A 55,774-nucleotide genomic window follows, 5' to 3' on the forward strand; every position below is an offset into this window, starting at 1 on the left:
CCCTTCCAACCTCGGGACCAACCCCCCCCCGCCTCCGGCGCCCCCCCCCCTTGGTCCTCCCCGGCCGTCAAAACCCCAAACAACGGGGGGCGCCCCCCCCCCCGGGGCCCCCCCCCCCCCACCTCTTTCCGGCCCGTGTCAGGCGCTCCGCGTCAGCGCGCGTATCCGGCCCAGCAGCGCCTGTACGGAGCTGTCGGCGACCGCCGCGACCTCGTCGTAGCCGAACCAGCGCAGATCCAGCGACTCGTCGCTGATCGCCTCGACGGCGCCCTCGGGGGCGACGACCGCGTACTGCACGTCCAGATGCCACGCGCAGGGCGTACGGTGCCGGTCCAGAGCCACCGGCTCGGGCCGCAGCAGGCCGAGACCGGCGATCCCGGACTCCTCCGCGCTCTCCCGCAGCGCCGCCCCGGCCAGGGTGGTGTCCTGCGGCTCGCAGTGGCCGCCGGTCTGGAGCCACAGGCGCAGCTTGGCGTGCAGCGTCAGCAGGGCGCGCTCGCGCGGCGGGTCGACCACCAGCGCGCTCGCCGTGATGTGCCCGTCGGCGCACGCCTTCCACATGCCGTCGGGATACGCCGCCAGGTGCGCCAGATACTCCTCGCGCAGCCGCTCCTGCCCCTCGTCGGGCGCACTCCACCGCTCCAGGACGCCGACCGCGTCCGCGTGCAGAAGGCTCACTTGCCGGAGTCGCCGTCCTCGTCGGGGTTCTCGCCCTTGTCGGCCGCGTCGCCGGGCGCCTCGGGCTTGCGGTCGCCGCCGCTCGCGGCCTCGCCGAGCATCTTGTCCAGCTCGGAGAAGTCGACGCCCTCGCTGTGCACGAAGCCGTCCGGGTCGTCCAGGTCGGCGGCGGTCGGCAGCATGTCGGGGTGCGCCCACAGGCCGTCGCGGCCGTCGACACCGCGGGCGTCGGTCAGCGAGGCCCACAGCCGGGAGGCGTCCCGCAGCCTGCGGGGCCGCAGCTCAAGACCGATCAGGGTGGCGAAGGTCTGCTCGGCGGGACCGCCGGTGGCGCGGCGGCGGCGCAGCGTCTCGCGCAGCGCGCCCGCGGACGGCAGGTGCGGGGCGGCGGCCTCGTGCACGACCGCGTCCACCCAGCCCTCGACGAGCGCGAGGGCCGTCTCCAGGCGGGCCAACGCCGCCTTCTGCGCCGGGGTGTCCTCGGGCTGGAACATGCCCTGCTGAAGCGCTTCCTGAAGCTGCTCGGGCTGCGAGGGGTCGAGCTGCCCCACCGCCTCCTCCAGCCGCGCGGTGTCGACCTTGATCCCGCGCGCGTAACCCTCCACGGCGCCGAACAGATGCGCGCGCAGCCACGGCACATGCGCGAAGAGCCGCTGGTGGGCGCTCTCGCGCAGCGCCAGGTAGAGCCGCACCTCCTCCTGCGGGACGCCCAGGCCCTCGCCGAAGGCGGTCACATTCGCGGGGAGCAGTGCCGCCTTGCCCGCCGGGCCCAGGGGCAGGCCGACATCGGTGGAGCCGACGACCTCACCGGCCAGGGTGCCGAGCGCCTGCCCGATCTGGGAGCCGAACATCGCGCCTCCCATCGAGCGCATCATCCCGATCAGCGGGCCGGACATGGCCTGCATCTCCTCGGGCAGCACATCGCCCATCGCCCCGGCGACGCGCTCGGCGACCGGGTCGACCAGCTCCTTCCACACCGGAAGCGTCGCCTCGACCCACTCCGCGCGGCTCCAGGCCACCGCGGAGCCGGACCCGGACGGCAGCGAGGTGGCGCTGTCCAGCCACAGATCCGCCAGCCGTACGGCCTCCTCGACCCACGAGCGGTCGGCGCGGCCGACGGTCGCGTCCTTGACGCCGTCCTGGGTGCCCTGGGCGACCGTCTGGCGGGCGATGTCCTTGGCCATGTCCCAGTTCACCGGGCCGCCGTCGTAGGACAGCATCTGGCCGAGCTGCTGGAAGGCGGCCCCCAGGTCGTTGGGGTTGAGCGAGCCGAACATCGCCGCGAACGGGTTGTCGCCGGCGGCGCCGCCGCCGACGCCACCGAAGCCGAACGGGTTCGGCGCTCCGCCCTGGCCCCCTTCGCCCTTGTTCTTCCGGCCGTCGTCCCCGTCCTCGGGCTCCTCGGGAGGGACGCCGAATCCGAATGGGTTGTCACTCACGGGATTCCTCGGCTCTGTGTTGTGATGGGCTGGGGTTGTGTCGGGCTCGGTGTACGGGCAGTACCTCCAGCCTAGACACGTGTCAGGCAGGATGGCTGCGTACCGACGTCACGCCGATGGCGTGCGCCAGCCGCACCCGTACTTGAAACAACCGTGGGAGACACCCGGTGAGTTCCCCAGAAGGACACGTTCGCCCAGAGCGGAGCGCGGGCAGGGCCGCGTCGGGACCGGTGGTCGCGATCACCGGCGCCGCGTCCGGCGTGGGCCGCCAGCTGGCGCTCAGGCTCGTGGAATCCGACCAGGTCAAGAAGGTCGTGGCGATCGACGAACGGCGCGGTGACGTGCGCGGTGCGACCTGGCGGGTGCTCGACGTGCGGGACCCGGTCATCGCCGACAAATTGCGCGGCGCGGACGTCGTCGTCCACCTCGCGCTCGACCTGGACCTGGAATCCGACGCCAAGGCGCGGTCCGCGTTCAATGTGCGCGGTACGCAGACCGTACTGACCGCCGCCGCTGCCGCGGGCGTGCACCGTGTGGTGCTGTGCACCTCGGCGATGGTCTACGGCGCCCAGGCCGACAACGACGTGCCGCTCGCCGAGGACGCCCCGCTGCGGGCCACCTCGGAGGCCAGCTTCGTGGACGACCTGCTGGAGATCGAACGGCTCGGCCGCCGTGCCCCGCGCGCCCACCCCGGCCTCAATGTGACGGTTCTGCGCCCGGCCGTCCTGGTCGGCGGCACGGACACCGCGCTGACCCGCTACTTCGAGTCGCCGCGGCTGCTGGTGGTGGCGGGCAGCAGGCCGTGCTGGCAGTTCTGCCACGTCGAGGACCTGGTGTCGGCGCTGGAGTACGCCGTCCTGGAGAAGGTCGACGGCGAGATGGCGGTGGGCTGCGACGGCTGGCTGGAGCAGGAGGAGATCGAGGAGCTGACCGGGATCCGGCGCATGGAACTGCCCGCGGCCATCGCCTTCGGCGCCGCCGCCCGGCTGCACCGCCTCGGCCTGACCCCGTCGCCCGCGGGGGACCTCGCGTACACGATGCACCCGTGGGTGGTCAGCGGCAGCCGCCTGCACGAGGCGGGCTGGCGCCCGCAGTGGTCCAACGAGGAGGTGCTGGCCGAGCTGCTCGCCGAGGTCGAGGGCCGCAATTCGCTCGCGGGCCGCAGGCTCGGCCGCAAGGACGCCACGACGCTGGGCGCGGCGGGTGCCACGGTCGCGCTGGTCGGTACGGCGGCGCTGGTGCGCAGGGCCCGCAAGCGGCGCGGCCTCTAGATCCGATAGATCCGAAGGCGTGTCCGTCGCCCCGCGGCGGTGGAAGCCACTTTCCGTATCGCGGGCATATGAGGCAGCATGTGCCGCATGGCATCCACGCACGACGAACACGCCGCCCCCGCCGACCGCGCCCGGGCCGCCGACGGTCCGATCCGGCTGCTCGCGATCCGCGACACCCCGCTGTCGCTGGACGAGGTCTTCGCCTCGGTCGGCGACGACGCGGCCGGCGGCACGGCGCTGTTCGTCGGGACGGTACGCGACCACGACGGCGGTTCGGCCGCCGAGGTCACCGGTCTGGCGTACTCGGCGCACCCCAGCGCGGAGGCCGAACTGCGCGGGATCGCCGAGAAGATCGCCGCCGACTACCCGGTACGCGCGCTGGCCGCCGTCCACCGGGTGGGTGAACTGCGGGTCGGCGACATCGCGGTGATCGTCGCCGTCTCCTGCCCGCACCGCGGCGAGGCGTTCGAGGCCAGCCGCCGCTTCATCGACGACCTCAAGAGCGAGGTCCCGATCTGGAAGCACCAGACGTTCACCGACGGCACCGAGGAATGGGTCGGCGTCTAGGGCCTGTCCGGCGGATCGTGAGCGACGCGCGGGGGCGTAACCCCGTACCCCACCGGGCCGTTGGTGCACAGAGCGGTTAATCTGCTCATACGTCCGTTTTGGTGTACGTGGGGTCGGGAGTTCGACGTGGCAGCACTCGCTTGGTTGCTCATTCCGCTGGTCGCCGCGGTGTTCGCCGCGGTCTGGGCACGCTGGGCGTCGCACACCCGCACCACCGGGGACGGCGCGTCGCTCGCCGGGTACGAGCGGTTCCGGCAGGCCATGCAGGCCGAGTCGGCGGAGAAGCCGGACACCGAGACGGTCTGAGGACCGGGCACCGGGACGGCACAACAGGCGCCGCACGGCCGCGTACCCGTCCGGACTCACCCCGCGGGCCGGTTGTCCGGCGGTTCCCGTAGGGTCGTGCCATGCCACGCCGCACCGCGACGCTGCTCGCCTCGACACTGACGCTGATAGCGCTGCTGTGCATCGCGCTGCTGGCTCCCGCACCGTACTCGGAGATGTCGCCGGGACCGACGGTGAACACGCTCGGGAGCTACGACGGCGAAATGGTCATCCAGATCGGCGGCCACAAGACGTACGCGACGTCGGGTCACCTCAACATGACCACCGTGCGGGTCACCGGCGCCGACTACTCCATGAACCTGGTGGAGTCCCTGCTCGGCTGGGCGCGGCGGGACGACAAGGTCGTGGAGCACGACACGCTGTACCCGAAGGGGCAGACGGCCCAGGAGGCCGACCAGCAGAACGCCGAGGAGTTCAGCCAGTCACAGGACAGCGCCAAGTACGCGGCGCTGACCTCGCTGAAGATCCCCGTGCCCTCACGGGTGATCGTGGCGGCCGTCGTCAGCGGCGGGGCGTCCGAAGGCGAACTGCACGCGGGCGATGTGATCAAGGCCGTCGACGGCACCGCGATCACCAAGGCCGACCAGGTCGCGGGCCTGGTCACCAAGCACAAGCCGGGCGAGAAGGTGGTCTTCACGATCATCCCGGCCGCCGACGCGAAGAAGAAGCTGGACACCACGCGGAAGGTGACCATCACCACCCGCGCCTCGGACGACGGCGGCCCGTCGCGTGCCGTGGTCGGCATCCAGGCGGGCGTCGAGCACCTGTACCCGTTCACCATCGACATCAAGCTCGCCGACGTCGGCGGACCCAGCGCGGGCATGATGTTCGCGCTCGGCATCATCGACAAGCTGACGCCCGACGACCTGACCGGCGGCAAATTCGTCGCGGGCACCGGCACCATCGACGACAACGGCAAGGTCGGACCGATCGGCGGCATCAGCCTGAAGACGATCGGCGCGCGCGACAAGGGCGCGCAGTTCTTCCTCACCCCGGCCGACAACTGCGAAGAGGCCGCCAAGAGCATCCCCTCGGGCCTCACCCTGGTGAAGGTGAAGACCCTCGACGACGCCTTGGCGGCGCTGAAGGACATCAAGTCGGGCAACGACGCGGCGCTGCCGAGCTGCAAGAGCTGAGACCGGCGCAGTCCCGGTCCGCTCAGACCTCGAAGGTCGCCGACAGCGCCTCCGCCAGACCCGGCACCAGATCGGAACCGGTCAGCACCTCGGTCGGCGTGTCCTTGGCCCGCAGCCGTACGGCCGACTCCCGCGCGCCGTCCCGCAGCACCGCGACCGTCATCCGCACCTCCTGGCGCTGCGGATGCGCCGCCACCCACGTGGCCAGCGAGGCGTCGTCCAGGCCCTCGGGAATGGCCGCCTCGGCGGCGGGCGGCAGCATCAGCCGCTCCACGGTCAGCGCGCAGCCCGCGATCACCTCGGGCCACGCGATCGTCGCCAGGAACTCGTCGAGCGCCGTGCCGGACGGCAGCTCGTCCTGCTCGATCGGGGTCAGCGACCCCGTCTCGTTCGTCTCGGTCAGGCCGAGTTGATCGGCGAGGCCGGGTTCCTGCGTACGGAGCTGCGCGGTGTCGACAAGGGCGAACAGCCGTGCGGGCCGGTCCCAGCCGAGGCCGGACGCGTACTCGTCGATTTCCAGTACGGCACGGGTCAGCGGGCTCGCCGCGAGCGGTGCACCATCGGTCGCATTGTTGGACATGGTCAGTATCCTGCCTCTTCCCTTGCCGGAATCGGGAACCGGCCAAAGCGTAGGTAAGTTGCACCAGTGGGAGTCCGACCCGGGACACCCCAGAAATACGGACAATTCGAGGTGCGCACCTTGGTATTCGAGATGCCGGACCGCGGCGGAGGATCGTCGGGGCCACGGATCAGAGTCGGCCGCCCATCCCGGCGGACCCGGACGTTGCTCATCACGATCGGCGTGCTCGCCGGTCTGATGATCGCGTTCGTGATCTTCGCGGGATTCTGGACCGACTGGCTCTGGTACCGATCGGTTCACTACTCGTCGGTCTTCACCACCACGCTCTGGACCAAGGTCGGTCTGTTCTTCGTCTTCGGCCTGCTGATGGCCGGAGCGGTCGGCGTGAACATCTATCTGGCACACCGGCTCCGCCCGCCGCTCAGCGCGATGTCGCTGGAGCAGCAGAGCCTCGACCGCTACCGGATGGGTCTCGCGCCGTACAAGAAGTGGGTGCTCCTCGGGGTCTGCGCGGTGGTCGGGCTCATCGCCGGCGGATCGGCCTCGGGGCAGTGGCGGCTGTGGCTGCTGTGGACGAACGCCACGAAGTTCAACGTCAAGGACCCGCAGTTCCACAAGGACGTGTCCTTCTACGCCTTCGACCTGCCCTGGTACCGCTTCCTGCTGAGCTTCGGCTTCGCGGCCGTGGTGCTCTCGCTGGTCGCCGCCGCCCTGGTGCACTACCTGTACGGCGGGCTGCGGATCACCTCGCCCGGCGGCCGGGCCACGGCCGCCGCCACCGGGCATCTGTCGGTCCTGCTGGGCATCTTCATCTCGCTCAAGGCGGTCGCCTACTGGCTGGACCGCTACGGCCTCGCGGTGAAGTCCAGCGGCTTCAAGGCCACCGACAACTGGACCGGTCTGCGGTACGTGGACGCGAACGCGTATCTGCCCGCCAAAACGATCCTGTTCTGCATCGCGGTGATCTGCGCGCTGCTGTTCTTCGCGACCCTCTGGCGCCGCACCTGGTCGCTGCCGATGATCGGCTTCGGCCTGATGGTGCTCTCGGCGATCCTGATCGGCGGCCTCTACCCGGCCATCGTGCAGAAGTTCCAGGTGCAGCCGAACGAGGCGGCCAAGGAAGCGCCGTACATCCAGAAGAACATCGATGCCACGCGGGCCGCGTACGGCATCAAGGACAGCCAGGTGAAGCCGTACAGCGGCACCAGCGAGTCCAGTACGGAAAAGCTGCGGGCCGACGCGGACACCACGGCGAGCGTGCGCGTGCTGGACCCGAACGTGGTCTCGCCCACGTACCAGCAGTTGCAGCAGACGCGCGGCTACTACGCCTTCCCCTCCACGCTCGACGTCGACCGCTACAGCGACGCCAAGGGCAAGGAGCAGGACACGGTCGTCGGCCTGCGCGAGCTGAACATCAACGGCATCCCCGAGAACAACTGGATCAACGACCACTTCAAGTACACCCACGGCTACGGCATCGTCGCCGCCAAGGGCACCGACGTGTCCGGTGACGGCTCACCGGCCTTCACCGAGAAGGACCTGCCGACCACCGGCCAGCTCGGCACGTACGAGCAGCGGGTCTACTACGGCGAGCGGACGACGCAGTACTCGATCGTCGGCGGCCCGACCCAGGAGATCGACTACACCGACGCGGGCGGCGAGAAACCGTTCACGTACACCGGCAAGAGCGGCGTGGACCTGTCCAACCCGCTGACGCGGGCGGCGTACGCGGTGCAGTTCGGCGAGCCGCAGATCCTGTACTCGGGGGCGATCGGCAAGGGCTCGAAGATCCTCTACAACCGCACTCCCAAGGAGCGGGTGGAGTCGGTCGCGCCCTGGCTGACCATCGACGGCGACCCGTACCCGGCCGTGGTCAACGGCCAGGTGGAGTGGATCGTCGACGCGTACACCACCACCAACGGCTATCCGTACGCGTCGCGCACCACGCTCGGCGACACCACGACCGACTCGCTCACCGACGACCAGCGGTCCGTCATCGCGCAGCAGAATCAGGTCAACTACATCCGCAACTCGGTCAAGGCGACCGTGAACGCGTACACCGGTGAGGTCACGCTCTACCAGTGGGACACCCAGGACCCGGTGCTCAAGACGTGGATGAAGGCGTTCCCGCACACGGTGCAGCCGAAGGACAAGATCAGCGCCGAGCTGATGGACCACCTGCGCTACCCGCAGGACCTGTTCAAGGTGCAGCGGCAACTGCTCACCAAGTACCACGTCACCAAGGCGTCCACCTTCTACACCGGCAGTGAGGTGTGGGAGGTCCCGGACGACCCGGCCGCCCAGACGGGCAAGGCGGTGCCGCCGTACTACCTGAGTCTGAAGATGCCCGACCAGTCGGAGCAGGCGTTCTCGCTGACGTCCACCTTCACGCCGAACGACCGCTCCAACCTGAGCGCGTTCATGGCGGTGAACGCCGACGCGTCCAGCAAGGACTACGGCACGATCAGAGTGCTGCAACTGCCGCCGAACACCACGGTCGACGGGCCCAAACAGGTGCAGGCCAAGCTCAACTCCGACAACAAGGTCGCGCCGCAGATCAACCAGCTCAAACGGGCGGGCGCGGACACCACCGTGGAGTACGGCAATCTGCTCACCGTGCCGATGGACGGCGGGCTGATGTACGTGGAGCCGGTGTACGTACGCGGCGCGGGCAACAACTACCCGCTGATGAAGAGCGTGGTGGTGCTCTTCGGCGACCGGATCGGCTTCCAGCCCACGCTGAAGGCCGCGCTGGACGAGGTGTTCGGCCCCGACGGCGAGTCGACGACGAAGCCGCCGCCGGACGACACCACGCAGCCGCCGACGACGACCAGCCCGCCGACCACCAGCCCACCGGGCGACGCGACGCTGGAGCAGGCCCTGACGGACGCTCAGAAGGCGTACGACGACGGTCAGGCGGCGCTGAAGAAGGGCGACTGGCAGGCGTACGGCGAGGCGCAGAAGAAGCTCTCCGAGGCGCTGAAGCAGGCGCGGGAGGCGGAGAAGGCGGCCAAGGGGACATAAGACGGGGCCGATCGACCTGATGGGTCGACAAGCGGGCTGATCGGGTGACACTCCGCGTCGTGGTACGGTGAGGACACAACGACGCGGGGTGGAGCAGCTCGGTAGCTCGCTGGGCTCATAACCCAGAGGTCGCAGGTTCAAATCCTGTCCCCGCTACTGTACGAAGAGGGCCAAAGTCAACTGACTTTGGCCCTCTTCACTTATATGGGGGATGTTCGGTGAACGGGGTTTCGCAAGCCGCCTTGTCGGGAAGTCGACAAACCGCTGAAGTGACCAATCGGGTTGCGGTATACCAGGTGTACGGCGGTAGTGGACGGTGCGACGATGGACCTCATGGGGGATGGTGCAAGACTGCTGAACACTCGTCAGATCCACGAACGGCGTGGTTCTACGGGCGATGTCGACATGTCGACCGAAAGGTTGGCCCAGGAGTCGGCTTCGACGCCCGTGACCGCGTCCGCGACCGTGCCCGTCACCGCGACCGCGCTGCTGCCCGCACCGCGCCCGTCGGCTGAGCAGCCCGCGTCCGCCGAACTCACCGCGTCCACCGGGACGGTGGCCACCCGGTCCCTGGGGCCCGCCGTGGCCCCGGCCCCGGCCGCCGGGCTCAACGACCTGCCCGGGCTTCCCGAACCGACCGACGAGGACGGCCTCGCGCTCCGCGAGGAGGCCGAGATCGAGGCGCGCCACCGGCACGCCGCCGACCTCGGCGACCCGTACGCCATGAGCGCGCTCGGCACGCTGCTGCTGCGCCGCGGCGACCTCGACGGCGCGGAGCCGTACCTGCGCGCCGCCGTCACGCACGGGGACCGCGCCGCCGCCAACAACCTGGCCCTGCTGCTGCACCAGCGCGGTTACGCCGACGAGGCGGCCGACTGGTGGCGGACCGCCGCCGTGGCGGGCTCCGCGCCCGCCGCGCACGCGCTGGGCCGGCACTACCGCGAGCGCGGCGACGAGCCCGCGGCCGAGTACTGGCTGCGGCAGGCCGCCGAGTCCGGCCACACGCTGGGCGCGTACGCGCTGGCCGACCTGCTCGACCACCGGCGCGAGAGCGGCGCCGAGCGCTGGTTCCGCGCCGCGGCCGAGCACGGCCACCGCGAGGCCGCGTACCGCCTCGCCCGGATATGCGCCGCGCGCGGCCAGAACCACGAGGCCGAGCAGTGGTACCGGCAGGCCGCCGCGCGCCGCCACCGGCGGGCCGCGCTGCGCCTGGGCACGCTCCTGGAGGAGCGCGGCGAGCAGGCGGAGGCGGGTCGCTGGTATCTGACGGCCGCCAGGGACGGCGAGGCGCGGGCCGCCTGCGCGCTGGCGTTCCTGCTGCGCGACGCGGGCGACATCGACCAGGCCGCCACCTGGTGGCGGCGCGCCGCCCAGGCGGGCGACGGCCAGGCCGCCAACGCGCTCGGCGCGCTGCACGCCCAGGAGGGCGAGACGCAGACCGCCGAGCGCTGGTACCGCACGGCCCTGGACGCGGGCGACATCAACGGCGCCTACAACCTCGGCCTGCTCTGCGCGGGCCAGAGCCGCAACGCGCAGGCCGAGCAGTGGTACCGCAAGGCCGCGTACGCCGGGCACCGCGAGGCCGCCAACGCGCTGGCCGTGCTGCTGCTCCAGCGCGGCGACGCGATGGGCGCCGAGCCGTGGTTCTCCAAGGCCGCGGAGGCGGGCAGCATCGACGCCGCCTTCAACCTCGGCATCCTGCACGCCGGGCGCGAGGAGGCCGACACCGCGCGCGCCTGGTACGAGCGGGCCGCCGCCGCCGGGCACGCCGAGGCCGCCCTCCAGGTGGCCATCGCGCTCCAGCGCGACGGCGACCACCACGCCGCCGAGCGGCACCTGCGGTGCGCCGCGGGCGGCGGCAGCCCGGAGGCCGCCTTCCGGCTCGGCGCGCTCCTGGAGCGCAGGCAGCGCGAGCGGGACGAGGGCGACGCGGGCGCGGAGGCCACGGGCAGCGTCGAGGCCGAGGAGTGGTACGAGCGGGCCGCCCGGCAGGGGCACCGCCGCGCCCAGGTACGGCTCGGCATGTGCGCCGCCAAGCGCGGGGACGTGGTGGACGCGGCGCACTGGTACCGGCAGGCCGCCGAGGCCGGTTCGCGCAACGGGGCCTTCAACCTCGGGCTGCTGCTGGCCCGCGAGGGCGCCGAGCCCGAGGCCGCCCTGTGGTGGACGCGGGCCGCGGACGCCGGGCACGGCCGCGCCGCCCTGCGGATGGCGCTGCTCTCCGCCCGGCGCGGCGAGCTGGCCGAGGCGCAGCACTGGTGCTCCCGCGCGGTCACCTACGGGCCCGCCGAGGTCGCCGAGCGCGCGGCCCGGCTGACCGCCGCGGTCAAGCACGAGCTGACCGCGTGAGCCGACGGTCGTCAGCGGCGGTTGACCAGGTCATCCGTACGGTTCCTGACCGTTTCCGGCTGAGGGGCGCCCCGCCCGGGGCACCCCTCAGCCGGAATGGCCACCCGCTGCGACGGCCGCCCGCCTATGGATTTGCGCTGGTCAGGAACGCTGGTCTACAGTGAGGGCACAACGACGCGGGGTGGAGCAGCTCGGTAGCTCGCTGGGCTCATAACCCAGAGGTCGCAGGTTCAAATCCTGTCCCCGCTACGGAAAGAGAAGGCCCGGAAGCCAATGGCTTCCGGGCCTTCTTCCTGTGCGACACCGGTCGTCGGCCGGGCTGCGGGGCCGGGTCGCTGGGCGCTGCGCGCGCGGCGGCACCGCGCGCTTTCTCTTAGTCTCCTTGTGCGGGCTTCTTATTCGGGCAAAGACCCGCCGAACCGTCTTGGGCGCGGCACCTTCGCGCGCGATCCTGGTCGGGTACGACGGGCGAGGAGGCGGGATTGCTGCGCAGGCGGCGAGGGCGATCCGAGGCGGGTGTCACCGTGGTGGACACGGGACGCTGGCAGCGCTGGTGCGAGACCGCGCTCGGCGGGCGTCGCGAGGACGCGGTGACCTTGCTCGCGGGCCTGCGCGCCGTCGTCGAGGACGGACCGCCGTACGACAGGGCCGCCGCGCTCGCCGCGCTCGGCGACGCTCCCGCGGACCTCCTGCTGCTGCTCGACCGGCACGCCAGGCCCTGGCACGGCGGCGGCGCCCACCGCTGGGCCGCCGGCGGCCACGCCGGTGTCGATCCGCTGCGTCTGCTGCTGGCCTCGCTCGACGAGGACGGCCGGGTGCGGGCCGGGGCCGTCGAGAGCCTGGCCGGGTGCGGCGGGCCGCTGGCCGTGGCCGCGCTCGCCCTGCGGACGGTCGACTGGGTGCCGGAGGTGAGCGAGCGCGCCACCGCCGCCCTGGTGGCCCGCAACGCGCCGGACGAGGTGGCCGCTGCCGTCCGCGTGCTGCTCAGGCTCGGCGGCAGGCGCCGGGCGGGCGGGCTGCTCGCCTCGTACCGCGCGGTGCTGAGCGAGCCTCCGCACCGCCGCGCCGTGCGGGCGCTGGCCGCCGACTCCGACCCGCTGGCCCGCCGCTTCGGCGTCGAACTCGCCCTGGACCTCGGCAGTTACGTCCGCGGCGACCTGCTGCGGACCGCGCTGCACGACCGCGACCAGGTCTGCCGCAGGCTCTGCGCGCAGCGGCTGCTGGAGCTCGACCCCGACCAGGCGGGCCGGTTGATGTGGGCGCGCGGCGCGGGCGTACGGGAGCTGGCGGTGGCCGCGCTGCCCGGCGACGTGCCTGCCACGCGGCTGGTCGCGCCGCTGGCCGACCGGGCCAGGATGGTACGGGCGCAGGCCCGTTGGCAGTTGTACCGGCGCGGGGAGCCGCCCGCCGACGTCTACCGCAGGCAGCTCCGCAAGGTCGGCAGGACGACCGCGCCCCGGCTCGTCGCGGGACTGGCGGCCGGTCTCGGGGAGTGCGGGGACGCCTCCGACGCGGCGCTGCTGACCCGGCTGCTCGGACCCCGCGAGCGCGATCATGCCGAGAACTGGCCGCCGATGGTGCGCAGGGCCGCCGCCCGCGCGATCGGACGGCTGGCCAAGCCCGCCGAACTGGTCGGCCTGCTCGGCCCGTTGGCGACCGACCCCGATCCGGGCGTGGCGCGCGAGGTGTTCGAGGCGCTGGCCCGGGTGCCGGCCGATGTCCCGGTGGAGACCCTGTGGGTCGGCAGGACCCGTACGGAACCGGCCGTACGCAGGGCCGCCGAGCGGATCGGCGGCAGGGCCTGCGAGCGGACCGTGCCTACGAGCAGTCCGGGCACAGTCCCCGGTAGGTGACCTCGGCCGCCTGGACCGCGAAGCCGAAGCGTTCGGTCGGGGGGAGGGCCGCGAGCGGGTCGCCGTGCGGGTGGACGTCGCGGATGGTGCCGCAGCGGGAGCAGACCAGGTGCTGGTGCGGCCGGTGCGCGTTGGGGTCGTAGCGCTTGGCGCGGCCGTCGGTGGCGACCTCGATGATCTCGCCGATGCTCACCATCTCGCCCAGCGTGTTGTACACGGTGGCGCGGGAGATCTCCGGCAGCCGTGCGATGGCACGCGCGTGCACCTCGTCGGCGGTGAGATGGACATGGTCGCCGTCGAGGACCTCCGCCACCACGCGCCGCTGGGCGGTCAGCCGCCAGCCGCGTTCGCGCAGTCGTTCCAGCAGGTCGCTCATGCGAGCCAGGGTAACAGCGGGGCAACCTGGATCGAAAGGGTCTGTTCCTGACCCCCATCCTCTATTGGCTCTCTTCTTGACTTAGACATTGTCCAGAGTAGGATCGGCTCCGGCGCGAGCCGATGGGCATGCCGGGGGGCCGGACGATCTGGAGGAGAAGCACGTGACGGTTCAGGAGACGGGTCCGCTGACCACGAGTGCGCTGACCACGGAGGCCGGAGCGCCGGTCGCGGACAACCAGAACAGCGAGACGGCGGGCCTCGGCGGCCCGGTGCTCGTCCAGAGCCAGCACCTGCTGGAGAAGCTCGCGCACTTCAACCGCGAGCGCATCCCGGAGCGGGTCGTGCACGCGCGCGGCGCCGGTGCGTACGGCACCTTCACGCTGACCCGGGACGTCTCGCGCTGGACGCGGGCGAAGTTCCTGTCCGAGGTCGGCAAGCGGACCGAGACGTTCCTGCGCTTCTCCACCGTCGCGGGCAACCTCGGCTCGGCCGACGCCGTCCGCGACCCGCGCGGCTTCGCGCTGAAGTTCTACACCGAGGAGGGCAACTACGACCTCGTCGGCAACAACACCCCGGTGTTCTTCATCAAGGACGCCCTGAAGTTCCCCGACTTCATCCACACCCAGAAGCGCGACCCGTACACCGGCTCCCAGGAGGCGGACAACGTCTGGGACTTCTGGGGGCTCAGCCCGGAGTCGACACACCAGGTGACCTGGCTCTTCGGCGACCGCGGCATCCCGGCCAGCTACCGGCACATGAACGGCTACGGCTCGCACACCTACCAGTGGAACAACGAGGCCGGAGAGGTCTTCTGGGTCAAGTACCACTTCAAGACCGACCAGGGGATCAGGAACCTCGCCACCGGGGAGGCCGTGCGCGTCTCGGGCATGGACCCCGACTCCCACCAGCGCGACCTGCGCGAGGCGATCGAGCGCGGCGCGTTCCCGTCCTGGACCGTACAGGTGCAGATCATGCCCGCGGCGGACGCGGCCACGTACCGCTTCAACCCGTTCGACCTCACCAAGGTGTGGCCGCACGCGGACTACCCGCCGGTCGAGATCGGCAGGCTGGAGCTGAACCGCAACCCGGAGAACGTCTTCGCCGAGGTCGAGCAGTCGGTCTTCAGCCCCGCGCACTTCGTGCCCGGCATCGGCCCGTCCCCGGACAAGATGCTCCAGGGCCGCCTGTTCGCGTACGGCGACGCGCACCGCTACCGCGTCGGCGTCAACGCCGACCACCTGCCGGTCAACCGTCCGCACGCCACCGAGGCGCGGACGCACAGCAGGGACGGCGCCCTCTACGACGGCCGCCACCAGGGTGCCAAGAACTACGAGCCGAACAGCTTCGGCGGCCCGGCCGAGACCGGCCGCCCGCTGTGGGAGCCCGTCGAGGTGTCCGGCGCGACCCGGTACTCCGCCGCGCCCGCGCACGCCGAGGACGACGACTTCGGGCAGGCGGGCACCCTGTACCGGCTCATGTCCGAGGACGAGAAGACCCGGCTGATCGACAACCTGGCGGGCTTCATCGCCAAGGTCTCCCGCGAGGACGTCGTCGAGCGCGCCGTCGACAACTTCCGCCGCGCGGACCCCGACTACGGCAAGCGACTGGAGGCAGCGGTCCAGGCCCTCCGCACCTGACCCGTCGCTCGCCGTTGGCCGAAGAGGCCGGACGCCAAAGGGCTCCGGCCTCTTCTGCGCGTCCGCGTGCGGAACCGAAGGCGCGTGCGTGCCGTTCCGAAGCCGAGCGTGCCGGCCGTTCCGAAAAGCGGTTACGCGCTGGTCAGGGCGGTCGCGGCCGGTGTCGTGGACGGCGTCGCGGCCGGCGTCGCGGGCCGCTGCGCGGACCAGCAGCGGATGATGTCGCGGACGGAGACCACGCCGATCGGATCGCGGCCCTCAAGGACGACCAGGTGACGGAAACCGCCGTGCAGCATGGCGGCGGCGGCCTCGTCGAGGGTCCACTGCGGGGCGGCGAAGACGACATCGGTCGTGGTGTGGGCGTGGGCGAGTTCGCGGTCGGGGCTGAGACCGTCCCCGATCGCGTCGAGGACGTCGCGCTCGGTGAGGATGCCGAGACCGCAGGTGTCGGTGTCGAGGACTATGGCCGCGCCGACTCGGCGGGCGGACATCAACTGGGCGGCCTGGCGGAGGGTGTGGGCGGGGCCGATGGTGAGTACCACCGTGCTCATCGCGTCGCGGACCAGCATGGGACGGGCACCTCCTTGTGTGAAGCCCTCACACGGGACCGCCGTCCGGCGAGCCGGGAGACGCTCGCGTGAACGGTTTCACAAGTTCACAAGCGGGGGCACCTTCATAGTCACACGCCCCCGGAGGACCGGCAAGGGGGCGCGCGAAGCTCCCGCCGCGAGGTGACCCGCCGCCGCGCGCGGCTCGCGCCGCGCCGCTCCGACCTGCTAGGCGACGCCGTCCGAACCGCCCACGTACCCCAGCAGCTCCTCGTGCAGCAGGCCGTTGGAGGCCGCCGCGTTCCCGCCGAAGGGGCCCGGCTCGCCGTCGAGCGAGGTGAAGCGGCCACCGGCCTCGCGCACGATCACGTCGTTGGCCGCCATGTCCCACATGCTCAGCTCGGGCTCCGCACAGATGTCCACCGAACCCTCGGCGACCATCATGTACGGCCAGAAGTCGCCGTAGCCGCGGGTGCGCCAGACGTCGCGCGACAGGCGCAGGAAGCCGTCGAGCCGCCCCCGCTCCTCCCAGCCGCTCAGCGAGGAGTACGCGAACGACGCGTCCTCCAGCCGGCTCACGCCCGAGACGTGCAGCCGGGTCGCCGACGACAGGCTGCGGCCGGTGTACGCGCCGTCGCCCTTCGCCGCCCACCAGCGGCGGCCGAGCGCGGGCGCGGAGACCACGCCGACCACGCTCTCGTCGCCCTGCTCGCCGCGGACCATCAGCGCGATCAGGGTCGCCCACACCGGAACGCCGCGCACATAGTTCTTGGTGCCGTCGATCGGGTCGATCACCCAGCGGCGCGGCCCCGCGCCCTGGCTGCCGTACTCCTCGCCGAGCACCGCGTCCCGCGGGCGCGCCCGCGCCAACTGGCCCCGGATCAGCTCCTCGGCCGCCTTGTCCGCCTCGCTCACCGGCGTCAGGTCGGGCTTGGTCTCGACCTTGAGGTCGAGCGCCTTGAAGCGGGCCATGGTCGCGGCGTCGGCGGCATCGGCCAGCACGTGGGCCAGGCGCAGATCGTCGTTGAATTCGGGCATAAGCCGAACAGTAGCGATCTCGCCTGGTCCCGGTCATCTCCGCCCTGCGCGCAACCTTGACAGACCAGGACAGCGCGTCAATTCTTTCCGCACGGCCGCTGTCCGCGCCATCGCGCGGACACCTCGTGGCGCCTTGGAGGCAATGATGCCTACAGCGCGGGAATCGCTCCTGGACGCGGCGTTCGCCGCGCTCGGCGACCGGCCCTGGGAAGCCGTACGGATGGTCGAGGTCGCGGCGGCGGCCGGGGTGTCGCGGCAGACCCTCTACAACGAGTTCAGCAGCAAGGAAGGGCTCGCGCGCGCCCTCGCCCGGCGCGAGACCGAGGGCTATCTGGACGGTGTCGACCGCGAGTTGGCCGCCGCGGGCCGGGTCGGCGCCGACGCGGGGGAGTGCTTCGCGGGCGCCGCGGGCTGGACCCTGCGGTCCGCCCGGCGCAGCCCGGTGGTCGCCGCCGCCCTCACCGGCGCCGACGGCGGCCTGGTCGAATCCCTCAAGGCCCGTACGGTCGACGCGCTCGTCCGCGGCTACCCGCGGCTGCGGCCCCAGGACATCGGATGGGCCTGCGAGGCGGCGATCCGGCTCACCCTGTCGTACGTGATCGCGCCCGCCGCCAGTGACGAGGAGGCGTGTCTGCGGGTGGCGCAGCTCGTCCGCAGCCTGCTGTCGTGGCCCGCGACGGGGGAGGAGCCGTAGCGGCGCACGGTCCGCGCGGGCGCCGCCCGTGAACCGTCAGTGCGCCGAGCCGGAGATCTGGAGGCCGATGACGCCCGCGATCACCAACGAGATGGACACGATCTTCAGCGTGGAGACGACGTCGCCGAGGAAGATCATGCCGTAGATCGCGGTGCCCGCCGCGCCGATGCCGGTCCAGACGGCGTACGCCGGGCCGACGTCCAGCTTCTTCAGCGACAGCGTCAGCAGACCGAAGGAGCCCAGCGCGAACAGGGCGAAGGCGATGGTCGGCCAGATACGGGTGAAGCCGTGCGACAGCTTGAGGCAGACCGCGAACCCCGTCTCAAGGATGCCTGCGACCACCACGAGCAGCCAGGCCATCGGGTGCCTCCCGTTCCCACTCCGTCTCCGAAACCTGTGTGCGCTGTCGATCATCACACAGCCTGCCCGGAAACCGCCCCTCCGGTCGCCGAAAGCGCGTCAGTCTCCCTCGCGCCGCTCGCGGGTGGCCAGCAGCCGCCGCAGCGAGTCCAGCCGGGCGGGCTCGGCGTGCCCCGCCGCGACCCACGCGTCCAGCGCGCACTCCGGCTCGTCGTGCGAGCAGCCGCGCGGGCACTCCTCGGTGCCCGGCTCCAGGTCGGGGAAGGCGTGGATGACCCGCGACGGATCGATGTGGTGCAGGCCGAACGACCGTACGCCCGGAGTGTCGATCACCCATCCCGTGTCGCCCGGCAGCGGCAGCGCGAGCGCCGAGGTGGTGGTGTGCCGGCCGCGCCCGGTCACCGCGTTCACCGAGCCGGTGGTGCGCTGACGCTCCACCAGCGCGTTGACCAGCGTGGTCTTTCCGACGCCGCTGTGGCCGACGAAGGCCGTCACATGCCCGGCCAGCCGCTCGCGGATCTGGTCGACCCCGCCGGTCAGGAAGTCGTCCCTGTTGGTCACCACATACGCCAGGTCCAGCGCGCCGTACGTCTCCAACAGCGGCGCGGCCGGGGCCAGATCGGACTTGGTGAGCACCAGCAGTGGCTTCAGGCCCGCGTCGAAGGCCGCGACCAGGCAGCGGTCGATCATCCGGGGGCGCGGCTCGGGGTCGGCCAGCGCCGTGACGATCGCGAGCTGGTCGGCGTTGGCGACCACCACCCGCTCGAACGGGTCGTCGTCGTCGGCCGTCCGCCGCAGCACCGACTTGCGCGGCTCGATCCGTACGATCCGGGCCAGGGTGTCCTTCGCGCCCGACAGGTCGCCGACGACCGCGACCCGGTCGCCGACCACCATCGACTTGCGGCCCAGTTCGCGGGCCTTCATCGCGACCACCTCGCGGTCGTCGACCAGCACGGTCAGCCGCCCGCGGTCCACGGTCAGCACCATGCCCTCGGCGGCGTCCTCGTGCTTGGGCCTGATCGTGCTGCGCGGCCGGTTGCCCTTGGCGTTGGGGCGGACTCTGACGTCGTCCTCGTCGGGGTTCTTTCCGTAGCGGCGCACGGCGGTCCTCAGCCCCGGCCCGGTGCGGTGGTGTCCGCTGTGTCCGCCGTGTCCGTCGCGTCCGCCGTATCCGTCGGGTCCGCCGTGCCGGTTGTCTCCGCTGTCTCCGTCGTCTCCGGTGCGGCGGCGCCAGGGCTGACGGCGCCCGGCGTGGAGATCCCCGGCGCGGGCGCGCGGCCCGCGAGCATCGCCGTCCACAGCTCGGGGAATTCGGGCAGGGTCTTCGCGGTCGTCGCCACGTTCTCCACCTGGACGCCGTCCACGGTCAGGCCCAGGACGGCCGCGGCGGTCGCCAGCCGGTGGTCCTCGTAGGTGTGGAAGACCCCGCCGTGCAGGGTGGTCGGCCGGATGCGCAGGCCGTCCTCGGTCTCGGTGACGTCACCGCCCAGCTCGTTGATCTCCTTGGCCAGCGCGGCCAGCCGGTCGGTCTCGTGCAGCCGCAGATGCGCGATGCCGGTCAGCACGCTCTCGCCCTCGGCCAGCGCCGCGACCGCCGCGATCACCGGGGTCAGCTCGCCGACCTCGTGCAGATCGGCGGTGATGCCGAGCACCCGGCCGGTGCCGCTGAGCGTCAGCCCCTGCTCGGTCAGCTCGTACGAGCCGCCCATCGCGGTGAACAGCGTGCGCAGCGCGTCACCCGGCTGGGTGGTGCGGCGCGGCCAGTCCGGGATGGTCACCCGGCCGCCGGTGATCAGCGCGGCGGCCAGGAACGGCGCCGCGTTGGACAGGTCGGGCTCCACCGTCAGGTCCCGGCCGAGCAGCGCGCTCGGCGCCACCCGCCACACATTGCGCGCGCCGCCGTCCTGCGGGGCGTCCACCTTGGCGCCGGCCTTCCGCAGCATGTCCACGGTCATCCGGATGTGCGGCTGGGACGGCAGGGTGCGGCCGGTGTGCCGCAGTTCGAGGCCCCGGTTGAAGCGCGGCGCGGACAGCAGCAGCGCGCTGACGAACTGCGAGGACGACGACGCGTCCACGGACACGCTCCCGCCGGACAGCGAGCCCGCGCCGTTCACGGTCAGCGGCAGGGAGCCGCGGCCCTCGTCGTCGATCCTGGCCCCCAGCGCGCGCAGCGCGTCGATCACGCCGTGCAGCGGACGCTCGTACGCCCGCGCGTCGCCCTCGAAGCGGACCGGGCCGTCGGCGAGCGCGGCGACCGGCGGCAGGAAGCGCATCACGGTGCCCGCGTTGCCGACGTCGATCCGGGCGGGGCCGTGCAGCCCGGCGGGGATGATCCGCCACGCCTCGCCGCCGGACGGGTTGACCGTCTCGTCGATCTGCACGCCCATGGCGCGCAGCGCGTCGGCCATCAGGACCGTGTCGCGGCTGCGCAGCGGACGGCGCACCCATCCGGGTTCCGTGGAGTGCGCGGCGAGCACCAGAGCGCGGTTGGTCACCGACTTCGAGCCGGGCACCGTGACGGTCGCGTCCACGGCGCGGGGCGCGGTCGGGGCCGGCCAGAGGGCGGTCTGCGCGGTGCTGTCGCTCATGGGGCCCAAGCGTAGTGGCTCAGGCACAGGGAGATAGGACGGCGAATGCGGCGAAATCTGCCGGAAACAGGTGCTGTCACTCTCGGCCACATGCGCCGGGGTCGTGCGCCGGGCTCATGCGCGGGGCCAGTGCCGTGGGTCTGTGCGCCGGTCTGCCCCCGTTGCTCCGGCCGTTCTCTCCGCCGGGGCGGCCACGGCCGTCACGGTGGGTGTTCCCCGTCACTCCCGTCACCGCGGTCACCGCGTTATTGGAGGAGCAGCCACCGGGCGCCGCCCACCAGCGAGCAGATCGCGACCGCGTAGAACAGGAGCAGCCACAGGGCCGCCGGAGTGTGCGTGAGCCGGGCGAGCTGGTCCGCGTCCGAGGTGCCGGAGCGCTCACGGCGCCGCGTACGTTGCAGCTCGGCGACCGGCCGCGCGCCGCCGACCAGCAGGAACCACACCACCAGATACGCGAACGCCGCCTGTACCTGCGCCTTGGTCAGCCAGGACACCAACAGGAAGATCGCGCCGGTGACCACCACGGTCAGCGCCCCGTACGCGTTGCGGATCATCACGAGCATGACCAGCAGCAGCGCCGTCGCGCCCCACAGCAGCGCGGTGATGTGGCCGGATGCCAGCAGCCCCGCGCCCGCAAGGCCCAGCAGCGGCGGCGCGGTGTACCCGGCGGCGGCCGTCAGCACCATGCCCACGCCGTGCGGCTTGCCGCGCGAGACGGTCAGGCCCGAGGTGTCCGAGTGCAGGCGTATGCCCTCCAGGCGCCGCCCGGTCAGCAGCGCGAGCAGCCCGTGACCGCCCTCGTGCGCGATCGTCACCGCGTTGCGCGTGACGTGCCACACCCGCCGCAGCAGTACGGCCGCCAGCGCGAGCAGCGCCGTCGCGCCGATCAGCCAGCGCGAGGGATCGGGCTGTGTCCCCGTCAGCCGGTCCCACATCTCGGTGACGCTCGCGACGTTCATGACGTGGCCAGTCCTTGCTACTAGGGGGCTGTGGAGGGGAGCGCCGGGGGCTTGCGAAAGGGCGGACCGTGGGCCGTTCGGGTCCACGGTCGTGGCAGTCTGGCACCTATGTGCGGTCGATATGCGGCGAGCCGGAAACCAGAGGATCTCGCAGGACTCTTCGAAGTCCGTAAGTGGGACCCCACCGAGACCATCGCCCCCGATTGGAACGTCGCGCCGACGAAGGACGTCTACGCGGTGCTTGACCGTCCCGTGCGCGACTCCGGTTCCCCGGAACCGGTCAGACAGTTGCGCGTGCTGCGCTGGGGCCTGGTCCCGTCGTGGGCCAAGTCGCCGGAAGGAGCGGCCAAGCTGATCAACGCGCGGGCCGAGACGGTGCACGAGAAGCCGTCCTTCCGCCGCGCGCTCACCGCCCGGCGCTGCCTGATACCCGCCGACGGCTATTACGAGTGGGTGACGGCGCCCGAGGAGCGCGCGCTGGAGGAGCAGGGCAGGAAGAAGCGGTCCCGCAAACAGCCGTATTTCGTGACGCCCGCCGACGGCTCGGTGATGGCGATGGCCGGGCTGTACGAGTTCTGGCGCGACCGGACGCTGCCCGACGACCACCCGATGGCCTGGTGGGCCACCTGCACGGTGATCACCACGGCGGCCGAGACCGACACCCTGGCCGGATACGCGGGCGAGGGTCCGCGCTCGCTCACCGACATCCACCCCCGGATGCCGCTGATGATGACCCCCGACCGCTGGAACGCCTGGCTCGACCCGGCCACCACCGACCCCGACGCGCTCGGCGCCCTGCTCGCCCCGCCGCCCGGCGGCCTGATGCGCGCCTATCCGGTCGGCACCGGTGTGAGCAGTGTGAAGAACAACGGACCGGAGCTGCTGACGGAGCTGGAGGCACCCGAGGAGGAGACGCTGTTCTGATGACAGCACGCGCAGCACACACAGCGTCCCCGTCCCCCGAGCGGTCGGTGGAAACGGTCGGCACCCCCGCGGGCGAGGCCCGCGTCACCTGGCACCGCGCCCGCGCCGCCCGCGCGGTCCTCGCGCTCGGCCACGGCGCGGGCGGCGGCATCGAGGCCCGCGACCTGGCCGCGCTCGCGGCGGCGCTGCCCGCGCACGGCGTGACCGTGGCACTGGTCGAGCAGCCCTGGCGGGTGGCGGGCAAGAAGCTGGCGCCCGCGCCCAAGACGCTGGACACCGGGTGGACGGCGGTGTGGCCCGCGCTGGCGGAGCCGGGGCTGCCGGTGGTCGCGGGCGGACGCAGCGCCGGCGCCCGGGTGGCCTGCCGTACGGCGAAGGAGCTGGGCGCCGCGGCCGTCCTCGCGCTGTCCTTCCCGCTGCACCCGCCGGGGAAGCCGGAGAAGTCCCGCGCGGCCGAGCTGGACCTGGGCGTCGCGGCCGGGCCGCTGCTGATCGTGCAGGGCGGCAACGACACCTTCGGGCGGCCCGCGGAGTTCCCCGCCGGGTACGAACCGGTCGAGGTGCCGTACGGCGATCACTCGTTCGCCGTACCCAAGCGCGCGGAGTTGACGCAGGACGCGGCGCTGGCCGTGCTGACCGGGGCCGTCAGCGACTGGCTGGCCGGGCTCGGACATGCATCCGCTCGCCCTGGCGGCCGAAAAGGCTGAGCACCTCGACGGTCTCGTCCCCCGCGGGCCCGAACCAGTGCGGCAGCCGGGTGTCGAACTCGGCTGCCTCGCCCGCCCGCAGCTCCAGATCCTTGTCGGCGAGCAGCAGCCGCAGCCGCCCGGAGAGCACGTAGATCCACTCGTAGCCCTCGTGGGTGCGCTGCTCACAGGGCTTGTTCGGCTCGATGATCATCTTGTACGCCTGAAGCGCGCCCGGGTGCCGGGTCAGCGGCAGCACCGTCATGTGGTCCATCTTGCGCGGGACCGTGCGCACCCGCGGGTCGCCGACCTCGGGCGCGCCCACCAGCTCGTCCAGCGGCATCTGGTGCGCGCGGGCCAGCGGCAGCAGCAGTTCGAGCGTGGCGCGCCGCTGCCCCGACTCCAGCCGCGACAAGGTGCTCACCGAGATCCCGGTCGCCTCCGCCAGCGCGGCCAGCGTCACCCCGCGCTCCAGCCGCGCCGCCCGCAACCGCGGCCCGACCTCGGCCAGAGTGCGCTCGACGCCGTCGTCCGTGCCCCTGGGTGCTTTCTCCGCCATGCGCCGATTTTGCCATACCGGCAAGCACGTTTGCCGTACGACCCCGGCGCGCACTCCGGACGACCGCCGTGCGACTTCCGCGCGATCCGCCCGCGCGCCCCCTGTGCCACCGGGAATGAGCCGCGCGATACCGGTGTTGTGCGAATCGGCAGAACGATTCGATCCCGCATTGACGAAGCAATCCGTGAGATCTGTGAGAGAGGCAGCCGCATGGTTTCAGCCGCTTGCCGGTCCCGCGCAGAGGCCGCACAGGCCACCGCGCGACCGGACGCAGCCGCGCCCTACCTGAACTGGGCCGAATGGCCGGTCAAGGACGACGGCAAGGGCGCATCCGGCACGTCGATCTCCAGCGGGATATCCTCCGGAACAGGCGTGGCCGCTTTTGGGCGCGCTGACGTTTCTGAGGAGGTGGGTGCGGTCACCGGCACCGACGACAGCACGGCGGAAAACGCGAGTGCGTCCGGTGAGGCAGCACAGGAGAGCAGCGCGGAGCGCACCGAGCGCTTCGAGCGGGACGCCCTTGGCTTCCTCGACCAGATGTACTCGGCCGCGCTGCGGATGACCCGCAATCCGGCCGACGCGGAAGACCTCGTCCAGGAGACGTACGCGAAGGCGTACGCCTCCTTCCACCAGTTCCGTGAGGGCACCAACCTCAAGGCGTGGCTCTACCGCATTCTCACCAACAGCTTCATCAACTCCTACCGCAAGAAGCAGCGCGAACCGCTGCGCAGCGGCTCGGAGGAGATCGAGGACTGGCAGCTCGCACGAGCCGAATCCCATATGTCGACCGGCCTGCGCTCCGCGGAGTCCCAGGCGCTCGACCACCTGCCCGACTCCGACGTGAAGGCGGCGTTGCAGACGATCCCCGAGGAGTTCCGCATCGCGGTCTACCTCGCGGACGTCGAGGGCTTTGCCTACAAGGAGATCGCGGACATCATGGGAACACCCATCGGCACAGTGATGTCCCGGCTGCACCGCGGGCGTCGCCAGTTGCGTGAGCTGCTGGAGGACTATGCGCGGGACCGCGGTCTTGTACCCGCGGGCGCGGCGGATGAGAAGGGCGCGGATTCATGAGTTGCGGCGACGCACATGAGACGGACTGCTCGGAGGTGCTCGGTCACCTCTACGAGTACCTCGACAACGAGATGCCCGATGAGAGCTGCGCCAAGTTCAAGGAGCACTTCGACGAGTGCCACCCGTGCCTGGAGAAGTACGGCCTCGAACAGGCCGTCAAGAAGCTCGTCAAGCGGTGCTGCGGCTCCGACGACGTGCCGACCGACCTCCGTTCGAAGGTCATGATGCGGATCGAGCTGATCCGCTCCGGTGAGGTCGCCCCGGTCCCGGACCAGGCGCCCGACATCCTCGCCACCCCGACCGAGGCCGAGGCCCGCTAGCTCCTGTCTCCACCGCCGGGCGCGCCAGGGCTTCCCCGCCGCCGTCGGCCACCGCCGGGACACCTCCCGGCACCCCTTCGTCCCGGCTCGTACCCCGTTGCGCTTGTGGACGGGGTTCGGGCGTTCGGACGAGGGCGCATACGCCTCACGTCACCCGTGCGGGTGAGCGTCGGGTCCCACGGACGGCCCAACCCCGGCAAACGCCTCTTCCACGACGGGCGCGGCCCTATCCTCCTGACTCTCAACGGGCCGGGAGCCGATCGGGCCGCGCCCGCCGCGCGTTCGCGCACGTTCGCGTACGGAGGAGGCCGCCTCTCGTGTCCGCCATGCCGACACCCGCACGGGTCACCGTGGCCGCCGTGTGCGCCGCCGGGACGCTGTGCGCCGCGCCCGCCCTGCGGCCCGCCACCGCGTGGGGGACCGTCGCCGTACTCGCCGCCCTGTACGCGCTGTGCGAGCCCGGCGTGCTCCCCGACCGCGCCGCGGGCCGCCACCCGCCCGCCGCCGTCGGCCCGTTCCTGCCCGTCCTGCTGGCCGCCGCCCTGCTGCTGCCCCCGGCCGCCGCCGCGCTGGTGGCCGTCCCCGGCTCGCTCGCGGGCCGCGTGGAGCAGGAGCCGCGCCGCGTACGGCGGCTGTGGCGCGCCGCCCACCTGGCCGTCGCCGTCTGGGCCGCCGCGCTCGCCGCCCGGCTGCTCGACGGCCCCCGCGCGCTGGCCGCCGCCGACCTGCCGTACGCGCTGCTGCCCGCGACCGCCGCCGCGCTCGTCCTCTGCGTCACCGCCACCGCGCTCACCGGCGCCGTCCTGGTCACCGCCGAGGGCCGCACACCGCGCGCGGCCTGGGGCGCCCCGCTGCTCGGCGCCCTCGCCCCGCACCTGACCTACGGCCTCGTCGCCCTCATGACCGCCGTCCTGTGGCAGGCCCGCTACGGCGCCTTCGCCGCGGTGCTCGTACCGCTGCCGATGTACGCGGCCTGCTGGGGATTCGCCCGCGCCCGCCGGGAACGCGACGCCCACCGGGCGACCGTGCGCGCGCTCGTCCAGGCCGTCGAGATCAAGGACCACTACACGCGCGGGCACAGTGAACGCGTGGGCCGCGCCTCGGTGTTCATCGCCCGCGAGCTGGGCATGCCCGAACCCCGCGTCGACGCCCTGCGGTTCGCCGGAATCCTGCACGACATCGGCAAACTCGGCGTCCCCACCCGCCTGTTGCGCAAGAACGGGCCGCTGACCCCGGCCGAGCGGCGGGTGGTCGAGCTGCACCCGGAGTACGGGCACGAGATGGTCCGCGGCATCGCCTTCCTCGGCGAGGCGCGGGACGCGATCCTGCACCACCACGAACGCCTCGACGGCAGCGGCTACCCGCACGGGCTCGCGGGCGACCAGATCCCGGAATTCGCCCGCGTGGTCGCCGTCGCGGACGCCTTCGACGCCATGACGTCCACCCGCTCCTACCGGCGCGCCCGGCCGGTTCGCGCCGCGCTCGACGAACTCCACGCCTGCGCCGGTACGCACTTCGACCCGGCGATGGTCGCCGCCCTGACGCGTGCGCTGGCGCACCACTCCTGGCCGGTGGCCGCCTCGGGGCCGGTCGGCGCCACCACCGCCGGGCGGGGCCCGCTGCTTCTTCCGGCCGCCGTCTCCGCGCCGGTGCCGCGATGAGGGCCCGGCTCGTCCGGGGCGTGTACGGCGCCGCCCTCACCCTGACGGCCGCCGCCGTCGCCCGTACCGCCCTCACCGGCCTCTCCGCGCCCGGCACCGCCCTCGCCTTCGCCGCCGTCATCGCCGTGGGCGTCACCTTCCGCCTTCCCGCCCCCCTCGCCCCTCTCGCCTTCGGCGTCGACCGCGACACCGCGCCTCTCGCCACGGCGACGGCTCTCGCCTACGCCCTTCTGGCGCCGGGCCGCCACGGCCTCGCCCAAACCGTGGCCGTCTCCGCCCTCGCGGCCGCCGTCCCGCTGACCCTGAGCCGCCCCCGCCACGCAGCCGCCCCCGCCCCGCCCCCCTCACCCAGGTGGGTGCCCCGTAGGGGCGCGGGGAACTGCGCGCTCAGCCACGATGCTCCCGCAGGTCACCACCCGCCCCGGCGGGGCAGTTCGGTGGTCTCCGGACCACCGGCCGGTGGGGGCGGGCCGCGCAGTTCCCCGCGCCCCTTCGGGGCGGACCCTCCTGGGCAGGCGAACCCTCCTGCGGGGGCGGGACCTTTTGGGGAGGGGCGCCCGGGTTCGGGGCGGCATGGGGGGCCGGGGGCCAAGGGGGACGGTGAGGTGCGGCGGGTCGCGGCAGCGACCTTCGCCGGGGTGTGCGCCCAACCCTTCGCGGGAGGCGAAGGCCCCGCGTACGCCGCCGCACTCCTGGCGGTCCTCGGCCTGACGGCGCTGTGCGACGCGGCGCTGGCGGCGGCCCTGGGCGCGGCCAGGACCGGCCACCCGTACGCCCCGGCGCTGCGCGACGAGGTGCGGGCACTGGCGGGAATGGCCAGCGCGGTGTGCGCGGGCGGTGTGGTGATGGCGCTGGCGGTCGCGACGGCCGGGCTGTGGGCGCTGCCGATGGCCGCGGCGCCACTGCTGCTGGCGCAGATGTCGCTGCGGGGCCAGGCGGCGGTGCGGGCCACGTACCGGCAGACGATCGGGTCGCTGGCGCGGGCCACCGAGGTGGCCGGCTACACACCGGAGGGGCACGCGCGGCGGGTGAGCGAGCTGGCGACGGCGGTCGGCAGGGAGCTGGGCCTGCCCGCCCGCCACCTGATGCTGCTGGAGTACGCGGCGCTGATGCACGACATCGGCCAGCTCTCGCTGGTCGACCCGGTGCCGCGCGGGGCGACGGAGCCGCTGGACGGCGAGCGGCAGCGCGCCATCGCCGCGCTCGGCGGCGAGGTGGTGCGGCAGACCGGCGCCCCGGCCGAGGTGGCGCTGATCGTGGAGCGGCAGGCGCACCCGTACCGGGAACAGCCGTTGGCGGGCCGGATCGTCCGGGCCGTCAACGCCTACGAGGACCTGACGGGGGAGCCGGGCGCGGCCCTCGACCACCGGCTCGCGGCGGTCGAGCGGCTGCGGTTGGCGACCGCACGTGAGTACGATCCGCAGGTGGTGGCGGCACTCACCAGGGTGCTCGCACGGCGCCCCACCTGGGCATGGTTGGATGCCCACGGGAGTGGCAAGGGTGTCGAGTGAGGAAGCGCGCTCACCGGGGAGCCGCGGACCGCACGGACCGGGTCGCCGGCCCCGGGGGACGGGGGCGACGGCCGGGCTGAGACAACGGCCAAAATGTGCAAGGTTGGAGTCGTACGGGGGGACGCGATCGTAGTGGTGCGGGAAGGCGACGTCCTGGCAGTGATCGGCTGAGCGGGCAGGCGGGTAACGACGTTGAACATCTTCGGAAGAGTGCGGCACCGGCCGTCGCCCACGTGGCGCCAGGCCACTGACCGGGCGTTCTCGCTGATCGGCGACGGCCGTTACGAGGACGCCGGAGCGCTGCTGACCCGAGCCGCCGATCTGGAGCCGTGGCTGTCGGAGTCCTGGTACAACCTCGCGCTGCTGCACAAGTTCCGGCACGACTGGGCGCAGGCCCGGATCGCCGGGCTGCGCGCGGTGGCGCTGCTCGACCGCCCGGTCGGCTCCCCCGACTGGTGGAACCTGGGCATCGCCGCCACCGCCGTGCAGGACTGGCCGCTGGCCCGCCGCGCCTGGCAGGCGTACGGCCTGCGGATGCCCGCGGGCACCGCGAGTCACAACGGCGAGGAGTCGGTACGGCTGCCGCTGGGCAGCGCCGCCGTACGGCTGTCGCCCGAGGGCGAGGCCGAGGTCGTGTGGGGCCGCAGGCTCGATCCGGCGCGGGTCGAGGTGCTCTCCATCCCGCTGCCGTCGTCCGGGCGCCGCTGGGGCGAGGTCGTGCTGCACGACGGCGTCCCGCACGGCGAGCGCGCCACCGCCGACACCGCGGGCGGCGCGGTCTACCCCGTCTTCGACGAGATCGAGCTGTGGGCGCCGTCCCCGGTGCCGACCTGGCTGGTGCTCCTCGAGGCGGACACGGCCGCCGACCGCGACGCGCTGGAGCGGCTGGCGGCGGAGGCCGGATACGCGGCCGAGGACTGGTCGTCGTCCGTCCGGCTGCTGTGCCGCACCTGTTCGGAGAGCCGGATGCCCACCGACGACGGCTCGATGGCCACGCGCGACCCGCACGACCACGGTGAGCCCGGTCACCCCGGCCACCTCAGCCACCACAGCGCGGGTGTGCGCTGGTCGCCGGAGCGCGAGTGCGGGATCGCCGCCCCCGCGTCCCTGGTCCGCGGCCTGCTCGACGGCTGGGTCGCCGACAGCCCGGACACCCGGGACTGGCGGGACCTCGAAGAGGTCTGCTGAACCGCATGCCCTGAACCCCGTGCCCCGAACGGCGAGGTGCGACGAACCACGAGGTGTGGGGAACACCGTCGTGCGCGGGCCCGTACCCTAGGGGGGTTCGTTTACGGGTTCGCGGAAGGCGTACGGCGCAGATGTCCCAGCAGCACACCGAGCACGGCCACGGTCACCAGCACCACCACGGGCATGACCACGACCACGCGCACAGCCACGACGCGGCCACCGAAGGCTTCCTCGACGACGTGACCGACGCGCAGGCGCGCGAACTGGCGTACCGCGAGCGCGGCACCGTCCGCCCGATCACCGTGGTCGGCAACCCGGTGCTGCACCGGGAGTGCAAGGACGTCACGTCCTTCGACGACGACCTGGACGCGCTGATCGCCGACATGTTCGCCAGCCAGCGCGCCGCCGAGGGCGTGGGCCTGGCCGCCAACCAGATCGGCGTCGACCTCAAGGTCTTCGTCTACGACTGCCCGGACGACGACGACAACCGGCACGTCGGCGTCGTCTGCAACCCCGTACTGGACGAACTGCCCGCCGACCGGCGCCGCCTGGACGACTCCAACGAGGGCTGCCTGTCCGTCCCCGGCGCCTACATGGAACTGGCCCGCCCCGACTACGCGGTGGTGCGCGGCCAGAACGCCAAGGGCGAGCCGATCGTCGTCCACGGCAGCGGCTACTTCGCCCGCTGCCTCCAGCACGAGACCGACCACCTCTACGGCCGCCTCTACATCGACCGTCTCTCCAAGCGCGACCGCAAAGACGTCATGAAGCAAATGGCCGAGGCCACCCCGAAGTTCGAGACGGTCCCCAACGACTGACCCGCCCCGCCCGCCCGCCCGCCCGACGGGAAAGGGGCGGCGGAAGGCTCATCGCCTTCCGCCGCCCCTTTCGCCGTTGACCGTTCCGGCCCCGGGTCTAGAAGTCCTCGTCCAGGGCGAAGCTGCCCTCCACCGCGACCTGGTAGGCGGACGGGCGGCGCTCGAAGAAGTTCGTCAGCTCCTGGACGCCCTGCAACTCCATGAAGGAGAAGGGGTTCTCCGAGCCGTAGACCGGGGGGAAGCCGAGGCGGGCGAGGCGCTGGTCGGCGACGCACTCCAGGTAGGAGCGCATGGACTCGGTGTTCATGCCGGGCAGGCCGTCGCCGCACAGGTCGCGGCCGAACTGGAGCTCGGCCTCGACGGCTTCGCGCAGCATGTCGGTGACCTGCTGCCGCAACTGCTCGTCGAAGAGGTCCGGCTCCTCCTTGCGGACGGTGTCGACCACGTCGAAGGCGAAGCTCATGTGCATGGTCTCGTCGCGGAACACCCAGTTGGTGCCGGTCGCGAGCCCGTGCAGCAGGCCGCGCGAGCGGAACCAGTAGACGTACGCGAAGGCGCCGTAGAAGAACAGGCCCTCGATGCACGCGGCGAAGCAGATCAGGTTGAGCAGGAAGCGGCGGCGGTCGGCCTTGGACTCCAGGCGGTCGATCTTCTCGACCGAGTCCATCCAGCGGAAGCAGAACTGCGCCTTCTCGCGGATCGAGGGGATCTCCTCGACCGCGTCGAAGGCCGCCGCGCGGTCCTCGGGATCGGGCAGGTAGGTGTCGAGCAGCGTCAGATAGAACTGGACGTGCACGGCCTCCTCGAAGAGCTGGCGGGACAGGTACAGCCGCGCCTCGGGGGAGTTGATGTGCTTGTAGAGCGTGAGCACCAGGTTGTTGGAGACGATCGAGTCACCGGTCGCGAAGAACGCGACCAGGCGGCCGATCATGTGCTGCTCGGCGGGGCTGAGCTTGGCGAGGTCGGACACGTCGGAGTGGAGGTCGACCTCCTCCACGGTCCAGGTGTTCTTGATCGCGTCGCGGTAGCGCTCGTAGAAGTCCGGGTAGCGCATCGGACGCAGGGTCAGCTCGAAGCCCGGGTCGAGCAGATTCTTGTCGGTGGACGTCATTACTGGCAGGCCTCGCAGGACTCGGGGTTCTCAAGGGAGCAGGCGATCGCGTCGGCGTCGGCGATCACCGGTACGGGGACGGGGGTGGCGGCCGTCTGCTGCTGGGCGCGGGCCGCGCGGGCGATCCGGGTCGCGGGCCGGGACCGCAGGTAGTACGTCGTCTTCAGGCCCTGCTTCCAGGCGTAGGCGTACATCGAGCTGAGCTTGCCGATGGTGGGCGTCTCCAGGAACAGGTTCAGCGACTGGCTCTGGTCGAGGAACGGCGTACGCGCCGCCGCCATGTCGATCAGGCCGCGCTGCGGGATCTCCCACGCCGTGCGGTACAGCTCGCGGATCTCGGCCGGAATCCAACTGAAGCCGTTCACCGAGCCGTTGGCCTCGCGCAGCGCCTCGCGGGACTGCGCGTCCCACACGCCGAGCCGCTTGAGGTCGGCGACCAGGTACGAGTTGACCTGGAGGAACTCACCCGACAGCGTCTCGCGCTTGAAGAGGTTGGAGACCTGCGGCTCGATGCACTCGTAGACACCGGCGATGGACGCGATGGTCGCGGTCGGCGCGATGGCCAGCAGCAGCGAATTGCGCATGCCGGTGGCCGCGATCCGGGCGCGCAGCGCCGTCCAGCGCTCCGGCCAGTTCAGCTCGGTCGCGTAGTGGTCGGGGTGCAGCACACCGCGGGCGGTACGGGTCTTGTCCCAGGCGGGCAGCGGGCCCTGCCGCTCGGCGAGGTCGCAGGACGCCTCGTACGCGGCGAGCATGATCCGCTCGGCGATCCGGGTGGACAGCTCGCGCGCCGCGGCCGAGTCGAAGGGCAGCCGCAGCTTGAAGAAGACGTCCTGAAGACCCATCACGCCCAGGCCCACCGGGCGCCACTTGGCGTTGGAGCGGCCCGCCTGCTCGGTCGGGTAGAAGTTGATGTCCACGACCCGGTCGAGGAAGGTCACCGCGGTCCTGACGGTCTCGTCGAGCCGCTCCCAGTCCATCTCGCCGCCCGCGCCGCCCCCCGGGGTGGCGAAGGCGCCCAGGTTCACCGAACCCAGGTTGCACACCGCGGTCTCGCCGTCGTCGGTGACCTCCAGGATCTCGGTGCACAGATTCGAGGAGTGCACGGTACGGCCGGGCTCCGCCGTCTGGTTGGCCGTACGGTTCGAGGCGTCCTTGAAGGTGATCCAGCCGTTGCCGGTCTGCGCGAGGGTCCGCATCATCCGGCCGTACAGCTCGCGCGCCGGGATCGTGCGCTGCGCCAGGCCCTTGGCCTCGGCCCTGCGGTACGCGGCGTCGAAGTCGTCGCCCCACAGGTCGACCAGCTCCGGCACGTCGGACGGCGAGAACAGCGACCAGTCGGCGTCGGTCTCCACGCGGCGCATGAACTCGTCCGGGATCCAGTGCGCCAGGTTCAGATTGTGGGTGCGGCGCGCGTCCTCACCGGTGTTGTCGCGCAGTTCGAGGAACTCCTCGATGTCGGAGTGCCAGGTCTCCAGGTAGACCGCCGCGGCGCCCTTGCGACGGCCGCCCTGGTTGACCGCGGCCACCGACGCGTCCAGCGTCTTCAGGAACGGCACGATGCCGTTGGAGTGGCCGTTGGTGCCGCGGATCAGCGAACCGCGCGAGCGGATCCGGGAGTAGGACAGGCCGATCCCGCCCGCGTGCTTCGACAGCCGCGCCACCTGGTGGTAGCGGTCGTAGATCGAGTCCAGCTCGTCCAGCGGCGAGTCCAGCAGGTAGCAGGAGGACATCTGCGGGTGCCGGGTGCCGGAGTTGAACAGGGTGGGGGAGCTGGGCAGGTAGTCCAGCGCGCTCATCAGCCGGTAGAGCGAGGCGACTTCCTCGGCGGCGCGCACCGAGTCGTCCTCGGCGAGACCGCAGGCCACGCGGAGCATGAAGTGCTGCGGGGTCTCGATCACCTGACGGGTGATGGGGTGCCGCAGCAGGTAGCGGCTGTGCAGGGTGCGCAGGCCGAAGTAGCCGAAGCGGTCGTCCGCGCCGGCGGCCAGCGCCTCGTCCACCAGCGCGTCGAGCCGGGGCTTGTGCAGGGCCACGAAGGCGGCCGTGCGGTCGGCGATCAGGCCCTCGCGGTGCCCGACCGAGACGGACGCGGAGAACGACACCGCGCCCTGGCCCGCGGCCTCTTCGGCGATGGTCGAGGTCAGCAGCCGGGCGGCCAGCCGCGAGTACGCCGGGTCCTCGGAGATCAGCCCGGCCGCCGCCTCGGTGGCCAGGCGGTGCATCTCGGCCGCGTCGGAGGCGGCGTTACGGCCGCGCAGCGCGGCGGCGGCGACCCGGCCGGGGTCGGTGTCGGTCAGGTCGGCGGTGAGCCGCACCAGCGTACGCAGCAGGTCCGCGCCCGGGCCCTCGTCGGGACCGGCGGGAGGTCCGGGGAGAGGTCCGGAGGGGGGAGCCGAGGGAATCCGGGGGGCGACGGTGCGGAGTTCGGCTGAAGCGGGGTCTGCGGGCGCGATGGTCACGGTGGTGCTCTCTCCCTCGAACGCGGCGACGGCCAGGCGGGGAGGAGCGGGTACGCGTGCGGAGGCGCACCCCTGCTCAGGCATGGGCGTGCCGCGACGCGTCCGCCGGCCCAATCCGCGAGGCCCGGACACAACTGCGCCCGTCGCTTGTGGGCGCTACGGGCGCGCTGGCGGCAGGTCCTCGGGCTGTGCGGGCGTACGCCCGCTCACCGTTGCGGGGCAGCGCCGGATTCGCACCGGCTTCCCCTGCTCGACAGCGAAGTTGAGCATACATGTAGTGCCGCGGTTCGCGTGGAAGCCCAGATGTTGTGTCGTGAGGGCGGGTCGCCGAGGTCGGCGCGCAAGCGCCGGAGGGGATTTTATTCCCTCCGGCGCCCTCAGATCCGCGGGGCCGCGACCGCTGTGAGGGCCGGTTCGCGGCCTGGTTCGCGTTCCGGTTCGCGGTCCGGTTCGCGGTCCGCGCGCGCGGCGCGTCTCGCGTGCGCCCGGCGTGTCGCCTCGGCCTCGCGGGCGGCGTCGGCCGCGCGGATCTGGCGGGTGATCCTGGCCTCGGCGCGCAGGCCCAGGACGGGGACGAAGGAGAGGATGAGGAGGAGGGCGGAGAGGGCTGCGATGTCCAGGAGAACGGTCATGGGTCAATCGTGCTCGCGCCGCTTACCCGCGAACAGTGGCAGGACCGCCGTACTACCGCGACATCCTGCCAAGTGGCATCCTCGGGAGCATGCTGAAGAACGTGGCCGCGGTACTGCTCGACGGTGTCCACCCCTTCGAACTCGGGGTGATCTGCGAGGTGTTCGGCCTCGACCGCAGCGAGGACGGGCTGCCCGTGTACGACTTCGCGGTGATCTCCGGCGAGGGCCCGACGCTGCGCACGCACGCCGGGTTCGAGCTGTCGGCCTCCTGCGACATGGACCGGCTGGACGAGGCGGACCTGATCGCCGTACCGGCCGGGGACTCGTACATCGACCGGGACTTCCCGCCGCAGGTGCTCACGGCGCTCAACCGGGCCGTGGAGCGCGGCGCGACGGTGCTCAGCGTGTGCTCGGGCGTCTTCGTGCTGGCCGCCTCCGGCATGCTCGACGACCGGCGCTGCGCCACGCACTGGCGGCACGCGGAACGCCTCGCGAGCCGGTACCCGCAGATCAAGGTCGAGTCCGACGTGCTGTACGTGGACGACGCGGGGGTGATCACCTCGGCCGGTACGGCCTCCGGCATCGACGCCTGCCTGCACCTGGTGCGCAAGGAGCAGGGCAGCGCCGTCGCCAACGGCATCGCCCGCCGCATGGTGGTGCCGCCGCACCGCGAGGGCGGCCAGGCGCAGTACGTGGACCGGCCGCTGCCGCGCGGGCAGAGCGACACCGTGGCCGGGGTGCTGTCCTGGATGGAACGGCACCTGGACCGCGAGGTGACCGTCGAGGAGCTGGCCGCCCGCGCCCACATGTCGCCGCGCACCTTCGCCCGCCGCTTCCAGCAGGAGACCGGCACCACCCCGTACCGCTGGCTGCTGGGTCAACGGGTTCTGCTGGCAAGGGAGTTGCTGGAGGCCACCGACCACACCATGGACGCCGTCGCGCTCCGCGCGGGGTTCGGGAACGCGGCGACCATGCGGCATCACTTCGCCCGCTGGACGGGGACCACGCCGCAGGGGTACCGGCGCACTTTCGCCTCGCGCTGAGGCGCGGGTCCCCAAGGCGCGGGTCCCCAAGGCGCTGGTCCCCAAGGCGCGGGCCGCACACCACAACGCGGCCTCGCGCCCCCGGGACCCGCCCCCTCGCGCTCTACTACGCCGGTGCGGGAACCGCCTCCTTCGCCGCCTCCTCCGCCTCCACCACGTAGTCGCCCTTCGCCGTCTCGTCCACGCCGTCGGGGGCCTTGAGGGCGCGCAGGACCAGGGTGAGGACGACCGCGACCGCCGCGTTCAGGACGAAGGCGGTGAGGCCGATGTAGCCGAGCTCGCCGATGCCGGGGATCTTCGCGGAGTTGCCGCCGAAGTGCGACTGGCTGGCGCTGGTCTGCTCGTACGCCTTCCACGTGCCGTACGCCATGCCCGCCGCCCAGCCGGCCAGCAGCGCCCAGCGGTGGAACCAGCGGGTGAACAGGCCGCCGACGATGGCCGGGACGGTCTGGAGGATCCAGATGCCGCCCAGGAGCTGGAAGTTGATCGCGACCGTCTTGTCCATCGACAGCACGAAGACGAGCGCGCCGACCTTGACCACCAGGGACGCGGCCTTGGAGACCTTGGTCTCCTGCGCGGGGGTGGCGTCCGGTTTGAACAGGTCCTTGTAGATGTTGCGGGTGAACAGGTTGGCCGCCGCGATCGACATGATCGCCGCCGGGACCAGCGCGCCGATGGCGATGGCGGCGAAGGCCACCCCGGCGAACCAGGAGGGGAACATGTCCTCGAAGAGCTGGGGGATGGCCAGTTGGGCGTTGTAGCCCTTGACGCCCTTTCCGACGCCCGCCGCCAGCGCCATGAAGCCGAGCATCGCCAGCAGGCCGAGCATCAGCGAATACAGCGGCAGGATCGTGGTGTTGCGGCGGATGGTGTTGCGGCTCTTTCCGGAGAGCACGGCCGTCACCGAGTGCGGGTACAGGAAGAGCGCCATCGCCGAGCCCATCGCGAGCGTGGCGTACGCCCATTGGGCCTGCGGCGCCGACACCAGTGAGCCGCGCGGCTTGCCGGTGGCGGGGTTGGTCACCTTGTAGGCCGCGTCCGCCTTGTCGAAGATGTCGCCGAACCCGCCCAGTTTGTAGGGGATGTAGATGATCGCGACCGCGATGACGATGTAGATCAGCGCGTCCTTGACGAAGGCGATCAGCGCGGGCGCGCGCAGCCCCGAGGAGTACGTGTACGCGGCCAGCACACCGAAGGCGATCAGCAGCGGCAGGTCCTTGACGAACCAGTTGGTGGAGTCGCCGCCGCCCACGCCCATCACGTCCAGCACGGCCTGGATGCCGACGAGTTGGAGCGCGATGTACGGCATGGTCGCGACGATCCCGGTGAGCGCCATCGCGACCGACAGGCTCTTCGACCCGAACCGGCCGCGGATGAAGTCCGACGAGGTCACGTACCCGTGCTTGTGCGAGACCGACCACAGCCGCGGCAGGAAGAGGAACACCAGCGGGTAGGTGATGATCGTGTACGGGACCGCGAAGAACCCGGCGGCGCCCGCGGAGTAGATCGCGGCGGGCACGGCGACGAAGGTGTACGCGGTGTAGAGGTCGCCGCCGAGCAGGAACCAGGTCACCCAGGTGCCGAAACTCCGGCCGCCCAGGCCCCATTCGTCCAGGTGCAGGGCGTTCTCCGCGCGTCGCCAGCGGGCGGCGAGGAAGCCCATCACCGTGACCAGGAGGAAGAAGAAGACGCAGACGCCGAGCGCCACGCCGTTCACGTCGTTCGTCACTTGCCCGCACCCCCCTTGCGCGCCCGCTCCTCGCGGCGCACCAGGACGTACGCGGTGTACGTCAGCAGCGCCGCCGCCGGCACCCACGCCATCTGGTACCAGTAGAAGAACGGGATGCCGATGAACCTCGGGGTGAGCCGCGAGTACGAGCTGACCCAGAGCAGCGCCACGAAGGGCGCGACCAGGCATATCCCGGCGATCACGCGCGACGCGGTGACCACCGGCCGCCGCGGCGGCGCGGGGTGTTCCTCAAGTGATAGGTCGTCGGGCATACGTGCGGCTCCCGTCCCCTAGAGCTACGAGTGTGACTCGCGGGAATCTAGGGGAGGGGAGTAGCGCACGTCACCATGTGTGCGGCGATCTCACTCGTGAGAAGTCAAACCGACGGTCTCAGTCGGTGGGGCGGCTCAGTCGTGCCACGAACTTGTAGCGGTCGCCGCGGTAGACCGAGCGCACCCACTCGACCGGTTCGCCGACGGTGTCGATCGAGTGCCGGGAGAGCATCAGCATCGGCAGGCCGACGTCGGTGCCGAGCAGCCCGGCCTCGCGCGGGGTGGCCAGCGAGGTCTCGATGGTCTCCTCCGCCTCGGCCAGCCGCACGTCGTAGACCTCGGCCAACGCCGTGTACAGGGACGTGTACTTGGCGAGGCTGCGGCGCAGCGCGGGGAAGCGCTTGGCCGACAGGTGCGTCGTCTCGATCGCCATCGGCTCGCTGTTGGCCAGCCGCAGCCGCTCGATCCGCAGCACCCGGCCGCCGGCCTTCATATCGAGCAGCCCGGCGAGCCGGTCGTCGGCAGTGATGTAGCCGATGTCCAGGAGCTGGGACGTGGGTTCGAGACCCTGGGCGCGCATGTCCTCGGTGTACGAGGTCAGTTGGAGCGCCTGGGAGACCTTCGGCTTGGCGACGAAGGTGCCTTTGCCCTGGATGCGTTCGAGCCGGCCCTCGACCACGAGTTCCTGGAGCGCCTGGCGGACCGTGGTACGCGAGGTGTCGAACTCGGTGGCCAGCGTGCGCTCCGGCGGTACGGGCGTGCCGGGGGGCATGGTCTGGGTGATGTCCAGAAGATGCCGCTTGAGCCGGTAGTACTTGGGCACGCGTGCGGTACGGCCCGCGGTGCTCGCGGTCCCCGCCGTACTCTCCGCGCCACTGCCCGCGTCGCTGTCCATGACGTCTACTCCCGACTGCTGTCGTGCTGCCGTCACCGGCTCCTCCGTTATATGCGGCTCACATCGTGGCACGGCCTGACCTGGAGCGGGGAGGCGGTAGTGGTCGCTTCCCGCTCAGGTGTCGGTCCGATAACAGAGCCGACATGGGTTCTTATACACCCTTGACACCCCCAAAGGTCTAGGCCAAGCTCCGGGTACTGGTCTAAACCATTAACGACCAAATCCCAGACCCACGAGCAGGACGCGGCTGCACACGTGTCTCGCGGTAGCCGACATTTCGGGTGGTGGGGGGAGTTTCGGGCATCCTGAGGAGGGTGGCGTGAAGCGCAAGCTCATCGCGGCGATCGGCGTCGCGACCATGATTGCTGGTATTGCGGCCTGTGGGTCGGACAAGAAGGACGACAAGGCCGCTGAGAAGCCGGCCGACCAGACCGGCACGGTGACCGTCTGGCTGATGGCCGAGGCGCAGACCGCCTGGCCCGAGCTGGTACAGAACACCACCGCCCAGTTCAAGGCGAAGTACCCGAAGGTCAACGTCAAGATCCAGTACCAGCAGTGGAGCGACAAGGTCCAGAAGCTGGACGCCGCGCTCTCCGGTTCCAGCGCCCCCGACGTGGTCGAGCTGGGCAACACCGAGACCCAGACGTACATCCTCAACGGCGCTCTCGCCGAGCTGGACAAGAAGACCTTCCAGAACTCGGACACCTGGATCAAGGGCCTCGAGGACACCTGCACCTACCAGGGCAAGCTCTACTGCGCGCCCTACTACGCCGGTGCCCGCGTCGCGATCTACAACACCGCCGACTTCAAGGCCGGTACGGGCTCCGACGCCTTCCCCGCCACCGAGGACGAGCTGACCGCCGCCCTGGACAAGATCGAGGCGAAGAAGGGCGGCGACAAGACGTACTCGCCGCTCTACCTCCCCGGCCAGTACTGGTACGCGGCCATGTCGTACGTGAAGGCGTACGGCGGCCAGATCGCCAAGACCGACGGCAGCAAGTGGACCGCCGACCTGGAGAGCCCGCAGGCGCAGCAGGGCATCCAGCACTTCATCGACCTGGTGAAGAAGTACAACCACGGCGACCAGACCAAGGACGAGGCGGACCACGCCAACGTCATGGCCCACGAGAAGGCCGGCGTCATCTACGGCAACGGCTGGGAGTCCGGCTCGGTCATCACGCCGCCGAACGGCAACGCCAAGCTCAAGGACGTCATCAAGACGGCCACGATGCCCGGCCCGAACGGCAAGGCGCTGCCCTCCTTCATCGGCGGCTCCGACCTCGCCGTGGTCAACAAGTCCAAGGTGAAGGACCTCGCCAAGGAGTGGATCGCGGACTTCACCGACGAGAAGAACGAAGCCGCGCTGGTCACCAAGGCGACGCTGCCGAACAACACCAAGCAGCTCGAGCCGATGAAGGCCGACCCGGCCACCGCCGCCGCGGCCAACGCCGTGCCGGACGCCTGGTTCACGCCGATCGCACCGGGCTGGGCCGCGATCGAGAAGCAGGGCATCCTCAAGTCGATGCTGCTCGACATCCTCAAGGGCAAGTCCGTCGCCGACGCCACCAAGGCCGCCGACGACAAGATCAACTCGCTGATCAACACCGCCTCCTGACACGGCGGTCGTCACCAGGGGAGGGCGGTCCGCGGTCGCGGGCCGCCCGCCCCGGTATCCCGGCATGGACACCGAAGAAAGGTCAGAGCGGATGAGTGCCGCCGACACGCATGCCACCGAGCCGGTGACGGGGGGCCGCCCGCAGATCCCGCCGCCGCGCTCGACCGGTCCGGCCGCCACGACAGCGGGCCGCGCCGCCGGGCGCAACCGGCAGAGCAGATCGCTGCCGTATCTGCTGATCGCTCCGGCGCTGCTGATCATGATCGGCGTGCTGGGCTACCCGCTCGTCGACACCATCGTGCTGTCCTTCCAGGACGAGCGCCGCAACAACCTCTGGAACGGCGTCGCGGCGCCCTGGGTCGGCTTCGACCAGTACAGCTCGATCCTCGGCGACAGCGAGTTCTGGGCCGTGGTGCTGCGCACCGTGGTCTTCGTCGTCGTCTGCGTCGTCGCCACCATGTCGCTCGGCCTGCTGATCGCGCTGCTGATGCAGCGGGTCTCCAACTGGGTCCGGGTCACCATGAGCAGCGTGATGATCGCCGTGTGGGCGATGCCGCTGCTGGTCGCCACCTCGGTCTTCAAGTTCATGTTCGACTCCGACTACGGCCTGGTGAACCAGCTCCTCACCCGGCTGCCCGGCGTCGACTACACCCGGCACAACTGGTTCCTCAACCCGACCACCGGCATGGCGATCATCGCCGTCCTGGTCGTCTGGGGCGCCATCCCCTTCATCGCCATCAGCCTGCACGCGGCGCTCACCCAGGTCCCCAAGGAACTGGAGGAGGCCGCGCGGATCGACGGCGCCAAGGGCTTCGGCATCTTCCGCTACGTCACCTTCCCGATCATCAAGCCGGTCTTCGTGATGACCAGCACCCTGTCGGTGATCTGGGACTTCGGCGTGCTCGGCCAGATCCTGCTGATGCGCGGCGGCCAGCCCGAGCAGGACTACCAGACGCTCGGCCTGTACGCGTACACCCAGGCGTTCATCTCCAACTCCTTCAGCCGGGGCGCGGCCATCTCCGTGGTCTCCGTCCTGCTGCTGTCGGGTGTCGCCGTCTACTACCTGCGCCAGCTTCTGAAGATCGGAGAGGTCGAGTGAGCACCGCTGTCAAGAGCGGCCCCGCGACCCAGGGCCCCACGGCCGGAGTCGTCTACCGCACTCCGAAGAAGAAGCGCAACGGCTGGAACGTGCTCGGCCTGATCGTCACCGTGATCATGGGCTTCCCGGTGTACTGGATGGTCATCACCGCGCTCCGCCCGAGCCAGGAGATCCTCAGCTACCACCAGAAGCTCTATCCCAGCTCCGTCACGTTCAACCAGTTCAAGCGCGCGATGGACATGCCCAACTTCTGGGACAACGTCAAGAGCAGCGTGATCATCTCGGCGTGCAGCGTCGTGATCGCCATCGGCATCGGCCTGCTCGCGGCGTACGCCATCGGCCGGTTCAAGTTCTGGGGCCGCCGCGGCCTGGTCATCGCGCTGCTGGTGATCCAGCTCATCCCGGCCACCTCGATGCTGATCCCGATCTACATCCAGCTCAACAAGATGGGCGGCCTCAACCAGTACTGGGGCGTCATCGTCGTCTACGCGGCGAGCACCCTGCCCTTCGCCGTGTGGATGCTGCGCGGCTTCATCGTCAACATCCCCAAGGAGCTTGAGGAGTCGGCGATGGTCGACGGGTGCAGCCAGATGGAGGCGTTCCGCCGCGTCGTCCTCCCGCTGCTCGCGCCCGGCCTGGTCGCCGCGTCGATCTACGCGCTGATGACCGCCTGGAACGAGTACCTGTTCGCCTACGTACTTCTCCAGGACAATGACAAGTACACGTTGAGCATCTGGCTGCTGAAGTTCACCGGACAGCGCGGTACGGACTACGGAGCCCTCATGGCGGGCTCGATCCTGATCGCCCTGCCCGTCGTGATCTTCTTCCTGTTCGTCCAGCGCAAGGTGGCCTCCGGCCTGACCGCAGGCGCGGTGAAGGGATGACCGTCATTACCGTCGACACGCCCGCGGACGTCCTGGCCCGCGACGCCCTCACCGTCCTCCAGCCCGGCTTCCGCGGCACCGAGGCCCCCGACTGGGTGCTGCGGCTGCTCGCCGAAGGGCTCGGCGCGGTCGCGCTGTTCTCCCGCAACATCGAGTCGCCCGAGCAAGTCGCCCGGCTCACCGCCCAGTTGCGCGCGGTACGGCCCGACGTGCTCGTGGCCGCCGACGAGGAGGGCGGCGACGTCACCCGCCTCGAAGCGCGCGGCGGCTCCTCCTTCCCCGGCAACCTCGCGCTCGGCGCCGTCGACGACGTCAAGCTCACCCGGGCCGTCGCCGCCGAACTCGGCCGCAGGCTCGCCGCGTGCGGCGTCAACCTCAACTGGGCGCCGTCCGCCGACGTCAACTCCGACCCCGGCAACCCGGTCATCGGCGTCCGCTCCTTCGGCGCCGAGCCCGAACTGGTCGCGCGCAACACCGCCGCCTACGTGGAGGGAATGCAGTCGGCGGGCGTGGCGACCAGCGTCAAGCACTTCCCCGGCCACGGCGACACCGCCGTCGACTCGCACCACGCGATGCCGCGCATCGACGTCGACCTCGACACCCTGCGCGACCGCGAACTCGTGCCGTTCAGGGCGGCCGTCGCCGCCGGCACCAAGGCCGTGATGAGCGCTCACATCCTCGTCCCGGCCCTCGACCCCGACCTGCCGGGCACGCTCAGCTCCGCCGTCCTCACCGGCCTGCTGCGCGCCCCGCGCGAGCAGGGCGGCCTCGGCTACGACGGCCTCATCGTCACCGACGGCATCGAGATGCAGGCCATCTCCGCCGCCTACGGCATCGAACGCGGCACCGTCATGGCGCTGGCCGCCGGGGCCGACGCGATCTGCGTCGGCGGCGGCCTGTCCGACGAGCAGACCGTGCTCGGCCTCCGCGACGCCATCGTGCGCGCGGTGCGCGAGGGCGACCTCCCCGCCGAGCGGCTGGCCGACGCCGCCGCCCGGGTGCGCGACCTCCAGGTGTGGGCCGCCGAGCGGGCGGCCGCAGCGGAGGGGACCGCGTCCGCCGCCCCGGCGGGGGAGTCCGACATCGGCCTGGAGGCGGCCCGCCGCGCCCTGCGGATCACCCGCCGCGCCGAGTTCACCCCGCTCACCGAGGCGCCCTACGTCGCCGCCCTCACGCCGGTCGCCAACATCGCGGTCGGCGACGTGACCCCCTGGGGCATCGCCGCCGACCTCGCCAGGCTCCTGCCGGGCACGGTCACGGGCACCTACCCCGGCCGCGAGGTGGAGGAGCTGGGCGCCGAGGCGTTCGCCGCCGGACTCCTCGACGAGGCCGGCGACCGTACGATCGTCGTCGTCGTCCGCGACGCCCACCGGCACCGCTGGATGTCCGAGGCGCTCGCGGCGGTCGTCTCCCGCCGCCCAAGCACGGTCGTCGTGGAGATGGGCGTGCCCCAGGCGCCCGCCACCGGCGCCCTCCACATCGCCACCCACGGCGCGGCGCGCGTCTGCGGCACGGCCGCCGCCGAGGCCATCGTGGGCTCCGTCTGACGCGGGCTCCGTCTGACACGACAGAGCGCCGGACGGACTGCGATCAGTCCGTCCGGCGCTCTTTCGCGTTCCGCCGGGCAGGCCCTAGACGCCCTGCCAGGCGGGCTTGGCCGCGAAGGTGGCGCGGAAGTACGGGGCCAGCTTCAGCTTGGAGGCGGCGGCCTCGTCCACGACCACGGTGGCGTGCGGGTGGAGCTGGAGCGCCGAGGCGGGAACGACGGCGGCGACGGGCCCCTCGACGGTCTGCGCGACGGCCTCCGCCTTGCCCTCGCCGGTGGCGAGCAGCACCAGGTGCCGGGCCTCCAGGATGGTGCCGATGCCCTGCGTGATCACGTGGTGCGGCACCTGCTCGATGTCGCCGTCGAAGAAGCGGGCGTTGTCGACCCTGGTCTGCTCGGTGAGCGTCTTGATCCGGGTCCTGGAGGCGAGCGACGAGCAGGGCTCGTTGAAGCCGATGTGCCCGTCGGTGCCGATCCCCAGGAGCTGGAAGTCGACGCCGCCGGCCGTGGCCAGCGCCGCGTCGTACGCCTCGCAGGCGGCCTGCACGTCGTCGGCGGCCCCGTCGGGCCCCATGAAGGACTTCTCCGACAGCCCCAGCGGCTCCACGACCTCCCGCAGCACGACCGAGCGGTACGACTCCGGGTGGCCGGTGGGCAGGCCGACGTACTCGTCGAGCTGGCAGACGCGGGCACGGGCCGCGTCGACGGCGCCCGAGCGGACCTTCGCCGCCAGCGCCTCGTAGATGGGCAGCGGGGTGGATCCGGTGGCCACGCCGAGCAGAGCGTCCGGCTTGCGGCGCAGCAGCGCGGCCATGGCCTCCGCGATCAGCTCGCCGCCTGCCGCGGCGTCCGGGACGATGACAACTTCCACGCTGGGCCTGCCGTTCTGGAGGGGACTTGTGTGGTATAGACCAATCTAGCAGAGCAGGGCCCCGTCGGCGCTGCGCCGGGGCACCTCTGCCCGCCACCCAGACCTCCACCGCGGAGCTGCTGGTCCTCTGCCTCCTCGTGGAGAGCCTGCGCGGCGGGGTTCGCCGCTCGGGTGCGGCTGCGCGTGAGGCTGAGCCCCTGGGCCACGTGTGCGCGAGGTGGTTGCACCGGATCTAAGCGCCCGGAGGCGAGAGGGCGGCAATAAAAAGGGAATTACGGCGCCCCCACAAAAGACGGCTCCCACCCCACGGCGCCCCCACAAAAGAGCCCCCCCGCCCACAAAAGAGCCCCCCGAAAAAACCCACGGGCCGCGGTGCGCAGCGGGGACCCTCAACCCCGCCGGCACCGCAGCCCGGAGCAGCCGTCGGCGCCTGGCCGGCGGGGTGTGCGGTTCCCCCCGGCGCGATGGGCCGACCTTGAGGTCAGGGCGTAGTCAGGGCAGAGAACGCCTTGCCTCGGTCCGTCCTCCTGTGCGGGGAGGACGGAGGTCTGATGCCACGCGTGTACGCGACACACGAGGTGCCACGTTCGACGCGCGGTACGCGCCACGCGTGGTGTCACGCTTCATTGTGGACTAGACCATTCGGCCTTGTCTACGGTTCCCGGCGACGCTTCCTCGCCAGGCCCCCGGCGGGTCGATGCACCCTCCAGCGAAATCATCTCCGAAAACGGCTCGTCCCGCACCCCCCTCCCCGGCCGGTACGCTCACAGGCGTGCCCTCCATGAACGACCTCGTACGCGAGCACACGGCCCTCGACGACTCCGACCTCGAATGGCTTCATCTGCTCGTCTCGGAGTGGCAGCTGCTCTCCGACCTGTCCTTCGCCGACCTCGTGCTGTGGGTGCCCACCCGCGACGGCACCCGGTATGTGTCCGTCGCGCAGATGCGGCCGAACACCGGGCCGACCTCGTACCAGGACGACATGGTCGGCCACCTGGTGCCGCGCGGGCGGCGTCCGCTGCTGGACATGGCGCTCGACGAGGGCCGTATCGTCCGCGAGGGCGACCCGGAGTGGCGCGAGGAGGTGCCGGTACGGGTCGAGTCGATCCCGGTGCGCCGCGACGGCCGGGTCCTCGGGGTGATCGCGCGCAACACCAACCTGCTGACCGTACGCACCCCCAGCCGTCTCGAACTCACCTACTTGCAGAGCGCCAGCGACCTGGCCCAGATGATCGCCCAGGGCGCCTTCCCGTTCCCGGCCGAGCAGGTCGACATGGACGCCTCACCGCGCGCCGGTGACGGCCTGATCAGGCTGGACGCGGACGGGCTCGTGCAGTACGCCAGCCCCAACGCGCTGTCGGCGTACCACCGGCTGGGCCTGGCGGCCGACCTGGTCGGCCACCACCTGGGCAAGGCCACCGCGGAACTGGCCCCGGCCCGCGGCCCGGTGGACGAGGCGCTGGTGAAGCTGGCCAGCGGCTGGGCGCCGCGCGAATTCGAGGTCGAGGGCGGCGACGGCGTCATCCAGCTGCGCGCGATCCCGCTCAAGCCCAAGGGCGTCCACACCGGTTCGCTGGTGCTGCTGCGGGACGTGACGGAACTGCGCCGCCGCGAGCGCGAGTTGATGACCAAGGACGCCACCATCCGGGAGATCCACCACCGGGTGAAGAACAACCTCCAGACGGTCGCCGCGCTGCTGCGCCTCCAGGCACGCCGGATGGACTCCGACAACGCCCGTGAGGCGCTGGAGGAGGCGGTCCGCCGGGTCGGGTCGATCGCCATCGTGCACGAGACGCTCTCCCAGACCCTGGACGAGCGGGTCGAGTTCGACGAGATCGCCGACCGCGTGCTGTCGATGGTCGCGGAGATCTCACCCGGCCGGGTCACCCCGCGCCGCACCGGCCGGTTCGGCATCCTGACCGCCGAGATCGCCACTCCGCTGTCCATGGTCCTGACCGAACTGCTCCAGAACGCGCTCGAACACGGCTTCGGGCCGGGGGAGTCGGGCACGGTGGACGTCACCGCCACCCGCGGCCGGGAGCGGATCACCATCTCGGTGCAGGACGACGGCCGGGGCCTGCCCGACGGCTTCGACGCCCAGGAAGCGGGCAACCTCGGCCTCCAGATCGTCCGCACCCTCGTGGTCGGCGAACTGGGCGGCACCTTCGACATGGTCCCCGCCGAGCCGCGCGGCACCCGCGTCGTCCTCGAACTGCCCCTGGAGAGCTGAGAGTTCGCCCTTCCTGCGCGAGGGCACAGCAAAGGACCCCGACCTGGAAGGTCGGGGTCCTTCATGATGCTGTGTGCTGCGCGTGTTGGTGGGTGCTGCGCGCTGCGGCTCGGGGGGAAGCGGTAAGTGCGCGTCAGGCGCTGGCGTTGCGGGCCCGGTTGCGAGCGGCGCGGCGCTTCATCGCGCGGCGCTCGTCCTCGCTGAGGCCACCCCAGACACCGGCGTCCTGGCCACTCTCCAGCGCCCACTGCAGGCACTGCTCCATGACGGGGCAGCGGCGGCAGACGGCCTTGGCTTCCTCGATCTGCAGCAGCGCAGGACCGGTGTTGCCGATGGGGAAGAAGAGCTCGGGGTCTTCCTCGCGGCAAACGGCGCGGTGACGCCAGTCCATGGCTGCTCCAACTCCTTGTGTGACAAGCACGTTGCTTGTGAATGTGAACGCTTTCACGAATCCCTACGCAGGCAACGGGACGCCGCCCAGTCTTCACTGGTGCTGGTCCCGCTGAGTGAGGTAGAAGATTCGGGCTCTCAAGGGGGTCGTTGTCAGACCGTCCCGAGCGCCACCTAGAGACTCGCAAACCTCGGCTGGAGATACAACCCCTTCAGAGAAGTTTTTTTGGATTCCTCGGTGTCGCCTCGGTCACAGCCGTACTTCCATGGGGTGCAGGGCAGTCTAAACGTTCGAGTAAAAGGACTTTAGGCTCTTCGACTTACACAATCACACGCAGTGCACGGCGTACGCCTGTGAAGGTCGCGCTCGTTCGCAGCCCCAGGTGGTCACCGTCCACCTGGAAGGGCAGTGCCGCCTGCGATTGCAAGGTGAAGTCGGTCAGGTCGTGGAGCGCCAGCGCGTTCTTCCCGCGCGGCCCCCGCTCCGGAGTGGAACGGAGCAATTGCGCCGAGTAACGCGTGGCAGAGGCCATGGACATCTTTGTCACGCCCAGCAGATCGAGGGCGGTGTCGAAGGACGCGCCGGGGGAGGCGTACACCGGTCTGTTCCCGAGATAGGTCCACGGCGAGGTGTTGCAGATTATCGCCATCGCGAGCCCCGACACCGGTTCGCCGTCCGGGCGTTGCAACGAGATCGTGCCGTGCCTGCGGTGCGGATCGGCCAGAAACTGACGTGCGACCTGGCGCAAATACAGCGCGTGCGTGGAGCGCTTGCCCAACTCCCGCTGCTGTTCGACCCGTCCGACCACCCCGGCGTCGAACCCCAGACCCGCGCAGAAGGTGAACCAGCGCGGCGGCACCCCTTCGTCCTCGGTGCCCGGCGTCCCGCTCACCAGACCGAGCCCCACCGTCCGCGAGGACCCCTCGCGCATCGCGTCCAGCAGCGCGCCGGTCGCCTCCACCGCGTCGTTGGGCAGCCCGAGCGCTCGCGCGAAGACATTGGTGGACCCGCCGGGCACCACCGCGAGCTGCGGCAGCGCCTCCGGGTCGGGGCCGTGGTGCAGCAGCCCGTTCACCACCTCGTTGACCGTGCCGTCGCCGCCGAGGGCGACCACCAGGCCCACCTCGCCGCCTTCCGCGGCCCGCCGCGCGAGGTCTCGCGCGTGCCCGCGGTACTCGGTCGTCGCGACGTCCAGCTTGAGGTCGCTCGCCAGTGCGGTACTGATCACATCACGCACCCGCGCGCTGGTGGTGGTGGCGGCAGGGTTGACCACGAGGAGAGCGCGCATGGTCGACAGCGTACCTACCGTCTGGTACAGCGGGCTACGCTGGCCGGTGTGAGCCAGCCCTCGAAGAAGACGCGGAAGCCGCCTCAGCGGGTGGCGGAGAAGATGCAGAAGTTCGTGCCGCCGATGCGCGAACAGCCCACCGAGCGCGAGCGGGAGGCAGCCGCCGCCGCGAAGGCCGCCGCCGACGCGGACGCGGGACCGCCGCCGCTGCGGCTGACCGCCGCTGCCGCCGTCGCCGCCGTGGAGGGCCTGGCCGTGGTCGCCTGGGGCGTCACGATGTTCTTCGGCGGCTCGGGCAAGGCCGTGCTCGCCGGGCTGCTCGTCCTCGTCCTCGCGGGCTTCCCGCTCGGCGCCGCGTACGGGCTGCGCAAGGCCCGCCGGTGGAGTCGCGGGCCCGCGCTGATCATCCAGCTCCTGTCGCTGCCGATCGCCTGGACGCTGCTGCACAGCGACGGCGGCGGCTTCGTCGCGGGCGGCGCGGTCCTGGGCGCCCTCGCCCTGACCTGCCTCGTCCTCCTGGCCCACCCGGCCACCACGGACGCCCTGGGAATGAGCCGGACGTCGTCCTGACAGCCCGACGCCGTCCTGACGGACCGCGCGTCCTGACGGACCGCGCGTCCTGACGGACCGCGCGTCCTGACGGACCGCGCGTCCTGACGGACCGCGCGTCCTGACGGACCGCGCGCCCCGGCGGTCCGCGGCCGGTCTCTCGCGGGCGTGCGGGTCCCGGTCGCCCGGGCGGGCCTGATGGCCGGCCGCCCGCCCGGCGAGGGCTACTCCTCGATCAGCAGCTTGTCCCGGAGCTGGGCCAGCGTGCGGGCCAGCAGACGCGAGACGTGCATCTGCGAGATGCCGACCTCCTGGGCGATCTGCGACTGGGTCATGTTGCCGAAGAAGCGCAGCAGCAGAATCGTCTTCTCACGCGGCGGGAGCTGTTCCAGCAGCGGCTTGAGGGACTCGCGGTACTCCACGCCCTCCAGCGCCTCGTCCTCGGAGCCGAGGGTGTCGGCGACGGCCGGCGACTCGTCGTCGGTGTCCGGGACGTCCAGCGAGAGCGTGCTGTAGGCGTTGGCGGACTCCAGGCCCTCCAGCACCTCCTCCTCGGAGATCTTCAGGTGCTCGGCCAGCTCGTGAACCGTCGGCGCCCGCCCGTGCCGCTGGGACAGCTCACCGGTCGCGGTGGTCAGCGCCAGCCGCAGCTCCTGGAGGCGGCGCGGCACCCGTACCGCCCAGCCCTTGTCCCTGAAGTGACGTTTGATCTCGCCGACCACGGTGGGGGTCGCGTACGTCGAGAACTCCACGCCGCGGTCCACGTCGAACCGGTCCACGGACTTGATCAGCCCGATCGTGGCCACCTGCGTCAGGTCGTCCAGCGGCTCACCGCGGTTGCGGAACCGCCTGGCCAGGTGCTCGACCAGCGGCAGATGCATCCGTACGAGCTGATTGCGCAGCTCCGCCCGCTCGTTGGAGCCCTCGGGCAGCTTGCTCAGCTCGACGAAGAGGGCGCGGGCGCCCGCCCGGTCGTGCGGGTCGTGCGCCTCCCGCTGCTCCTCGCGGTCGGCTTCCCCGTCGGACTCGCGGTCGGAGCCCCGGTCGGGCTCCTGGTCGGCTTCCCCGTCGGACCGGGGCTCCGCCTCCTGGCGCGCGGAGGGGGGCCCGGCCGGCTCCGCCTGCTGCTCCGGCGGCGCGTCCCGTCGCTCGGGCGGCTCGGGCTGTCCGGGCCGCTCCGGCTGCTCGCGCTGGTCCTGCTGCTCCATGGGGTCCGCCTGCTCCGCCTGCTGCGCCGCGTCCATTCCGTCCATACGGTCGTCCGTGCGGGTCTCCCCGCCGGGTTCGGGGTGCTGCCTGGCCGTGTGCCGCCGCCCGGCCGGCCCCGCGGGATCGGGTTGGGCCGGTACGGAGGCGCGGCCGTGCACCGCGGGCGACTGACGCGCGTCGTGCGCCTCGTCGTGGCCCGCGGGCGTGCCGGGGTCTTCACCCCGGGATAGCTCAGCGCTCATGGCGATTCCCCGTCTTCCCGCACGCGAGAGTCACGACAGCCCTGGACCGGCGCCGCGCTTCTTGTGGAGGCTGATGCTGACGGTCTTGTCCTCGGCGACGGTGGAGTCCACCTCGCCGGCCAGTGCCGACAGCACCGTCCACGCGAAGGTGTCCCGCTCCGGCGCCCTGCCGTCGGTGGTGGGCGCGGAGACGGTCACCCACAACGAGTCCCCGACGAGCCGGAAGACACAGCTCAGGACGGACCCGGGGACGGCTTGCTGCAACAGGATCGCGCACGCCTCGTCCACGGCGATCCGCAGATCCTCGATCTCGTCGAGGGTGAAGTCCAGCCGTGCCGCGAGTCCGGCCGTGGCCGTGCGCAGCACTGACAGATAGGCTCCCGCCGCGGGCAGCCGGACCTCGACGAAGTCCTTCGACCCGGGCTCGCCTGCGATCTGGGACACCCTCACCTCCACGGTGGCACACAGTGATTGCTCTGGTTCGCAGCGACGCTATCGCGATCCGTACCCCGCTGTCGCCCGGACGGCGCACGGTAGGGGAACGGTACGGTATCCGTATCTCTGTCACCCATGGTAAGCGCACGAGCACGGACCGTGGGTAGTGGTCTGCCGACTCAATTCGCATGAGAATCCGCCCGGTTCACCGAGCGTGCGCCAGCGCGGCCAGTTCGGCCAGCGCCGGGCCGGAAAGCCGCTGTACGGTCCACTCGTCCTGCGGGCGGGCGCCGATGGAGCGGTAGACGCCCAGCGCCTTCTCGTTCCAGTCGAGGACCGCCCACTCGAAGCGCTCGTAGCCGCGCTCCACGCAGACCGCCGCGAGCGCGGCCAGCAGCGCCTTGCCGTGCCCGCCGCCGCGCGCCTGCGGGCGTACGTACAGATCCTCCAGGTAGAGGCCGGGGGTGCCGGTCCAGGTGGAGAAGTTCCGGAACCACAGCGCGAAACCGACCACGGTGCCCGCGCCCGAGTCCGAGCCCGCGCCCTCGCCCTCGCTTGAGCCGTCGCCCGCACCGTCCGCCACGGGCTTCGCGGGCTCCTCGGCGATCAGCGCGTGCGCCACCGCGTCGGGGCCGAACAGGGCCGCGTGCAACTGCTCCTGCGTGGCCCGCGCCTCCTCCAGCGCCCGCTCGTACTCGGCGAGTTCGCGGATCAGCGCGTGGATCACGGGGACGTCGTCCGGGGTCGCGGTGCGGATCATGCCACCAGGTTACGGCGCGATGATGTGACGCAGGTAAGCGCGGGGGTCGGCCAGATAGCGACGCCAGTGGTCGACGATCGCCAGGTCCTCCCAGGCCGTCTCGCGCACACCGCGCTCGCCCACCTCCAGGATGGCCGCGTCGGGGGTCGCGGTGAGCAGCGGGGAGTGGGTGGCGCAGATGATCTGCGCGCCGGAGCGGCCCAGCTCGTGCATGAGGCCCACCAGGTGCAGACAGGCCGTGAACGACAGCGCGGACTCCGGCTCGTCCAGCACGTACAGGCCCACCGGGTGGCTGAAGCGCTCCCGGAAGGCGAGCAGGAAGCCCTCGCCGTGGCTCATGGACTCCACCGGCAGGAATTCGCGGCCGAGCGCGTCCATCGCGGTCTCGGCGCGCAGGAAGAAGCCGCGGCGGCCGGTACGCGGCCCGCCGAGCATCCGGCCGCCCGCCGCCGTGGTGTCGAAGCGGATGCGCTCGCCGAGCGGGGAGCGGGGGCGGTCCGAGACGTAGCGGTAGCCCGCCCGGCCGCCGTGCGGGTCCAGGCCGAAGCCCTCGGCGATGGCCTCGACCAGCGTGGACTTGCCCGAGCCGTTCTCACCGACCAGGAAGGTGACGGGCGCGGTGAAGCGCAGCCCGTCGCGCAGCAGCCCGGCGACGGCCGGGACCGACCACGGCCAGCGGTCCCCGCGGAACTCGTCGTCGCCCTCGGCGGCGGGGATGTGCGCGTACGCCCTCTCGATGATCATCCGGTCCCTCCGGGGTCGGTGCCCGTGATCACCGCGGCCACCCGGGTGCCCGGCGGGAAGACGCCCTCCTCGGCCAGAAAGTGGACGCCGTGCAGCATCTTCGCCACGTAGACCGGCTCGGGGCGCAGTCCGTGCCGGGTGGCGAAGTCGCCGGCGAAGGCGTCGAGTTCGGGGGTGGTACGGGCGTAGCCGCCGTGGTGGAAGCGGTCGTCGAGGCGCCACCGGCCGCGTCGGCCGCCGAACGCCTCCTCCTGGAGCCGCAGCACCTCGGCGGCCAGGAAGCCGCCGCCGCGCAGGACGGGGAAGCCGATCGCCTCCGCCCGGCCGAGCCCGGCCGCGAGCCCGGCCAGGGTGCCGCCGGTGCCGACGGCGACCGCCACCACGTCGGCCTCGCCGTCCAGCTCGCGCCCCAGCTCGGCGGCGCCGACGGCCGCCAGCGCGTTGCTGCCGCCCTCGGGCAGCACATAGGCGGGCCCGAACCGGTCGGTGAGCGCGGCCAGCGTCTCGGGCTCGGCCTTGCGGCGGTACGTGGCCCGGTCGACGAATTCCAGCCGCATCCCGTCGGCCGCGGCCCGTGCCAGCGAGGGGTTGAGCGGCCGGTCGGCCAGTTCGTCGCCGCGCACGACGCCGACGGTGCGGAAACCGAGCAGGCGACCGGCCGCTGCCGTCGCCCGCAGGTGGTTGGAGTAGGCGCCGCCGAAGGTGAGCAGCGTGGTGTGCCCGGCCTCGGCCGCCGCGGCCAGATTCAGCCGCAGCTTGCGGTATTTGTTGCCCGGCAGGTCGGGGTGGATCAGGTCGTCCCGCTTGAGCGCGAGCCGCACCCCGCGGGCGGCCAGGCGTTCGTCCGCCACCTCGACGAGCGGCGACGGCAGCCGGGCGTCCAGCGGGTCGGCGGCACCGGATCCGGTGGATTCCGGGGCGGCGGGCGGCGGTAGGGTCACGCCGACATTGTCACCCGGACGTGTGACATTCGCCGGGGGCGGCCGGGTGCCGCGACGATCCCCTGACGGCACAAGAGAATCCTCCCGGCAGGTCCCACGCGGAGGATTCACGGTGCATTCTTTCCCCGTGCACGAAAAAGTCCCGGGACGACCGGCCACCAGAGCAGCCAGCGTCACTGCGGCCAGTGACGCCGGTGACGCGCTCACCGCCACGGTGCGGGGGCTGCTGCCCTCGCTCACCCCGGCCGCCGCCAGGATCGCCTCGCTGATCGTGGAGGATCCGGCGCAGGTCGCGCGCAGCACGATCTCCGAGCTGAGCGCCCTGGCGGGCACCAGTGAGTCGTCGATCGTCCGCACCGCGCGGGCGCTGGGCTTCGCCGGATACCCCGAGCTGCGGCTGGCGCTGGCCGCGTCCGCCGCGCGGCAGGCGCCGCGCTCCACGCTGACCTCCGGGATCACCGAGGACGACTCGCCCGCCGAGGTGATCGCCAAGCTCGTGCACACCGAGTCGCAGGCGGTGCTGGAGACCGCCACGCAGCTCGATCCCGAGCAGCTCGCGGGCGCCGTGAAGGCCGTCTGCGGCGGCGGGCAACTGCACATAGCCGGGGTCGGGGCGTCCGGCCTCGTCGCCCAGGACCTCCAGCAGAAGCTCGCGCGTATCGGGCGGCCCTGTCACGCCCACGGCGACTCCCAGTCGGCGCTCACCAGCGCCGTGCTCCTGGGGGCGGGGGACGTCTTCCTCGCCGTCTCGCACTCCGGCGAGAGCCGTGACGTCCTCGCGCCGTTGCGGCGCGCCGCCGCCGAGGGCGCCACGACCGTGGTGATCACCAACCACCCGCTGTCCACCGCCGCCCGGCTCGCCGATTTCATTCTCGTCTCGGCGGGCCGGGAGACGACGTTCCGTCCCGGCGCCATGGCCAGCCGCATCAGCCAACTGGTCGTCGTCGACTGCTTCTTCGTCTGCGTCGCCCAGCGCACCTTCGACACATCCAGCCGCGCCCTGCGCGTCACACACGCCGCCCTGGAGGGCGACCGCACCGGCTGACCCCGGTGGTGCCACCCGCCCCGCCGGGCCAGTCCGGTTGTCCCCGGACCACCCGCCGGTGGTGGGTTGCCCGCGCAGTTCCCCGCGCCCCTGACGGGGCGCACCGTCTTTCGTTCGGGCGGCGAGCCGATCCTTTAAGGGGCGCGGGGAACTGCGCGCTCAGCCACGACGCTTCCGCACGTCACCGCCCGCCCCGGTGGGGCAGTTCGGTGGTGTCCGGACCACCCGCCGGTGGTGGGTTGCTCGCGCAGTTCCCCGCGCCCCTGAAAAGCCCGGCTTGCCCGGACGGGGAAGGTTGCGCCCCGTAGGGGCGCGGGGAACTGCGCCACCAGCCACGACGCTCCCGCACCTCACCACCCGCCCCGCCGGGCCAGTCCGGTTGTCGCCGGTCCACCGGCCGGTGGGGGCTGGCCGCGCCGTTCCCCGCGCCCCTGAAACCCGGCTTGCCCGGACGGGGAAGGTTGCGCCCCGTAGGGGCGCGGGGAACTGCGCGCTCAGCCGAAGCGCTTCCGCAGGTCACCGCCCGCCCCAGCGGGGCAGGCCGGTTGTCGCCGGACCACCGGCCGGTGAGGGCGGGTGGCGCAGTTCTCCGCGCGCCGGAAGAAGCCGGCCTGCCCGGGCGGGGAACTGCGCGCTCGGACATGGCGGGCTGCAAGCCAAGCTAGTGGGCCGGGATGACGTCGACGTCGGCCGCGTTCACGAAGGCGACGCGGTGGTTGTAGACGATCTCGTACACCTTGGTCGTGCCGACGAAATCGTGCTGGTCGTACGGGGCGGAGCCGTCGTAGTAGATGGCGAAGTAGGAGTCGGTGTACTCGGCGGGGCCGGCGGAGACATAGGACTGGCCTGCCGGGATGGTGTATTTGGTGCGGGCGAGCTGGGCGCGGGGGGCGACGCCGCCCTCGAAGGCCACGAAGTCCGGCGGGTAGACGGAGGCTTCGGGGTAGGCCGTGGTGTAGACGGGGATCGAGGTCTTCCCGGCCTTGGGGACGATGCGGGACGCCTTCACCGGGACGGTGGCCGGGTGTTGCGCGGAGTCCTGGAGCCAGGCCTCGGTGCCGCCCCACCAGATCGCGGTCCAGCCGGGCCTGCGCTCGGCGACGACGTACTGCTCACCGGCCGGTGCCTTGTCGCCCCAGTCGTTCATCGCGGTGGTGCCCGCGCTGCCGTCCGGGTGCAGATACGGGTCGGCGACCAGCGGCGCGCTCGTGCTGGGCGCGGTGTGGAGCGGTACGAAGCTCGACGGGACGTCGGTGGACGTCACCGGGCAGTCGAAGGCGCGGTACGGGCCGGGGAACTGCTTGTAGCCCTGCACGTCGTCGCAGTACGTGGTGGTCTGCTTGTTGCGCGCGTAGCCCGGCTTGATGGCGACGACGGCGCTGCCCGGCTTGGCGGTCGCGCGGATCGGCGCGCCGAGCAGGTCGAAGAAGTGCTCCCAGTCCCAGCCGGGTCCGGGGTCCCAGTGCTGGGTGGCGACGCCGCTCTCGGTGCCGCCGGGGATGTTGTCGTGGCCGAGGATGTGCGCGCGGTCCAGCGGGATGTCGTACTTCGCCGCGAGGTAGCGCACGAGCCGGGCGGTGGAGCGGTACAGGTTCT

Annotated in this window: 51 protein-coding genes, 2 tRNA genes, 1 pseudogene and 1 riboswitch (1 of these 55 cut by a window edge); of the genes and pseudogenes, 27 read left to right on the top strand and 27 right to left on the bottom strand. The window is 71.8% G+C overall.

What is annotated here, in order from left to right; all coding sequences use genetic code 11:
• Positions 1 to 138: 138 nt before the first annotated feature.
• Both ACIO6U_RS35480 and ACIO6U_RS35485 read right to left on the bottom strand, forming a co-directional pair.
• Positions 139 to 678, bottom strand: coding sequence for an NUDIX hydrolase (locus ACIO6U_RS35480; protein WP_355347398.1), 540 nt, complete (start codon positions 676 to 678; stop codon positions 139 to 141).
• Positions 675 to 2,117, bottom strand: a complete 1,443-nt coding sequence (locus ACIO6U_RS35485; protein WP_355347395.1) for a zinc-dependent metalloprotease — start codon at positions 2,115 to 2,117, stop codon at positions 675 to 677. Before ACIO6U_RS35485 ends, ACIO6U_RS35480 begins: the two co-directional genes overlap by 4 nt.
• A 167-nt stretch (positions 2,118 to 2,284) precedes the next feature.
• Here ACIO6U_RS35485 and ACIO6U_RS35490 point away from each other — a divergent pair, with 167 nt between their 5' ends.
• The 4 genes from ACIO6U_RS35490 to ACIO6U_RS35505 all read left to right on the top strand — a co-directional run bounded on the left by ACIO6U_RS35490 (position 2,285) and on the right by ACIO6U_RS35505 (position 5,436).
• Positions 2,285 to 3,388 carry an SDR family oxidoreductase gene (locus ACIO6U_RS35490; RefSeq protein ID WP_401725520.1) on the top strand — a complete coding sequence of 368 codons (1,104 nt, stop codon included), beginning with the start codon at positions 2,285 to 2,287 and terminating at the stop codon, positions 3,386 to 3,388.
• Positions 3,389 to 3,475: 87 nt separating this feature from the next.
• Positions 3,476 to 3,955 (top strand): molybdenum cofactor biosynthesis protein MoaE, encoded by a 480-nt coding sequence (locus ACIO6U_RS35495; RefSeq protein ID WP_401306525.1) that lies wholly within the window; start codon positions 3,476 to 3,478, stop codon positions 3,953 to 3,955.
• Between the two features lie 126 nt (positions 3,956 to 4,081).
• Entirely contained in the window at positions 4,082 to 4,261 is a 180-nt protein-coding gene (locus ACIO6U_RS35500; protein WP_355347386.1) for a hypothetical protein, read from the top strand.
• Positions 4,262 to 4,362: 101 nt separating this feature from the next.
• A complete protein-coding gene (locus ACIO6U_RS35505; RefSeq protein ID WP_355347383.1) occupies positions 4,363 to 5,436 on the top strand; it encodes a S16 family serine protease in 1,074 nt (357 codons plus the stop codon).
• 22 nt (positions 5,437 to 5,458) lie between these two features.
• On the opposite strand, the gene ACIO6U_RS35510 is transcribed toward ACIO6U_RS35505, so the two are convergent.
• Positions 5,459 to 6,016 (bottom strand): PPA1309 family protein, encoded by a 558-nt coding sequence (locus tag ACIO6U_RS35510; protein ID WP_355347380.1) that lies wholly within the window; start codon positions 6,014 to 6,016, stop codon positions 5,459 to 5,461.
• Positions 6,017 to 6,148: 132 nt separating this feature from the next.
• Here ACIO6U_RS35510 and ACIO6U_RS35515 point away from each other — a divergent pair, with 132 nt between their 5' ends.
• The 5 genes from ACIO6U_RS35515 to ACIO6U_RS35535 all read left to right on the top strand — a co-directional run bounded on the left by ACIO6U_RS35515 (position 6,149) and on the right by ACIO6U_RS35535 (position 13,242).
• Positions 6,149 to 9,040, top strand: coding sequence for a UPF0182 family protein (locus ACIO6U_RS35515; RefSeq protein WP_401725600.1), 2,892 nt, complete (start codon positions 6,149 to 6,151; stop codon positions 9,038 to 9,040).
• Between the two features lie 82 nt (positions 9,041 to 9,122).
• Positions 9,123 to 9,196, top strand: a tRNA-Met gene (locus tag ACIO6U_RS35520).
• Between the two features lie 249 nt (positions 9,197 to 9,445).
• A complete protein-coding gene (locus ACIO6U_RS35525) occupies positions 9,446 to 11,389 on the top strand; it encodes a tetratricopeptide repeat protein (RefSeq protein WP_401725524.1) in 1,944 nt (647 codons plus the stop codon).
• A gap of 175 nt (positions 11,390 to 11,564) precedes the next feature.
• Positions 11,565 to 11,638 (top strand) — tRNA-Met (locus tag ACIO6U_RS35530).
• A 275-nt stretch (positions 11,639 to 11,913) separates the two neighbouring features.
• The gene (locus tag ACIO6U_RS35535; protein WP_401725527.1) at positions 11,914 to 13,242 is read left to right on the top strand and encodes a HEAT repeat domain-containing protein; all 1,329 of its coding nucleotides are present in this window, start codon (positions 11,914 to 11,916) and stop codon (positions 13,240 to 13,242) included.
• Here ACIO6U_RS35535 and ACIO6U_RS35540 read toward each other — a convergent pair.
• Positions 13,208 to 13,618 (bottom strand): Fur family transcriptional regulator, encoded by a 411-nt coding sequence (locus ACIO6U_RS35540; RefSeq protein WP_355347371.1) that lies wholly within the window; start codon positions 13,616 to 13,618, stop codon positions 13,208 to 13,210. The two genes, ACIO6U_RS35535 and ACIO6U_RS35540, sit on opposite strands and share 35 nt — an antisense overlap.
• Before the next feature lie 187 nt (positions 13,619 to 13,805).
• Here ACIO6U_RS35540 and ACIO6U_RS35545 point away from each other — a divergent pair, with 187 nt between their 5' ends.
• Positions 13,806 to 15,257, top strand: a complete 1,452-nt coding sequence (locus tag ACIO6U_RS35545) for a catalase (protein ID WP_391044803.1) — start codon at positions 13,806 to 13,808, stop codon at positions 15,255 to 15,257.
• Positions 15,258 to 15,388: 131 nt separating this feature from the next.
• On the opposite strand, the gene ACIO6U_RS35550 is transcribed toward ACIO6U_RS35545, so the two are convergent.
• Both ACIO6U_RS35550 and hisN read right to left on the bottom strand, forming a co-directional pair.
• Positions 15,389 to 15,826 carry a cyclic nucleotide-binding/CBS domain-containing protein gene (locus tag ACIO6U_RS35550; RefSeq protein ID WP_401725530.1) on the bottom strand — a complete coding sequence of 146 codons (438 nt, stop codon included), beginning with the start codon at positions 15,824 to 15,826 and terminating at the stop codon, positions 15,389 to 15,391.
• 207 nt (positions 15,827 to 16,033) lie between these two features.
• The gene (gene hisN / locus ACIO6U_RS35555) at positions 16,034 to 16,843 is read right to left on the bottom strand and encodes a histidinol-phosphatase (RefSeq protein ID WP_401725533.1); all 810 of its coding nucleotides are present in this window, start codon (positions 16,841 to 16,843) and stop codon (positions 16,034 to 16,036) included.
• A 145-nt stretch (positions 16,844 to 16,988) separates the two neighbouring features.
• Between hisN and ACIO6U_RS35560 the strand changes: the two genes are divergently transcribed.
• Positions 16,989 to 17,537 (top strand): TetR family transcriptional regulator, encoded by a 549-nt coding sequence (locus tag ACIO6U_RS35560; protein WP_401725536.1) that lies wholly within the window; start codon positions 16,989 to 16,991, stop codon positions 17,535 to 17,537.
• A gap of 36 nt (positions 17,538 to 17,573) precedes the next feature.
• On the opposite strand, the gene ACIO6U_RS35565 is transcribed toward ACIO6U_RS35560, so the two are convergent.
• The 4 genes from ACIO6U_RS35565 to ACIO6U_RS35580 all read right to left on the bottom strand — a co-directional run bounded on the left by ACIO6U_RS35565 (position 17,574) and on the right by ACIO6U_RS35580 (position 21,444).
• Positions 17,574 to 17,897, bottom strand: a complete 324-nt coding sequence (locus ACIO6U_RS35565; RefSeq protein ID WP_355347359.1) for a multidrug efflux SMR transporter — start codon at positions 17,895 to 17,897, stop codon at positions 17,574 to 17,576.
• Between the two features lie 99 nt (positions 17,898 to 17,996).
• Positions 17,997 to 18,998: a ribosome small subunit-dependent GTPase A gene (gene rsgA, locus ACIO6U_RS35570; protein WP_355347356.1), complete on the bottom strand. Its 1,002-nt coding sequence runs from the start codon at positions 18,996 to 18,998 to the stop codon at positions 17,997 to 17,999.
• Between the two features lie 8 nt (positions 18,999 to 19,006).
• Positions 19,007 to 20,485, bottom strand: a complete 1,479-nt coding sequence (aroA, locus tag ACIO6U_RS35575) for a 3-phosphoshikimate 1-carboxyvinyltransferase (protein WP_401725539.1) — start codon at positions 20,483 to 20,485, stop codon at positions 19,007 to 19,009.
• A gap of 245 nt (positions 20,486 to 20,730) precedes the next feature.
• Entirely contained in the window at positions 20,731 to 21,444 is a 714-nt protein-coding gene (locus tag ACIO6U_RS35580) for a M50 family metallopeptidase (protein WP_355347350.1), read from the bottom strand.
• A 108-nt stretch (positions 21,445 to 21,552) separates the two neighbouring features.
• Between ACIO6U_RS35580 and ACIO6U_RS35585 the strand changes: the two genes are divergently transcribed.
• Positions 21,553 to 22,368: an SOS response-associated peptidase gene (locus ACIO6U_RS35585; RefSeq protein WP_355347347.1), complete on the top strand. Its 816-nt coding sequence runs from the start codon at positions 21,553 to 21,555 to the stop codon at positions 22,366 to 22,368.
• Complete coding sequence (locus ACIO6U_RS35590) at positions 22,368 to 23,075, top strand: alpha/beta family hydrolase (protein ID WP_401725543.1); 708 nt, start codon at positions 22,368 to 22,370, stop codon at positions 23,073 to 23,075. The genes ACIO6U_RS35585 and ACIO6U_RS35590 overlap by 1 nt, the downstream gene beginning before the upstream one ends.
• Here the strand turns inward: ACIO6U_RS35590 and ACIO6U_RS35595 are convergent.
• The gene (locus ACIO6U_RS35595) at positions 23,014 to 23,613 is read right to left on the bottom strand and encodes a helix-turn-helix domain-containing protein (RefSeq protein ID WP_401725546.1); all 600 of its coding nucleotides are present in this window, start codon (positions 23,611 to 23,613) and stop codon (positions 23,014 to 23,016) included. The two genes, ACIO6U_RS35590 and ACIO6U_RS35595, sit on opposite strands and share 62 nt — an antisense overlap.
• Before the next feature lie 408 nt (positions 23,614 to 24,021).
• On the opposite strand from ACIO6U_RS35595, the gene ACIO6U_RS35600 reads away from it, so the two are divergent.
• The 6 genes from ACIO6U_RS35600 to def all read left to right on the top strand — a co-directional run bounded on the left by ACIO6U_RS35600 (position 24,022) and on the right by def (position 30,185).
• Positions 24,022 to 24,687 carry a sigma-70 family RNA polymerase sigma factor gene (locus ACIO6U_RS35600; RefSeq protein WP_391044361.1) on the top strand — a complete coding sequence of 222 codons (666 nt, stop codon included), beginning with the start codon at positions 24,022 to 24,024 and terminating at the stop codon, positions 24,685 to 24,687.
• Positions 24,684 to 25,007: a mycothiol system anti-sigma-R factor gene (gene rsrA / locus ACIO6U_RS35605; RefSeq protein WP_355347335.1), complete on the top strand. Its 324-nt coding sequence runs from the start codon at positions 24,684 to 24,686 to the stop codon at positions 25,005 to 25,007. The genes ACIO6U_RS35600 and rsrA overlap by 4 nt, the downstream gene beginning before the upstream one ends.
• Before the next feature lie 317 nt (positions 25,008 to 25,324).
• Positions 25,325 to 26,668: an HD-GYP domain-containing protein gene (locus tag ACIO6U_RS35610; RefSeq protein ID WP_401725548.1), complete on the top strand. Its 1,344-nt coding sequence runs from the start codon at positions 25,325 to 25,327 to the stop codon at positions 26,666 to 26,668.
• A 302-nt stretch (positions 26,669 to 26,970) separates the two neighbouring features.
• Positions 26,971 to 28,179: an HD-GYP domain-containing protein gene (locus ACIO6U_RS35615; protein ID WP_401725604.1), complete on the top strand. Its 1,209-nt coding sequence runs from the start codon at positions 26,971 to 26,973 to the stop codon at positions 28,177 to 28,179.
• A gap of 192 nt (positions 28,180 to 28,371) precedes the next feature.
• Entirely contained in the window at positions 28,372 to 29,367 is a 996-nt protein-coding gene (locus tag ACIO6U_RS35620) for a hypothetical protein (RefSeq protein ID WP_188283420.1), read from the top strand.
• A gap of 131 nt (positions 29,368 to 29,498) precedes the next feature.
• Entirely contained in the window at positions 29,499 to 30,185 is a 687-nt protein-coding gene (def, locus tag ACIO6U_RS35625) for a peptide deformylase (RefSeq protein WP_355347329.1), read from the top strand.
• A gap of 97 nt (positions 30,186 to 30,282) precedes the next feature.
• Here def and ACIO6U_RS35630 read toward each other — a convergent pair whose 3' ends face one another.
• The 3 genes from ACIO6U_RS35630 to ACIO6U_RS35640 form a co-directional block, all read right to left on the bottom strand.
• Positions 30,283 to 31,296 carry a ribonucleotide-diphosphate reductase subunit beta gene (locus tag ACIO6U_RS35630; RefSeq protein WP_401725551.1) on the bottom strand — a complete coding sequence of 338 codons (1,014 nt, stop codon included), beginning with the start codon at positions 31,294 to 31,296 and terminating at the stop codon, positions 30,283 to 30,285.
• Positions 31,296 to 33,758 (bottom strand): ribonucleoside-diphosphate reductase subunit alpha, encoded by a 2,463-nt coding sequence (locus ACIO6U_RS35635; protein ID WP_401725607.1) that lies wholly within the window; start codon positions 33,756 to 33,758, stop codon positions 31,296 to 31,298. Before ACIO6U_RS35635 ends, ACIO6U_RS35630 begins: the two co-directional genes overlap by 1 nt.
• Positions 33,759 to 33,912: 154 nt before the next feature.
• Positions 33,913 to 34,058, bottom strand: a riboswitch (cobalamin riboswitch).
• Between the two features lie 77 nt (positions 34,059 to 34,135).
• The gene (locus tag ACIO6U_RS35640; protein WP_401725554.1) at positions 34,136 to 34,390 is read right to left on the bottom strand and encodes a hypothetical protein; all 255 of its coding nucleotides are present in this window, start codon (positions 34,388 to 34,390) and stop codon (positions 34,136 to 34,138) included.
• Positions 34,391 to 34,479: 89 nt separating this feature from the next.
• Between ACIO6U_RS35640 and ACIO6U_RS35645 the strand changes: the two genes are divergently transcribed.
• Positions 34,480 to 35,433, top strand: a complete 954-nt coding sequence (locus ACIO6U_RS35645; RefSeq protein ID WP_355347320.1) for a helix-turn-helix domain-containing protein — start codon at positions 34,480 to 34,482, stop codon at positions 35,431 to 35,433.
• Between the two features lie 106 nt (positions 35,434 to 35,539).
• Here the strand turns inward: ACIO6U_RS35645 and mctP are convergent, their stop codons facing one another.
• From mctP to ACIO6U_RS35660, 3 genes are all read right to left on the bottom strand, one after another.
• The gene (gene mctP, locus ACIO6U_RS35650) at positions 35,540 to 37,162 is read right to left on the bottom strand and encodes a monocarboxylate uptake permease MctP (protein ID WP_401725557.1); all 1,623 of its coding nucleotides are present in this window, start codon (positions 37,160 to 37,162) and stop codon (positions 35,540 to 35,542) included.
• A complete protein-coding gene (locus tag ACIO6U_RS35655) occupies positions 37,159 to 37,434 on the bottom strand; it encodes a DUF3311 domain-containing protein (protein ID WP_401725560.1) in 276 nt (91 codons plus the stop codon). Before ACIO6U_RS35655 ends, mctP begins: the two co-directional genes overlap by 4 nt.
• Before the next feature lie 118 nt (positions 37,435 to 37,552).
• Positions 37,553 to 38,329, bottom strand: coding sequence for a GntR family transcriptional regulator (locus tag ACIO6U_RS35660; RefSeq protein ID WP_355347422.1), 777 nt, complete (start codon positions 38,327 to 38,329; stop codon positions 37,553 to 37,555).
• Between the two features lie 319 nt (positions 38,330 to 38,648).
• Here ACIO6U_RS35660 and ACIO6U_RS35665 point away from each other — a divergent pair, with 319 nt between their 5' ends.
• The 4 genes from ACIO6U_RS35665 to ACIO6U_RS35680 all read left to right on the top strand — a co-directional run bounded on the left by ACIO6U_RS35665 (position 38,649) and on the right by ACIO6U_RS35680 (position 43,474).
• Positions 38,649 to 39,944 (top strand): extracellular solute-binding protein, encoded by a 1,296-nt coding sequence (locus ACIO6U_RS35665; RefSeq protein WP_355347311.1) that lies wholly within the window; start codon positions 38,649 to 38,651, stop codon positions 39,942 to 39,944.
• Between the two features lie 91 nt (positions 39,945 to 40,035).
• Complete coding sequence (locus ACIO6U_RS35670; protein WP_401306482.1) at positions 40,036 to 41,043, top strand: carbohydrate ABC transporter permease; 1,008 nt, start codon at positions 40,036 to 40,038, stop codon at positions 41,041 to 41,043.
• Positions 41,040 to 41,927, top strand: coding sequence for an ABC transporter permease subunit (locus tag ACIO6U_RS35675; RefSeq protein ID WP_391044377.1), 888 nt, complete (start codon positions 41,040 to 41,042; stop codon positions 41,925 to 41,927). Before ACIO6U_RS35670 ends, ACIO6U_RS35675 begins: the two co-directional genes overlap by 4 nt.
• The gene (locus ACIO6U_RS35680; RefSeq protein WP_401725564.1) at positions 41,924 to 43,474 is read left to right on the top strand and encodes a glycoside hydrolase family 3 protein; all 1,551 of its coding nucleotides are present in this window, start codon (positions 41,924 to 41,926) and stop codon (positions 43,472 to 43,474) included. The genes ACIO6U_RS35675 and ACIO6U_RS35680 overlap by 4 nt, the downstream gene beginning before the upstream one ends.
• Positions 43,475 to 43,558: 84 nt before the next feature.
• Here ACIO6U_RS35680 and nagB read toward each other — a convergent pair whose 3' ends face one another.
• Entirely contained in the window at positions 43,559 to 44,344 is a 786-nt protein-coding gene (nagB, locus tag ACIO6U_RS35685) for a glucosamine-6-phosphate deaminase (protein WP_401725567.1), read from the bottom strand.
• A 781-nt stretch (positions 44,345 to 45,125) separates the two neighbouring features.
• Between nagB and ACIO6U_RS35690 the strand changes: the two genes are divergently transcribed.
• Entirely contained in the window at positions 45,126 to 46,574 is a 1,449-nt protein-coding gene (locus ACIO6U_RS35690) for a histidine kinase N-terminal domain-containing protein (protein ID WP_355347416.1), read from the top strand.
• A 133-nt stretch (positions 46,575 to 46,707) separates the two neighbouring features.
• On the opposite strand, the gene ACIO6U_RS35695 is transcribed toward ACIO6U_RS35690, so the two are convergent.
• Positions 46,708 to 46,965, bottom strand: a complete 258-nt coding sequence (locus tag ACIO6U_RS35695) for a WhiB family transcriptional regulator (RefSeq protein ID WP_031520293.1) — start codon at positions 46,963 to 46,965, stop codon at positions 46,708 to 46,710.
• 319 nt (positions 46,966 to 47,284) lie between these two features.
• Positions 47,285 to 48,253: a diacylglycerol kinase family protein gene (locus ACIO6U_RS35700; RefSeq protein ID WP_355347298.1), complete on the bottom strand. Its 969-nt coding sequence runs from the start codon at positions 48,251 to 48,253 to the stop codon at positions 47,285 to 47,287.
• Positions 48,254 to 48,301: 48 nt separating this feature from the next.
• Between ACIO6U_RS35700 and ACIO6U_RS35705 the strand changes: the two genes are divergently transcribed.
• On the top strand, positions 48,302 to 48,823 hold the full coding sequence (locus tag ACIO6U_RS35705) for a hypothetical protein (protein ID WP_355347295.1): 522 nt from the start codon (positions 48,302 to 48,304) through the stop codon (positions 48,821 to 48,823).
• A 203-nt stretch (positions 48,824 to 49,026) separates the two neighbouring features.
• Here ACIO6U_RS35705 and ACIO6U_RS35710 read toward each other — a convergent pair.
• The 6 genes and pseudogenes from ACIO6U_RS35710 to ACIO6U_RS35735 all read right to left on the bottom strand — a co-directional run.
• Positions 49,027 to 49,788: pseudogene (locus ACIO6U_RS35710) on the bottom strand (RNA polymerase sigma factor SigF); the annotation flags it as partial.
• Positions 49,740 to 50,231 (bottom strand): PT domain-containing protein, encoded by a 492-nt coding sequence (locus ACIO6U_RS35715; protein WP_401725611.1) that lies wholly within the window; start codon positions 50,229 to 50,231, stop codon positions 49,740 to 49,742. The pseudogene ACIO6U_RS35710 and the gene ACIO6U_RS35715, both read right to left, overlap by 49 nt.
• 52 nt (positions 50,232 to 50,283) lie before the next feature.
• Positions 50,284 to 50,697 (bottom strand): anti-sigma regulatory factor, encoded by a 414-nt coding sequence (locus tag ACIO6U_RS35720; RefSeq protein ID WP_188283433.1) that lies wholly within the window; start codon positions 50,695 to 50,697, stop codon positions 50,284 to 50,286.
• A 196-nt stretch (positions 50,698 to 50,893) separates the two neighbouring features.
• Positions 50,894 to 51,448: a GNAT family N-acetyltransferase gene (locus tag ACIO6U_RS35725; RefSeq protein WP_401725572.1), complete on the bottom strand. Its 555-nt coding sequence runs from the start codon at positions 51,446 to 51,448 to the stop codon at positions 50,894 to 50,896.
• Positions 51,449 to 51,457: 9 nt separating this feature from the next.
• On the bottom strand, positions 51,458 to 52,192 hold the full coding sequence (locus tag ACIO6U_RS35730; RefSeq protein ID WP_401725575.1) for an AAA family ATPase: 735 nt from the start codon (positions 52,190 to 52,192) through the stop codon (positions 51,458 to 51,460).
• The gene (locus ACIO6U_RS35735; RefSeq protein ID WP_401725578.1) at positions 52,189 to 53,133 is read right to left on the bottom strand and encodes a 1-aminocyclopropane-1-carboxylate deaminase/D-cysteine desulfhydrase; all 945 of its coding nucleotides are present in this window, start codon (positions 53,131 to 53,133) and stop codon (positions 52,189 to 52,191) included. The genes ACIO6U_RS35730 and ACIO6U_RS35735 overlap by 4 nt, the downstream gene beginning before the upstream one ends.
• A 127-nt stretch (positions 53,134 to 53,260) precedes the next feature.
• Here ACIO6U_RS35735 and ACIO6U_RS35740 point away from each other — a divergent pair, with 127 nt between their 5' ends.
• Positions 53,261 to 54,178 carry a MurR/RpiR family transcriptional regulator gene (locus ACIO6U_RS35740; protein ID WP_355347285.1) on the top strand — a complete coding sequence of 306 codons (918 nt, stop codon included), beginning with the start codon at positions 53,261 to 53,263 and terminating at the stop codon, positions 54,176 to 54,178.
• A 661-nt stretch (positions 54,179 to 54,839) separates the two neighbouring features.
• Here ACIO6U_RS35740 and ACIO6U_RS35745 read toward each other — a convergent pair.
• Positions 54,840 to 55,774, bottom strand: partial view of an N-acetylmuramoyl-L-alanine amidase gene (locus ACIO6U_RS35745; RefSeq protein ID WP_401725581.1) — the 3' portion only. Its footprint extends 1,090 nt past the window's final position; only the last 935 of its 2,025 coding nucleotides appear in the window; its start codon lies beyond the right edge, outside the window; its stop codon occupies positions 54,840 to 54,842.

It is taken from the genome of Streptomyces sp. NPDC087422 (assembly GCF_044744145.1).
Taxonomy (GTDB): Bacteria; Actinomycetota; Actinomycetes; order Streptomycetales; family Streptomycetaceae; genus Actinacidiphila.

Excerpts from the sequence above, each read along its gene's own strand:
- ACIO6U_RS35515 (WP_401725600.1), top strand. The coding sequence starts at position 6,149 with ATGCCGGACCGCGGCGGAGGATCGTCGGGGCCACGGATCAGAGTCGGC.
- ACIO6U_RS35630 (WP_401725551.1), bottom strand. The coding sequence starts at position 31,296 with ATGACGTCCACCGACAAGAATCTGCTCGACCCGGGCTTCGAGCTGACC.
- ACIO6U_RS35645 (WP_355347320.1), top strand. The coding sequence starts at position 34,480 with ATGCTGAAGAACGTGGCCGCGGTACTGCTCGACGGTGTCCACCCCTTC.
- ACIO6U_RS35510 (WP_355347380.1), bottom strand. The coding sequence starts at position 6,016 with ATGTCCAACAATGCGACCGATGGTGCACCGCTCGCGGCGAGCCCGCTG.
- ACIO6U_RS35550 (WP_401725530.1), bottom strand. The coding sequence starts at position 15,826 with ATGCTGGTCCGCGACGCGATGAGCACGGTGGTACTCACCATCGGCCCC.
- ACIO6U_RS35565 (WP_355347359.1), bottom strand. The coding sequence starts at position 17,897 with ATGGCCTGGCTGCTCGTGGTGGTCGCAGGCATCCTTGAGACGGGGTTC.
- hisN (WP_401725533.1), bottom strand. The coding sequence starts at position 16,843 with ATGCCCGAATTCAACGACGATCTGCGCCTGGCCCACGTGCTGGCCGAT.
- ACIO6U_RS35505 (WP_355347383.1), top strand. The coding sequence starts at position 4,363 with ATGCCACGCCGCACCGCGACGCTGCTCGCCTCGACACTGACGCTGATA.
- def (WP_355347329.1), top strand. The coding sequence starts at position 29,499 with ATGTCCCAGCAGCACACCGAGCACGGCCACGGTCACCAGCACCACCAC.
- ACIO6U_RS35580 (WP_355347350.1), bottom strand. The coding sequence starts at position 21,444 with ATGAACGTCGCGAGCGTCACCGAGATGTGGGACCGGCTGACGGGGACA.
- ACIO6U_RS35725 (WP_401725572.1), bottom strand. The coding sequence starts at position 51,448 with ATGATCCGCACCGCGACCCCGGACGACGTCCCCGTGATCCACGCGCTG.
- ACIO6U_RS35660 (WP_355347422.1), bottom strand. The coding sequence starts at position 38,329 with ATGGACAGCGACGCGGGCAGTGGCGCGGAGAGTACGGCGGGGACCGCG.
- ACIO6U_RS35525 (WP_401725524.1), top strand. The coding sequence starts at position 9,446 with ATGTCGACCGAAAGGTTGGCCCAGGAGTCGGCTTCGACGCCCGTGACC.
- aroA (WP_401725539.1), bottom strand. The coding sequence starts at position 20,485 with ATGAGCGACAGCACCGCGCAGACCGCCCTCTGGCCGGCCCCGACCGCG.
- ACIO6U_RS35560 (WP_401725536.1), top strand. The coding sequence starts at position 16,989 with ATGCCTACAGCGCGGGAATCGCTCCTGGACGCGGCGTTCGCCGCGCTC.
- rsrA (WP_355347335.1), top strand. The coding sequence starts at position 24,684 with ATGAGTTGCGGCGACGCACATGAGACGGACTGCTCGGAGGTGCTCGGT.
- ACIO6U_RS35690 (WP_355347416.1), top strand. The coding sequence starts at position 45,126 with ATGAACGACCTCGTACGCGAGCACACGGCCCTCGACGACTCCGACCTC.
- ACIO6U_RS35655 (WP_401725560.1), bottom strand. The coding sequence starts at position 37,434 with ATGCCCGACGACCTATCACTTGAGGAACACCCCGCGCCGCCGCGGCGG.
- ACIO6U_RS35595 (WP_401725546.1), bottom strand. The coding sequence starts at position 23,613 with ATGGCGGAGAAAGCACCCAGGGGCACGGACGACGGCGTCGAGCGCACT.
- ACIO6U_RS35640 (WP_401725554.1), bottom strand. The coding sequence starts at position 34,390 with ATGACCGTTCTCCTGGACATCGCAGCCCTCTCCGCCCTCCTCCTCATC.
- ACIO6U_RS35670 (WP_401306482.1), top strand. The coding sequence starts at position 40,036 with ATGAGTGCCGCCGACACGCATGCCACCGAGCCGGTGACGGGGGGCCGC.
- ACIO6U_RS35495 (WP_401306525.1), top strand. The coding sequence starts at position 3,476 with ATGGCATCCACGCACGACGAACACGCCGCCCCCGCCGACCGCGCCCGG.
- ACIO6U_RS35680 (WP_401725564.1), top strand. The coding sequence starts at position 41,924 with ATGACCGTCATTACCGTCGACACGCCCGCGGACGTCCTGGCCCGCGAC.
- ACIO6U_RS35585 (WP_355347347.1), top strand. The coding sequence starts at position 21,553 with ATGTGCGGTCGATATGCGGCGAGCCGGAAACCAGAGGATCTCGCAGGA.
- ACIO6U_RS35540 (WP_355347371.1), bottom strand. The coding sequence starts at position 13,618 with ATGAGCGACCTGCTGGAACGACTGCGCGAACGCGGCTGGCGGCTGACC.
- ACIO6U_RS35695 (WP_031520293.1), bottom strand. The coding sequence starts at position 46,965 with ATGGACTGGCGTCACCGCGCCGTTTGCCGCGAGGAAGACCCCGAGCTC.
- ACIO6U_RS35730 (WP_401725575.1), bottom strand. The coding sequence starts at position 52,192 with ATGATCATCGAGAGGGCGTACGCGCACATCCCCGCCGCCGAGGGCGAC.
- ACIO6U_RS35700 (WP_355347298.1), bottom strand. The coding sequence starts at position 48,253 with ATGCGCGCTCTCCTCGTGGTCAACCCTGCCGCCACCACCACCAGCGCG.
- ACIO6U_RS35590 (WP_401725543.1), top strand. The coding sequence starts at position 22,368 with ATGACAGCACGCGCAGCACACACAGCGTCCCCGTCCCCCGAGCGGTCG.